A 44,711-nucleotide genomic window follows, 5' to 3' on the forward strand; every position below is an offset into this window, starting at 1 on the left:
CAGAAGCGTCGGATCACCTCGGTGCCGGCCTGGACGGCGCCCGGCTCGAAGTCGAAGTCGATGTCCGGCGCATCCGGGGCGGTCGAACCCGTTTCCGGGTCGTCGGCGCCCTCGTCCCGCTCGGCGTCGCGGCCGTCGTCGAACGTGTCCGGGGGCAGGTCTGAAAGGGCTCTGCGGCTCATACCGCAGATCTAAGCGTTCCGGACCGTCAGGGGGACAGGGGCGGCGACAAAAATCGCCTGCCGGTGATCCGGCCGGTCAGTCGAACAGCGAATCGATGTCGCTCTGGTCGACATGGCCGGGGTCGTGGTCGAGCTTGGGGCCGTTCAGGAGCGAGCTTTCGTCGTCCAGGGAGGTCGGCACCGGCATCACGGTGATCAGTTCCTTGAAGCTGTCGAGTTCCGACCACGTCGCGATGAGTCGGTCGAGATGCTCCTCGATGAACTTCATGACGCTGACGATCTTAGTGATCCGCTGGCCGGTCAGGTCCTGGAAGTTGCAGGCCTCGTAGGCTGTGATCACACGCTCGAGGATCACGTCGACGTGGGGCTTCATGCCGGGGGGCAGCGTCGCGGCACTGAGCATGCCGGCATGGCTCTCGATCTCCTCGACCGCCCCGAGCAGCTGGGTCGTGGCGCGCTCGGTCGAGTCGACCACGGCGTCGAGTTCGTCGGCCGCCCGGCGCATGCCCTTGCCGGTATTCTCGGTCCGGTGCAGCGTCGCCAGCTCCGACTTGGTGCGGGTGATCGCTTCCTTCATCACGTCGAGTTCGGTGCGCATCGCCAGCGCCTCGTGCAACTCGCGGCGGCACGATTCGATGGTCTCGCTCGCGCTCATCTGCGTGACGCGGCGCAGATCCTGGATCGCGTTGAAGATCTCCTCAAGGCGTTCGTTCGACGCAATAGACCCCGGTCCGGGCGGCGGAGCTCCGGGAAGCCCGAGGCTGTCTTCGATGCGATAGCGCTTCTGGGTCATCGTCCGGGCGTGAGCGTGTGGGTTCCGTCGCCGCAACTCTCTACCACATCGGTTAGCGGACTGTGACTGCCAAGCTTTTTTGAACGCCCGCCTGGTTTGCCGACGCACGCCTTAAGGCTCGATTCACCCTGACGCCGCCGGACCGGGGAGAGGCGGCTCCGTCAAATCGATTCACCACGTTCGTTCACCTGATTCGCCAAAATCGAACGGGATCCTTCGCGCGTCGGAGGTACGGGCTCCGGCTCGGGAGCATGCGACGATGCGGGGTTCAGTCCAACTGGGGATAGGGGTGGCCGCGGCCGCGCTGGTGTGGTGCGTCCCGGCGCAGGCGCAGCAGGCACGCTATGCCGAGGGTGGCTACGGCGGCGGCCTGATCGAATACCTCGTCACCGGCAGTGCCGCGGGGGGCGCGCGCGGCTGGCCGCAGCGCGCTGCCGCCCCGCAGCGGGTCGCGGCCTATTCGGGCGAGCTGGTGCCGGCCGAACCAGAAGCCGCCCAGGCCTATGGACAGAATTACGGCGCGGCCCGGACTTCCGGTTCGAGTCAGCCCTACGGCGCGCCGCCCGCGGCCGCCTATGGTGCACCCCAGGCCGATCCTGCCCGGATCGCCCGCGCGGTCGCGCCCGAATTCCAGCGCCAGGAGGTCGCGTTTGCCGGGGCGCAGAGACCCGGCACGATCGTGATCGACACGGCCGGCAAGCATCTCTACCTCGTTCAGCCCGGCCAGCGCGCCCTGCGCTACGGCATCGGCGTCGGACGTCCGGGCTTCGCCTGGAGCGGCCTGAAGACCGTCAGCCGGAAGGCGGAGTGGCCAGACTGGACGCCGCCGGCCGAGATGCTCGCCCGTCGTCCCGACCTGCCGCGCCATATGGCGGGCGGTCCGGAGAACCCGCTCGGCGCGCGCGCCCTCTATCTCGGCTCGTCACTCTACCGGATCCACGGCACGAACGAGCCCAACACGATCGGCCAGTCGGTGTCGTCGGGATGCATCCGGATGATGAACGACGACGTCGTCGATCTCTATGAGCGCGTTCCGGTGGGAACGCGGGTCGAAGTCCTCTGAGCGTTCAATGCGTCCGGTCGACCGGAGGCAGTGGCGCCAGTTACGGAAAGGCCCGGCCGCGCCTGCGCGCGACCGGGCCTTCGTCGTAATGAGGGACGATCAGGTCCAGTCGCTGTCGTCGCCGCCGCCGAGATCGCCGCCGAAATCGCCGCCCGGATCGCTGTAGTTCGCGTCCTGGAAGCCGCCCATGTCGCCGCCGCTGTTGTCGAGGGCCGCACCGAGATCCTGATTGCCGCCGTCACCGTAGTAATTGTTGACGACGGTCTCGCCCCCGCCACCGAGGCCCGCGGCCGCAGCGCTGCCCAGGCTCGAATGGCCGCCCGCGAAGGCGTTCGAGAGGGCGCTGCCAAGAAGCATGCCGCCCGCTGCGCCCGCCGCCATCGGGAGCGCCGTTGCCATGAAGCCGCCGCCGCGCGCCGGCGCCTGGGGCTGCCCACCCCACGGACCGCCCTGCTGCTGCGGGTAGCCGCCCTGTTGCGGGTAGCCCTGCTGCGGATAGCCCTGCGGCGGCGCACCGGCCTGGTTGCCCCAGGGCTGTCCCGCCGGGCGCTGCTGGCCGTAGCCGGGCTGCGGCTCCTGCCGCTGGCCGCCGCCGCCGAAGATGCTCGACAGGAAGCCGCCGCCGCCGGAGGGCTGGGCCGAAGACGCCTGGCTGCGCGCCTGCTCGAGCTGCTGGTTCAGGCTCTTGATGGCCTCTTCCTGCACGTAGATCAGCTGGGCCATCGCGTAGGGGGCGTAGGGCTGCGTCCGGAGCTTGTCGGCGATGAAGCGCTCCGCTTCCGCGTCGCGGGGCTGGGACTGTGCCTGCTCCAGTCGCTGGAAGATGCCCGAAATGACGTCGCGTTCTTCGCTGTTCATGGAGTCGTCCTCCTCGAATCTAGCCCGCGGGCTCGAACGCGCCGCATGGCAGACACGACATGGGTGCGCGGCGACGCTTTGTCAGGGGGATTGCGAAAACTTCATCCGAAGGCTGCGAAACGCGAGAAGCCCGGCCGATCGGCCGGGCTTCCCACACGCGGAGGCTGAGGTCTGCGGCGGAAGCCGCACCCGTGGCCGATCCTAGTACGAGCCGAACTTGTAGTTCAGGCCAGCGCGGACGACGGCGAACTCGTCGGAGCGGCGGCCGACGCCGCTGTAGACGACCGGGAAGTTGTTGGCGGCGTTGACGACGAGCGCACCCTGGCTGCGGGTGTTGCGGTCGAGGTTGACGTACAGGCCTTCGACCTTGAGCGTCACCGCCGAGGAGCGGAAGAAGTTCAGGAACGAGTCGGTGGGCAGGGCGTACTCGATGCCGCCGCCGGCGGCCCAGCCGGTGCGGAAGCTGTCGTTGCCGGCGAAGCCACCGAACGAGCGGTCGGCGCTGCCCGAGCCGTAGGCGAAGCCGCCGGTGCCGTACACGAGGGTGCGGTCGAAGGCGTAGCCGAGGCGGCCGCGCACCGTGCCGAAATAGTCGAGGCTGGAGAGGCCGCGCGGGTCGGTGACGTAGTAGCCGGGGGCCAGGGCGCCACTGATGAAGGCGCTGTTCCGGTTACGGCCGAAGTCGAGGTACTGGGCATCGGCCTCGACGCCGATCACCACGCCCGAGCCCGGCGTGAACTGGTAGTTGTAGCCGACCTGACCACCGCCGGAGAAGCCGTCCTGGCTGCTGTTGCGGAAGGTGGCGACGGTGCCGGGGGCGGCGTAGGGGAACGGCACGCCGAAGCTGTTGCCGGTGGAGCGGCTGCTGGCGTCGAAGGCGTAGCCGGCGTTGATACCGAAGTAGGCGCCCGTCCAGGTGAACACCGGGACCGGGGTGAACACCGGCGGCGGAGCGGCCCGGCGCGGAAGGTCGGCGGCGAAGGCCGAACCCGCGAAGGCGACGCCCGCGAGGGCCGTGGTGACGCGGAGCAGGGATTTCATGTTCTGGTCCTCACTGGTTGCCCCCGCCGCCCGTCGAGCGGGTGGCTGCGGAGCCGGATCTGGTAGCTGTCCAGCGGTTCCAGGGCTGCTTTACGCTCTGCGGTGTCGCCGACCGCTCATCGCGGCCCCTTGTGGCAACCCGCCGTTTTTCCCCGGCACCTTGACCCCACAACGCGTTCGAATGGCCAAGGTTCATTTACGGCTACGCTTTTTTCCTGGCCCTGCGTCGACAAAGTGTCGCACCCCCTGTTCGGGTCGGGACGGAGGGGTCATGGCGCGAGGGTGACGGCGGAGATCAGGCGTCCATAATCCGCCTCGCCGCGATGCGTGGCCCGGCGGTAGCTGTAGAACCGCTCGGGATCCGCGTAGGTGCAGAGATGAAGCGCGGTGGCCTCTCCGATCTGGGCTTCGGCGAGACGCGCCAGGATGAAGCCCGGGAGGTCGAACTGCGCGTGGTCGGGCCGCGTGCCGGCAGCCAGGAACCGCTCCATCCCGGGGGCATCCGCCTGAAACCGCGTGATGAAGTCCGGGCCGACCTCATAGGAGGCCTGCCCGATTGTCGGCCCCAGCACGGCGACGATCCTTTGCCGTCTCGCGCCCAGCGCCTCCATGGCCGCCACTGTCGCCGCGATGACGCCGGTGAGGGCACCCTTCCAGCCGGCATGGGCGGCGCCGACGACCCCGTGCTCGGGATCGGCGAACAGGATTGGCCCGCAATCGGCCGTCGCGATGCCCAGCGCCAGGCCGGGCACCCGCGTCACCATGGCATCGGCCTTCGGGCGCTCCCCCGCCGCGAACGGCGCCGTGACTGTGACGACGTCGGCCGAATGGACCTGGTACAGGCTCACGAGCCGGTCCGGCGGCAGGCCGAGCTGGCTGCACATCCGCGCCCGATTCTCGGCGACGCGCTCCGGCACGTCCTGGGAGCCGAGACCGCCGTTCAGCGACGCGTAGACGCCCTCCGAAACTCCCCCGCAGCGGGTGAAGAAGGCGTGACGCACGCCCGCATGCGCGGAGAGTTCCGGTGCCTCGATCATCATGCCTGCGGTCACGGTTGGCCTCTCGCGTACCCCTGTGGCGCTGCGATACCGCAAGGCCGGACCCTTGACGATGTCGTTCAGGCGTCAGATTCTTGTTGCATCGCAGTATGGAGCCGATCCGGCTTCACCTCGAGAAGGATCGCAATGTCACGCGGCATCGAAACCGACGCCCTGCCCGACACCCCCGAGGCTGAGGAGCCCCGGATCCCGACCGCGCCCGCGCATCCCGTGACGGGCGAGCCCGCCGCCTTCGACCCCAACGACCTCAATCCGCCTGCACCGCCGACACCGCGGCCCTCCAGCCAGACGGATTCCGGCTTCGGCTCCTTCGGCTGACGACGCTCGGCTCCGCATCGGTCCGAAGACGAGACCCGGTGGTTCAGGCCTCCGGGAAGCCCGGGAGCGGCCCGATCGTCGGGCCGCTCACCGCCAGGACCTTGAACAGGCTGCCCATGCTCCCGACACGGGGGTCTGTGAGACGTGCGACGGCGGCGTCGATCGCGGCGGACTGCGCCGCCGTGGCCCGGGCCTTCAGGCGGTCGGCCCGCGCGCCGAGGCCGAGGGCGGCCAGGAAATTACCCTGATCCACCGGTCCATGAATCGCGGCCCCCTCCGCCCGTGCAGCCCGAGCGAGGGCGGCGAAGTCGACATGATGCGTGAGATCCGCCGCGCCCGGGGCGGAGAGGGGATCGGTGAGGCGATGGCCTGCCAGGGCCTGGAGGGTATCGCCGAACCCGGGTCGGACATGGCCGTAATCGATCGCCAGCAGGGCGCCCCCCGTGGTGCGCAGGCGTCCTGCCAGCCTGCGCATCAGCGCCAGACCGGCTGCCGGCACGCTCATCAGCGCGCCGTCCGGGCCGTCCGCGTCGAGGCCGGGACTCGGTTCCGGTGACAGGCCGAAGGCGAGGGCGCCCTCGGGACCGAGCCCGACCTGTCGCTCATGCCAGCCCGTCGGGCGACGCTCGAACTGGCGCACCGGCAGGCAATCGAAGAACTCGTTGGCCAGGATGATCGCCGGACCGGGGGGCAGCGTCTCGATCCCGTCGTGCCACGTCGCGCCGGTCCCGGCGAGGGCGCGCGCCTGCGCGGCCCGCAGCACAGGACTGGTTTCGACGAGGTGCGGCGTCACGGGCAGGCCGGGAGCCGCCGCCCGCAGCGCCCGCAGGGCATCGGCCATCAGCGTGCCGCGACCAGGCCCGAACTCCACCAGCATTAGCGGATCGGGTCGCCCCATCGCCCCGTGGACGTAGGCCGTCCAGGCGCCAATCAGCTCGCCGAACATCTGGCTGATCTCGGGCGCCGTGATGAAGTCGCCCTGCACCCCCAGGGGGTCGCGGTTGCGGTAGTAGCCGTGGATCGGATGGCCGAGGCAGAGGGCCATGTAGCGGTCGACGCCAATCGGCCCGTTCTGGCGGATCAGCGCCGCGATCTCGGCTCCGAGGGGCGTCACGCCTCGATGGCCGCCTTGCGCGCCGCCTCGGCGGTGGGGAGCTCGACCGGGTTGCGCGGTCGCGTCCGGCCGGTCCCGGCTAGCACGATGTAGGTGAGGCCGATGATCATCATCGGCACGCAGAGCAGCATGCCCATGGTCACGCCGCCGCCCATAGGACCGAGATGGTCGCCGAACAGGAAGCCGAGCTGGCGATCCGGCTCGCGGAAGAACTCGCAGAACGTCCGGGCCAGGGCATAGCCGAGGACGAAGATGCCGCCGAGCAAGCCGGGCTTTCGGAAGCCGAACCGGCGGACGCTGATCGCCATCACGACGAAGAGGAGCAGGCCCTCGGTCGCGGCCTCGTAGAGCTGGCTCGGGTGGCGCGGCAGCGGTCCGCCGCTCGGGAACACGATGGCGTAGGGGAAGTCCGGCGCCACGCGCCCCCAGAGTTCGCCGTTCACGAAGTTGGCGATGCGGCCGAAGAACAGCCCGATCGGCACGACCACCGCGCCTATGTCGAGGAGCGTGTAGCCGTTGAGGCTCTTGGCCCGGGCGAAGAGCAGGAAGGCCAGGATCGCCCCGATGAAGCCGCCGTGGAACGACATGCCGCCGTTGCGGATCGCCAGGATCTCCATCGGATCGGCGATGTACATGGGCAGGTTGTAGAACAGCACGTAGCCGATCCGGCCGCCGAGCACGACGCCGAGGGCTACCCAGACCACGAGGTCGTCGATATCGAGGACCTGCGGGCGCTTTACCACCCCCCATAGGCTGTCGGCCATGACGAGGCGGCGCGCGTAATACCAGCCGCCGATCAGGCCGGCGATATAGGCGAGCGCGTACCATTTGATCGTGATCGGCCCGATCGCGAGGGCCACCGGATCGATGGCCGGAAAGGGCAGGGCGAGGAGCGGCATCGGTCTCACCTCCGAGGCGGCCGGATTGGACGCCGGAGGGGTTGCACGTCAAGCCTGCACGCCTCGCCGATGTGAGTGTCTCAGCCTGGCACGAACAAGAAGCCGTGTCCGTCGGGTCCCGCGCAGGAGACCGCCGCGCGGTCGCTGGAGATCCGTGGTGCCAGTCCGGCACCGCGCAGGGATCGCGGCAAGTCCTGCAGATTGGCCGCGGAAAAGACGAAGCGGGTGGAGGCCCGGTCGGCGGGGCCGAAAGACAGCGTCCTCCGGGTGGTCGGGACGCGATAGTGCAGCAGTTCCACGTGCGGCGCGGGCTCCGGAGGCGTCAGCGCGATCACATCGACCTGCGGGTCGTCCACCCCGTCGAGGCGCGCCTGCTCCGGTCCCTGATTCAGCCCGCGCTCCCCCAGCGTGAGGCCGAGCGTTCCTATCAGGAAGGCCGGGGTAGCCTCGAGATCAGTGACGGTGATCGCAGAGTGATCGATGCCCAGGAACAGCCCCGGTGTGTCGCGCCAGCGGTCGGCGGGCGGACCTTCGGGAAAAGCGATCAACTCCAATGGGTGCCCGTCCGGGTCGCGGAACTTGTAGGCGGTGACGCCCCCCGTGGAGGCCGGCAGGCGCTGCGGACCGCCGTGGCTGATGGGGGTCGGGGCGAGCGGCGCCAGTTGCGCCATCGCGGCCCCCATGTCGCGGACCGGGATCGCGAGGTGCTGGAAGAACGGGTCTGTCGCGGCGGGATCGTCAGGATAGGGCGCCCCGGGCGGATCCACCGCCAGGAAGGTCACCGCCTGGGCGCCGAGCCGCATGCGCAGCTGCGTGGCCCGTCGGTCCGTCAGGCCCATCGCCTCGCAATGGGCGGGCGGAACGGGCTCCGGCGGTGCGACCTGCGCGAAACCCAACCCGTCGCGGTAGAATGCCTCGGTCACGGCGAGGTCCGCGACGGTTCGGCCGAAGCCGATGATCGCCCGCACGGCGCTCACAGGAGCGGGGCTCCCCGCACGTTCACGTAGATGGCGTAGAGCGTGTGCGACGCGCACAGGAACAGGCGGCTGTTGTTTCGGCCGCCGAAGGTCAGGTTGGCGACCGTCGAAGGCACCAGGATCTTCCCGACGCGTTCGCCGCCCAGATCGATGCAGTGGACACCGTCGCCGGCGCTCGACCAGAGATTGCCGTGCTCGTCGCAGCGAATCCCGTCGGCATTGCCGGGCGCGATCGTGCAGAACACTGCGCCTCCGGACAGGCCGCCATCCTCGGCAACGTCGAAGACGCGGACGTGCTGGACCGGCTCGGTGTCGAATTGCAGGCCGGTCTCGACGATGTAGAGCCTGCGCTCGTCAGGCGAGAAGCAGAGCCCGTTCGGACCCTGGAAGTCGTCCGCGACCACGCGCAGGGCGCCGTCGCGCGGATCGAAGCGGTAGACGGCAGCCGGCAGCTCAGAGTCCTGCTTGCCGCCCTCGTAATCGGTCTGGATGCCGTAGGGTGGGTCGGTGAACCAGATCGTCCCGTCCGACTTGCAGACGACGTCGTTGGGCGAATTCAACCGGCGCCCCTGGTAGCGCTCGACCAGGCTGGTGATGCGCCCGTCGAGTTCCGTCCGGTGGATGCGCCGGCCCCGGTGCGCGCAGGAGAGCATCCGACCCTGCCGGTCGCGGGCATGGCCGTTCTCGAAGTCGCTCGCCTCCCGGTAGACGCTGAGACCGGCATGCTCCGCCCAGCGCATCACGCGGTTGTTGGGCAGATCCGAGAACAGCAACTCGTCGCGGTCGCCGAACCAGACCGGACCCTCGGCCCAGCGGAATCCGTCGGCGAGCGTCTCCAGCGGCGCGTTCGGCAGGACGTACGCCTTGAAGCGCGGCTGCGTCAGCTCGAAGCCCTCCATGGCGCGCGCTCTACGTGAAGCGGCCGGGCTGGTTCACGGTCGGCTCGACCTGAAGGCCCGTCACGATCATGGTGCAGGGCGCGTCGCCCACGGTCCCGGACAGGTGGCCCTTCCTGCCGTCACGGGCCTTGGTGTTCTGATCCTCGCCCATCATCAGTTCGCCCGGGCCCATCTCGACCCGGTGGCCGTCCATGGTCTCGACGAACCAGCGACCGGAGAGGATCGCGATCCATTGCGGCCGGGGATTCTCGTGCCATTCGCCGACCCAGCCCACCGGCAGGACCGTGAAGGTCACGATCGACGGCGCCGGATCCATCTTGTCGTTCCACTGCGGCGCGGTCTCAGGGTTGATGCCCTCGAACGTGAACCGCTTGATGAAGAATCGCTCCTGGCGGCTCACCCCGTCCGCGTCCGTGTAGACGTGCCAGTACGGCATCATCGGAGGGGTCGGATCGCTCATCGTCGCTCCTGCCGCGGCGGGACATTCGTGTTTCCACAACGGCCGGTCCCGGGGATGGTTCGCGCCAGACGATCGAGGCGCGCGGGACGATCGGGCTCGTCCGGCGGACGGCGGCCAAAGGATCGGCCTGCTCATGGCGACGCACGCATCGGCGCTGCCACGGCCGCCGCCTCGCCGCCCGCCCGTGAACGGGCGGCAGCACCGTCTCACATCTGCTCGGGGATCCGATCCGCCTGCGCGAGGTTCGAGAATCGGGTGATGTTGGCGTCGAACTGAAGCTCCACCGTTCCCGTCGGGCCGTGACGCTGCTTGCCGAGGATCACTTCGGCCTTGCCGTGGACGCGCTGCATCTCGGCTTCCCAGGCAAAGAACTCCTCCGTGCCTTCCCGAGGCTTCTTGTTGCCAACGTAATATTCCTCGCGGAACACGAACATGACCACGTCGGCGTCCTGCTCGATCGAACCCGATTCACGCAGGTCGGAGAGCTGCGGACGCTTGTCATCGCGGTTCTCGACCTGACGCGAGAGCTGAGACAGCCCGATGATCGGCACCGCCAGTTCCTTGGCGAGCGCCTTCATGCCGGTGGTGATCTCGGTCATCTCCTGCACGCGGTTGTCGCTACGCTTGCCCGAGCCCGAGAGCAGCTGCAGGTAATCGACGATCAGGAGGTCGAGCCCCTTCTGACGCTTGAGGCGTCGCGCCCGGGCGGCGAGCTGGGCGATCGAGATGCCGCCGCTCTGGTCGATGTAGAACGGGATCGTCTGCATGTCCCGCGCGGCGTCGGTGATCTTGTAGAAGTCCTCCGGGCGGATGTCGCCGCGGCGGATCTTGTAGGACGGGACGCCCGACTGCTCCGCGATGATACGGGTGGCGAGCTGCTCGGCCGACATTTCGAGGGAGAAGAACCCGACGATCCCGCCGTTCACGGTCTTGGTCGCGCCGTCCGGCTGCTTCTCGCCGCGATACGCCTTGGCGATGTTGAAGGCGATATTGGTCACCAGCGAGGTCTTTCCCATGGCCGGACGCCCCGCGAGGATGATCAGATCGGAGGGTTGCAACCCGCCCATCTTGGCGTCGAGGTCGCTGAGCCCGGTGGCGATGCCCGAGAGCTTGCCGTCGCGCTGGTAGGCCTTGGCCGCCATGTCGACCGCGGCGGTCAGCGCGTCCGAGAATTTCTGGAAGCCGCCGTCGTAGCGTCCGGCTTCGGCCAGCTCGTACAGGCGGCGCTCGGTCTCCTCGATCTGGTCGCGCGGCGCCTGCTCCACCGGCGCCTCATAGGCGCCGTTGACCAGATCCTCGCCGATGGTGATCAGCCGGCGGCGGATGGCGAGATCGTAGATCGTCCGGCCGTAATCGCCGGCGTTGATCACCGTGGTGGCGTCGGCGGCGAGCCGGGCGAGGTACTGCATCACCGTCTGGCCGCCGAAATCGGCATCGCCCAGATAGGTCTTCATCGTGATGGGCGTCGCGAGCTTGCCGGCCCGGATCAGGGAGGCCGCCACCGTGAAGATCTGCTGGTGGGCATCCTCCATGAAGTGCTCGGGCAGCAGGAAGTCCGACACCCGGTAATAGGCGTCGTTGTTCACGAGGATTGCGCCCAGCAGCGCCTGCTCCGCATCGATGTTGTGCGGGGCGACGCGGTACTCGGCCTGAACCGCTTCGAGCTTGGCCGTGAGCGCATTGGGCAGGGCCATCGGCGGACGACTCCGTATCAGGCGCCGCGGCGGGCGCGCCAGGATCACACCGCACGACCTTGGCCCCGGTATGGTTACCGAAGCCTAGCCGACGGCCGTTTCTCCCGGGCCGGGGCGCGGAAAAGCGGACGCCCGCCGACTCTCGCGAGGGGCGGGCGTCCATGCTGGAACAAAACTGGAACGTGTCAAGCCGGGGGACGGATCATCCCCAATGTTCACCCCTATACCGGGGTGTCGACGTGGGCGCGGACGCCCGGTCCGATACCGCTTCGCGGATCGATGCCACTCTCCGTTCGTCCGTTCCAGAAGAGCGATCGATCCAGGTCACCCCGGATCGATCGTTCCCCGCGAACCGAATCAGCCGCGGTCGTCGGCCCCCTCGCCGGCATCGGCCAGCGCCATGCCGACTTCCAGTCCGAGGTCGTCGAGGTTGAACGCCTCGCGCTCGGTCACCGACTCGCCGCGGGCCTGGCGCTCGGCCTCCTCGGGGCTGCGGGCGACGTTCACGGTGATCTCGACCTCGACCTCGGGGTGCAGCACCACCGGGACCTTGTGAAGGCCCAGCGTCTTGATCGGCTGGTTGAGGATGAACTGCCCGCGATCGACCGTGAAGCCCTCCTTCGCGACGACCTCGGCGAGATCGCGGGTCGAGACGGAGCCGTAGAGCACGCCGGTCTCACCCGACTGCCGGATCAGGATGAAGCTCTGGCCGTTCAGCTTCTCGGCCACCGCCTCGGCGTCCTTCTTGCGGTCGAGGTTGCGGGCCTCCAGCTGGGCGCGCTGCGCTTCGAAGTGCTTCTTGTTGGATTCCGTCGCGCGCAGGGCCTTGCCGCGGGCGAGCAGGAAGTTGCGGGCAAAGCCCGGGCGGACGTTCACGGTCTCGCCCATCTGGCCGAGCTTGGCCACGCGCTCGAGCAGGATCACTTCCATAGTCTTTCTCCTTCAGGTGGTCGGCCGCTGGGGCCGGGGTTTCACGGCGCCGGATTGTCCCTGGGACGCCGGCGGTCGAGGGCGGTGTCGGCGAGGCCGAACACGGTGAGTGCCACCAGGGCGATGCCCTGGGTCACGAACAGGATCAGGTACATGCCGAACAGCATCAGCCCGCGCCCCGGCCGGCCGCGCGAGCGGTCGTGGAAGGCGGCGAGCCCCTGGAGTGCGAAGGCCGCGCTGAACGCGCCGACCAGGGCGACGCCGAACACGCCGACATAGCCCGGGGCGAAGCACATCGCGACGGCTGCCGCGAGGGCCGCCAGCGTCGTGCGCGGCATGATGGTGGAGGGGATGTCGGGCCAGGGCCTGGGCAGGCGGCCGGAAATCTTCACGATCCGGGCCGAGGCCCAGAGGTAGAAGGCCAGGAGCAGCGCCAGACCGTTGGCCGCGAAGGCCGGAACGACGCGGGCGAGGGCGTCCGCCAGTTCGGCCCGGGTGACGTCGGCCTGATCGGTGTCGGTCTGCGGCGCCGGCGCGGCCGTTCCGTCCTGGCCAGTGGCATCGGACGACGGCGCGTCGGCGCGTCGACCCTCGACGGCCGGCCGCGTGGCCGGCATCCGCGTCTGGACGAGCGTCTGTGCGAGCCCGCGCAGCTGCGCGTCGAAGGCCGCGTGATTCGGCGAGGACAGGACCGCGATGGCGATGAAGGCGAGGGCGGCCGTGGCGGCGATCCAGCCGAGGAGGCGGCCGGTCGGGTACCATTCGAGGCCGGCCGACGTCTCACGCCCGAGCAGGGTCAGATAGGCGAGCCACCAAGCCGGCAGGGCGATGTAGGCCGCGAAGGCGAGCCCCATGAAGGGAGCGATCACCAGGGTCAGAACGAGGCTTCCGGCGGCTGCCGCCGCGAGCGCGGCCTTGCGGCTCCAGCCGAGGCCGACGATCAGGATCGGCAGGGGCGCCACGAGGTAGAGCAGGATCGCCAGCGGGGTCGCCTTCAGCAGCACGCCGAACAGGAGTGCCGAGACGAGGCCCGCGCCGATACCGATGCCGATATGCTGTGCCATGAGGTCCGCTGTCCCGCTGCCGCTGCGGCAGGGTTAGAGGCGGCGTTGCGCCCCAACGATCGGGCGGCGTGAGCCGCCCTCTGCGAGGGCCGGCCCGGGCAGATGCCGGGCCGGCGGGTTTCGATGGCCTACTTGATCACGTAGGGCAGCAGGCCGAGGAAGCGGGCGCGCTTGATCGCCTGGGCGAGTTCGCGCTGCTTCTTGGCCGAGACCGCGGTGATCCGCGACGGCACGATCTTGCCGCGCTCGGACACGTAGCGGGACAGGAGCTTGACGTCCTTGTAGTCGATCTTCGGCGCGTTCGCGCCGGAGAACGGGCAGGTCTTGCGACGACGGAAGAAGGGACGGCGTCCGCCGCCCGCACCAGCACCGAAAGCCATGTGTTAGCCCTCCCCGCCGAAGCTGCGCTCGGCACGATCACCGCGATCGCCGCGATCACCCCGGTCGCCGCCGAAGCCGCCGCCGCCGCCGAAGCCCTCGTCGTCACGACGACGGCCACGCTCGCGGTCCTTGCGGTCGTCGCGGTCGCGCTTCTGCATCATGGCGGACGGCTCGGAATCAAGCTCCTCGACCCGGACGGTCATGAAGCGCAGCACGTCCTCGGAGATCTGCATCTGGCGCTCCATCTCGGCGATGGCGGCCGGCGGGGCGTCGATGTTGAGGAGCGCGAAATGCGCCTTGCGGTTCTTCTTGATCCGATAGGCGAGGGACTTCACGCCCCACATCTCGATCTTCTCGAGACGGCCACCGTTCTGCTCGATCACACCCTTGTAGGTGTCGATCATCGTCTCGACCTGCTGGGACGTCACGTCCTGGCGGGCCAAGAGCACATGCTCGTAGAGAGGCATCGTCGGGCCTTTCATCGTCAAAAGGAGCCCGGCCGCCGGAAGGCAGCTGATTCGGGCCGGTTCATCTCGCGGAACGCTCGGCGCCAAGCCCTTCGAGCCGATTTTCAGGCCCGAGCGGTTGATCGAAGGCGGAGACACCGGACGACGGGGTCGGGAAGACCCCTGCACCGCAAGCGGCACCGTCCGTTCAGCCCCCGGCCGGAGCGAACGCGAGGGGCGGCGCATAGTCGGTTTTTGGAGCCCTGACAAGTCCGAGGCGCCGTTCCCGCCCCTGGGTGAGGGCCTGTGCCACGTGCATCCGGGCGCGGACTCGGCGACGTCGGGCAGGGGCTGCGGAAGCCGCTCCGCCGGCGCTTGGCTTGCCGCCCGGGCGGTTCGATGACACAAGCGCGCCGCGGCCGGGACTCCCGGCCCGGCTGGTTTTCGGTAACCCTCCAGATCCGTGATGGCAGAGGCCACAACCCCCGGCGCCTCCGAGGTCGGTCCCGTGCTGATCACCGGCGCGAGCGGCTTCCTCGGCTCCGCCCTGGTCGACGTGTTCCGTAAGGCCGGATTCCCGGTGCGCATCCTCGTGCGCGCGTCGAGCCCCCGCCGGAACCTCACCTGGACCGATGTCGAGATCGTCGAGGGCGACATGCGCGATCCGGCCGCCGTGGCAGCGGCGATGCGCGGGCAGCGTTACCTGATCCACGCGGCGGCCGATTACCGGCTCTGGGCGCCCGACATGGAGGAGATCGTCCGCACGAACCGCGACGGCACGCGGCTGATGATGCGCGCGGCCCTGGATGCCGGTGTCGAGCGGGTCGTCTACACGTCGAGCGTCGCGACGATCAAACCGCCGGCCGACGGCGTCACGCCCTCCGACGAGACCCTGCCGCTGACGCCCGAGACCGCGATCGGCGCTTACAAGCGAAGCAAGGTCGTGGCCGAGCGGGTGGTCGAGGAGATGGTCGCCCGCGACGGCCTGCAGGCGGTGATTGTCAACCCGTCGACGCCGATCGGCCCCCGCGACGTCAAGCCGACGCCCACCGGCCGGATCATTCAGGAGGCGGCCCTCGGGAAGATGCCGGCCTTCGTCGATACCGGCCTCAACCTCGCCCATGTAGACGACGTGGCCCACGGCCATCTCCTGGCGCTCCGCAAGGGCCGGATCGGCGAACGCTATATTCTGGGCGGCGAGGACGTCTTCCTGTCCCAGATGCTCGCCGACATCGCCGGCATGGTCGGCCGCAAGCCGCCGACCGTGAGCCTGCCCCGGGCCGCTGTCTATCCGGTGGCGTTCTTCGCGCAGCTCGCCGCACGGGCCACCGGCAGACAGCCCTTCGCGACCATCGACGGCATCCGCATGTCGCGCTACCGGATGTTCTTCTCGGACCGGAAGGCGCGCGCCGAGCTCGGCTACACGGCCCGGCCCTATCGCGAGGGGCTGTCCGACGCGATCACGTGGTTCCGGGAGGCGGGTTACCTCGCATGAGCACTCTCGAATCCGCCACGGCGACGCGCTCCGGCAAGGGGCACCAGGACGAGAACTTCCCCGTCGCCTCGCACCTGATCCACCCGCGCCACCGCGGCGCGATCCTGGCTTTCTACAACTTCGTCCGCGCCGGCGACGACGTGGCCGACCATGCGGATCTGTCGCCCGAGCGCAAGATCGCGCTGCTCGATCGACTCGCGGACGCGCTCACCGGCGCCGGCCCCGCCGATCCCGAGGCGGAGCCGCTCAAGCGCGAACTCGCCGCCCGCGGCCTGCCGCCGCGCCATGCTCTGGAACTGCTCGATGCGTTCCGCATGGACGCGCACAAGAACCGCTACGCCGACTGGGACGAACTCATCCACTATTGCCGCTACTCGGCCATGCCGGTGGGGCGCTTCGTCCTCGACGTGCACGGCGAGGACCCCGCTCGCGTGTACCAATCCTCCGACGCGATCTGCGCGGCCCTGCAGGTAATCAATCATCTCCAGGATTGCGGCAAGGATTTCGCCGCCCTAGACCGGGTCTACATCCCGCAGGATTGCCTCGACCGCCACGGCGCGACCGTGGCGATGCTCGGCGCCGCCAAGGCGCCGCCGCAGCTCCGGGCGGTGATCCGCGAGCTGGCGCAGCGATGTCTCGACCTCCTCGACGAGGGCGCGGTCCTGCCGGACCTGATCGATGACCTGCGCCTGTCCCTCGAGATCGCCGCGATCCACCGGCTGGCCGTGGTGTTGAGCCGGGGCCTGCTGGAGCGCGATCCGCTCTCGGAGAAGGTCCATCACGGCAAGGCCGCCTTCGCCCTGACGGCCTTGGGCGGCGTCGCCGCCACCCTGGCGCGCCGGCCCTTCCGCGGGCGGACCGTTCGGGCCGCGGCTCAAGGAATCCGCTCGTGAGCGCAACTGCCACCCCCGCTGCCACCCAGGACGGCGCTGCCCCGGCGCTCCCCGCCGCCGGCTCCTCCTTCTACACGGCGATGCGCCTGCTGCCGAAGGAGCGGCGGGAGGCCATGTACGCCGTCTACGCCTTCTGCCGCGCCGTGGACGACGTCGCCGACGATGGCGGCACCCGGGCCGTCCGGCAAGTCGAGCTCGATCGCTGGCGGGCGGACATCGACGCCCTTTATGCCGGCCGCCCGGCCCCGCGGGTGCGCGACCTGGTGGAGCCCGTGCGCCGCTTCGGACTGAAGCGCGAGGATTTCCAGGCGGTCATCGACGGCATGGCGATGGACGCCGTCGAGGACATCGTCGCCCCCGATGCCGAGACCCTGGACCTCTATTGCGACCGGGTCGCCAGCGCGGTCGGCCGGCTGTCGGTGCGGATCTTCGGCATGCCCGAGGCGGACGGCATCCGGCTCGCCTGGCATCAGGGCCGGGCGCTCCAGCTCACCAACATCCTGCGCGACATCGACGAGGATGCCGAGCGCGGCCGCCTCTACCTGCCGCGGGAGAAGCTCGCGGCCATCGGGCTCTCCGATCCGACGCCGGTCGAGGCGATCAGCCACCCGCGCATCGGCGAGGTCTGCCTCTCCCTCGCCCGGGAGGCCGAAGACCACTATCAGGCGACCTGGGAGATCATCCGGCGCAGCCCCCGCAAGGCCACCAAGGCCGCCCGGCTGATGGCGGCGGCCTATCACCTGTACCTCAAGGCGGTGCTCGAACGCGGCTGGGCCATGCCCCGCGCCCGGGTGAAGCCGGGCAAGCGCGCGCTCCTCGGCGTCGTCCTCCGCCACGGCCTGATCTGATGGACACCGTTCACGTCGTCGGCGCCGGGCTGGCCGGCCTCTCCGCCGCGGTCGCGCTGGCCGAGGCTGGCACCCGCGTGGTGCTGCACGAGGCCGCCAAGCAGGCGGGCGGGCGCTGCCGCTCCTATTACGATCCGGCGCTCGGCCTGACCATCGACAACGGCAACCACCTGCTGCTCTCGGGCAATGCCGATTCGCTGAGTTTCCTCAGGACGATCGGCGCACCGGCCGACGCCCTCGCCGGTCCGGACGCAGCGGAGTTCGACTTCGCCGACCTGAAGACCGGCGAGCGCTGGCGCCTGCGTCCCAATGCCGGGCGGCTGCCCTGGTGGGTGATGAGCCCGGCGCGCCGCGTCCCCGGCACCCGGGCGCGGGATTATTTGGCCCCGCTCGGCATCCTGCGGGCGGCGTCCAGAAAGGCGGAGGGCGCCGGCGGCACGATCGGCGCGCACATGGCCTGCGAGGGCGCGCTCTACAGACGCCTGTGGCACCCGGTGCTGCTGGCCGCCCTCAACACCGAGCCCCGGGACAGCGATGTCGGGCTCGCGGCCCGCATCCTGCGCGAGACCCTGGGCGCCGGCGGCAAGGCCTGCCGCCCCCTCGTCGCCGTCGAGGGCCTGTCCTACGCCTTCGTCGATCCGGCGCTGCGTTTCCTCACAGCCCGCGGCTGCGAGGTTCGCTTCGGGCGCCGGCTGCGCAGCCTCGACCTCGCCGGGGGGCGCGCCGCGCAGCTCGTCTTCTCGGACGGCGTCGAGAGCCTCGGGCCGGAGGACGGCGTCGTCCTGGCGCTGCCGCCCTGGGTGGCGCGGGAGGTGTTGCCCGGTCTCCTCGCTCCCATGGAATTCCGCTCCATCGTGAACGCGCATTTCGCGCTGACACCGAAGCCCGGCAGCCCCCTGGTGCTCGGTGTCGTCAACAGCCTGACAGAGTGGCTTTTCGCCTATCCGGATCGGTATTCGGTCACGATCAGCGGCGCCGACCGGCTCCTCGACGTGCCCCGCGAAGACCTCGCTCGGCAGATCTGGGCCGAGATCGCACAGCTGTGCAACCTTGCACCAGACTTGCCCAGCTGGCAGATCGTAAAGGAGAAGCGTGCGACCTTTGCGGCGACGCCGGCGGAAGCCGCGCGGCGCCCGAAGGCCGAAACCGCCTACGACAATCTCGTCCTGGCAGGCGATTGGACCGCCACCGGCCTGCCATCGACGATTGAGGGAGCGATCCGCTCGGGCCAGACGGCCGCGCGTTCCTTGCGCGCGGGATCTGTCGTGCGCGCCGGAACCCGGACGCGCGGCGCAGCTTGAGGCATGGCGTCCGCCGCGAGGCGGTCGTTTGAGGCGAGGACTATGAGAGAGGCCGTAAGCAAAGTCGAGGCGCTGCAGCGCTCGAAGACGCAGGGGATCTCGCTCGAGGACGTCGAGCGCGGCGTGGCTCAGGCAACCCGCGCCTTGACCGCCCTGGCGCATGACGACGGGCATATCTGCTTCGAACTCGAGGCGGATGCCACGATTCCGTCCGAGTACATCCTGTTCCACCATTTCCGCGGCACGCAGGTCCCCGGCGACCTCGAGGCCAAGATCGGCAGCTACCTGCGCCGCACCCAAGGCCGGCACGGCGGCTGGGCCCTCGTCCACGAGGGGCCGTTCGACATGAGCTGCACGGTCAAGGCGTACTTCGCCCTGAAGATGATCGGCGACGACATCGAGGCGCCGCACATGCGCCGGGCGCGCGAGGGTATCCTGTCCCGCGGCGGCGCCGCCAACGCCAACGTGTTCACGCGCTTCATGCTGGCGCTCTACGGCGAGGTGCCGTGGCGCGCCGTGCCGGTGATGCCCGTTGAGGTGATGTTCCTGCCGAAGTGGTTCCCGTTCCACCTCGACAAGATCAGCTACTGGGCGCGCACCACCGTGGTGCCGCTGTTCGTGCTCCAGGCGACCAAGCCCCGGGCGCGCAACCCGCGCGGCATCAGCGTCCAGGAGCTGTTCGTGACGCCCCCGGAGAGCGTGCGTTCCTGGCCCGGCTCCCCGCATGCCACGTGGCCGTGGACGCCGATCTTCGGCTTCATCGATCGGGTGCTGCAGCGGGTCGAGAACCACATGCCGCGCAAGCGCCGGCAGCGCGCCATGGAGATGGCCCGCGCCTGGGTCAGCGAGCGTCTCAACGGCGAGGACGGCCTCGGGGCCATCTTCCCGGCCATGGTCAATTCGGTGCTCATGTACGAGGTGATGGGCTACAGGCCCGATCATCCGCAGGTTCGCGTCGCCTGCGACGCCATCGAGAAGCTCGTCGTCGAGAAGGCTGACGAGGCCTACGTCCAGCCCTGCGTCTCGCCGGTCTGGGACACGGCGCTCGCGAGCCATGCGCTCTTGGAAGCCGGCGGCCCCGAGGCGGAGGCCCAGGCCCGCGCCGGGCTCGACTGGCTCAAGCCCCGGCAGGTGCTCGACATCGTGGGCGACTGGGCGGCGCGCAAGCCGAAGGTTCGGCCGGGCGGCTGGGCGTTCCAGTACGCCAACGCCCACTATCCGGACCTCGACGACACCGCCGTGGTGGTGATGGCGATGGACCGGGCCATGCACCAGCATGGGTTGGTGGCCGGCATGCCGGACTACAAGGCCTCGATCGCTCGCGCCCGCGAATGGGTCGAGGGGCTGCAGTCCGAGGATGGCGGTTGGGCGGCGTTCGACGCCGACAACAACCACATGTATCTCAACCACATCCCGTTCTCGGATCACGGCGCGCTGCTCGACCCGCCGACCGCGGACGTGACCGCCCGCGTGGTCGGGATGCTTGCCCAGCTCGGCGAAACCCGCGAGACCTCCCGCGCGCTGGACCGCGGCGTGAATTACCTCCTGAACGACCAGGAGGAGGATGGCTCTTGGTACGGCCGCTGGGGCATGAACTTCATCTACGGAACGTGGTCAGTGCTCTGCGCCCTCAACGCCGCAGGTGTCGATCCGGCCGATCCGCGCATCCAGCGGGCGGTTTCCTGGCTGATCCGCATCCAGAACCCGGATGGGGGCTGGGGCGAAGACGCCAACTCGTACAAGATCGACCCGGCCTTCGAGGCCGGCTCGTCCACCGCCTCGCAGACCGCCTGGGCGCTGCTCGCATTGATGGCGGCGGGCGCGGTCGACGATCCGGCCGTGACCCGGGGCATCAACTTTCTCACCCGCACGCAGGGCGCGGACGGGTTCTGGAAGGAGGAGCGCTATACGGCCACGGGCTTCCCGCGGGTGTTCTACCTGCGCTACCATGGCTACCCGAAGTTCTTCCCGCTCTGGGCGATGGCGCGTTTCCGCAACCTCAAGCGCGGCAACAGCCGGCACGTCCAGTTCGGGATGTGAGCCTTTGGGGCCGGCCCGGGAGGCCGGCTCCTCCCCGCCGGATCGCAGCCGCGTTGGACCCTCCCGGCGACCGACCCGCGACCCCCGGTGTTGAACACGTGGCCCCTTCAGACGACGATCCCGCGGAACCGGGCAAATCCGGCGCCGCGCCGGATCGGCCCGCGGCTGGACCGCGGCGTCCGCGCCTGCTTGCGGACCTCGCCGGACTGGTCCACCAGCGCGCGATGATCGATCCTACAGCCCCCGTCCTGGCCGTCACCGGCCTCGCCCGAGAGCGTCGCATGGCGGCGGGGGAGGGGGTCGAGGCCGTAGGTGCCGGCGGCAATCCGCACCGGCTTCGCCAACTCCTCGACGCCCGCGTCGCTCCCGGTTGCCGGGCGGTGATCAGCTTCGGCATCGCGGGCGGCCTCGATCCGTCGCTGAAGCCCGGCGATGTCGTGGTCGGCACCGGCGTGGTGAGCGAGGATGGCCGGCGCGCCGCGGATCTCGATCTGTCGGCCGCGCTCCTCAACATCCTGTCGGGCGTCGGCCCGCGAGTGATCCCCGCGGATCTGGCCGGGGTCGACACGGCCATCCTCGCAGTCGACGGCAAGACCGAATTGCGGGCTACGACGGGAGCGGCGGCCGTCGACATGGAATCGCACGTGGCGGCGGCATTCGCGGGACGGCACGGCCTGCCCTTCGCCGCGCTCCGGGTTATCTGCGACCCGGCCGGCCAAGCGCTGCCGGCCTTCGCCGCGGAGGCGCTCACGGCCGACGGCGAGCCCGACATCGCCGCGGTGTTCTTCGCCTTCGCCCGCGGCCGGGCGCGGCTTGGGGACCTGATGCGCCTCGCCAAGGATTCGAACGCAGCCTTCGCGGCGCTGGGGCGGTGCCGCACCCGGCTCGGACCTGGGCTCGGGCTTCCGGTCCCGGACGCCTGACAGGGCTCGAAGTCGCCGTCTTCGGACGCCCGGCGACGCAGGCCAGCACCGCCACCTCGCCATCCGCGTGCAGCGCCGAGCCGACTCGCTTGCAAGGACGGCGCCGGCTGGCTCGGCGGGCGTCCCTGACGGGCAGTGCACGGCACGCGAAAAGGCGCCGGCCTGCTCGGCCGGCGCCAGTCTGAGGTCACCACGAGATGGCGCGGGGCAGGGAGCCCCGTGCCGGGGGGGAACCGGCTTCAGCCGGCGTTCTTGCTCAGCGACACCGCGACGAAGCGGGTCTGGCCCTTGCCGCTCTTCACCCGCATCAGCACGGCCTTGCGCCCGCTCGATTCCGCCGCCCGGATCTGCGCCGCGACGTCCGCAGGACGGGACACACTCTGGCCGCCGACGTCGAGGATCACGTCGCCCGCCTCGATACCCTTGGCCGCCGCCGGACCGTCGGGATCCACCTGGACCACCGCCACGCCCTGGTCTGACAAGCCGACATCGCCGGCCGGCGCCAGCTGCAGGCCGAGGCGCGGCTGGCCGTTGCCCGAATCCTCGTCACGGCTGGCCATCTTGGTGCCGTCGGTCGGCATCGTGCCCAGCGTCACCGTCGCTGTGTCGGACTTGCCGCCGCGCAGGTAGCTCAGCTCGACCTTGGCGCCGGGCTTCATCCCGGCGATCCGGCGCGACAGCTCGCGGGCGCTGTCCACCGTGTCGCCGTTGACCTTCTCGATCACGTCGCCGGCCTTCAGCCCGGCCTTGGCCGCCGGCGTGCCGTTCTCGGCGTGGTCGACGAGGGCGCCCTTGGCCTTGTCGAGGCCCAGGCCCTCGGCGATGTCCTGCGTCACCGGCTGGATCTGGACGCCCAGGTAGCCGCGGGCCACCTTTCCGTCGGTGCGGAGCTGGTCGACCACCGCCTGCACGGTCTCGGCGGGGATCGCGAAGGCGAGACCGACGCTGCCGCCCGACGGGGACGCGATGGCGGTGTTCACGCCGACCACCTCGCCGTTGACATTGAAGGTCGGGCCGCCGGAATTGCCCTTGTTGATTGGGGCGTCGATCTGCAGGAAGTCGTCATAGGGACCGGCACCGATGTCGCGGCCGCGGGCCGAGACGATGCCGGCGGTTACCGTACCGCCGAGGCCGAACGGGTTGCCGATCGCCACCACCCAGTCGCCGACCTGCGGCGCGGCCTTGCCGAACTGCACGTAGGGGAAGTTCGAGCCCTCGGTGATCTTGAGGAGCGCCACGTCGGTCTTCGAGTCCTTGCCGATCACCTTCGCGTCAAGGGTGCGGCCGTCGTCGAGGGTCACCTGCACGGTCTTGGCGTGGTCGACCACGTGGTTGTTGGTCACCACATAGCCGTCGGCCGAGATGATGAAGCCGGACCCGACCGCGCCGCGCGGACCCTGGTGCTGGGGCTGCATGCCGCCGGGGCCGTTCTGACCGAACCGCTTGAAGAACTCGCGCAGCTGCGGCGGCACGTTCTGGAGGTTGCGGCCCTGGTTCGGGCCATCCTCGTCGTCGCTGCTCGCCGAATCGTCGAGCTTGACCTTCACCGAGACGACGCCGGGCTTCACCTTGTTGACGATCCCGGCGAAGGAGCCCGGCGGGTGCTCGGGGGCTTCGATCGGGGATTTCGGGAGGGCCTGGGCATAGGCCGGGGTGGCGGACGGTAGGTAGCCGCTGCCGAGGGCGCCGCCGGCGATGAGCGCGGCAGCGGCCACGGAGGCGAGGGCACGGCGCGAGGTGCGGCCGGAAGGACGGGTCTCGGTCATAGGGGTCTCAACCTCATGGAACGGATCGGGACGACGCCGGCACCCGGCGCTCGATACGATCTGTCTAGGGACCGGCCCCTGACCCGGGCGTGGCGGTCAAATTACCATTTGGACAGGTCGCGGCGCTTGGCCGGAGCCGGCCCGCGCGGTCCGTGTCCCGCCAGCCCAGTCCCGCCGAGTCGGCGTTCAGCCCTGCGCTTCGGAACGTCGTCACGGCACGTGCCGCCCGTTGCCCGCAGGTCGGGACAAACGACGTAAGGTCCCGCAAGGTCCGGCAGGCACCCGTAGACCACGGTCCTCCACGATGGAGCCGTGCCGGATCCTGGGGTGCGCGATGAAGACACTGCTGGCCGTTGCCGTACTCTTCGGATCGACGATCGGGGTTGTCGCGACCGAACTCGATTCGGATTCTCAGAGCTACATCGACGCAAAGCAAGCCGTCACCGAGCGCGTGCGACCGAAGGGCGTGCAGACGAGGCCTTACGCCGTCCGTGATGTCGACACGCGCCGTTTCGACGAAGGTCCTGCCTTACGGAAGGCCGACCCACTGAGGCCCGGTTTCCGCAACCAAGCCGGGATGTACGTGCCGCCCGACTATTCCACCCACCCGCGCGGCGCCGGGCACGACGGTTTCGGGAGTTCGGCCGAGCCTGGCTCGTACGGCAGCGCGCGTTCACCCAATCCCTTCGTCGGCACCCTCGGCACGCGCCGGTGAAGCCTGCACCCAAAGCGCGCCGCCGTCGGACGGCGCGCGGTGAGACGGGCCGAGTCGCTCAATCCCCGCCGAGCCGGGCCAGCGCCTCCTCGATCTTCGCGAGCCGCGCGGCCTCGGTCTCGCGCCGCTCGCGGTTCTCCTCGATGATCTCCTCCGGCGCGCGGGCGACGAAGTCGGCATTGCCGAGCTTGGCGTCGATCTTCTTGATCTCGCCCTGCGCCTTGCCCTGCTCCTTCCTCAGGCGCGCGACCTCGGCGGCGAGGTCGACCACGCCCTCGAGCGGCAGCGTGGCGACGCTGCCGCGCACCAGCAGCTGGACCGAGTTCTTCGGGGGGGTCTCCGCGAAGGTGATGTCCGAGAGCCGGGCGAGGCGCAGCAGCGTGTCGCGCCAAGCCTCGACCCGCGCCCGCACCTCCGGGATTGCGCCGACCATCGCCAGCGGGATCTGCGCGGCGGCCGGGACATTGGTCTCGGAGCGCGCCGACCGCACCTGGCTGACCAGATCGACCACGAAGCCGACCTCGGCCTCGGCGGATGCGTCGGCGAGGCCACCGAGGTCCGGCCATGTATCCAGGGTCAGGAGGCCGCGCTCCGGCAGGTCCGCTCCCTTGATCACCCACAGCTCCTCGGTGAGGAACGGCATGAACGGGTGCAGCAGCTTGGCGACTTGATCAATCAGGAAGGCCACGCTTGCCTGGGTCTCGGCCTTGATGGCGGGATCCACGCCCTCACCCTGCAGCACGGGCTTGGCGAGTTCGAGATACCAGTCGCAGAAGATGTTCCAGACGAAGCGGTAGGCGGCCCCGGCGGCGTCGTTGAAGCGGAAGGCCTCGAGGGCGCCCGTAACCTCCTCGACCGCGTGGGCGGCCTCGGTGAACGCCCAGCGGTTGATCGCACCGGTGGCGGAGCGCGGGTCGAAGGCCGGATCCAGGCGGCAGCCGTTCAGCTCGGCGAAGCGGGCGGCATTCCAGAGCTTGGTCGCGAAGTTGCGGTAGCCCTGGACCCGGTCTGCGGACAGCTTGATGTCGCGGCCCTGGACGGCGAGGGCGCAGAGGGTGAAGCGCAGGGCATCGGCGCCGACCTGATCGATCAGCTCCAGGGGATCGACGACGTTCCCCTTCGACTTCGACATCTTCGCACCCGACGCGTCCCGCACCAGGGTGTGCAGGTAGACCGTGTCGAAGGGCGCCCGGTCGGTGAGGTGCAGGCCCATCATCATCATCCGGGCGACCCAGAAGAACAGGATGTCCTTGCCGGTCACCAGGGTGTTGGTCGGGTAGAAGCGCGCCAGTTCCGGGGTCGAGTCCGGCCAGCCGAGCGTCGAGAACGGCCAGAGCGCCGAGGAGAACCACGTGTCGAGCACATCCTCGTCGCGGGTCAGCGCCACGGAGCGGCCGTGCTTGGCCTCGGCTGCGGCCAGAGCCTCGGCCTCGCTCTCGGCGACGAACACGCCGCCATCCTCATCGTACCAGACCGGGATCTGGTGGCCCCACCAGAGCTGGCGCGAGATGCACCACGGCTCGATGTTGGTGAGCCACTGGAAGAAGATCTTCTCGTAGTTCTCGGGCACGAACCTGGTCTGCCCGTTGCGCACCGCCTGGAGGGCGCGCTCTGCGAGCGGCTTGACGTTGACGTACCACTGGTCGGTGAGGAAGGGCTCGATGACCGCGCCCGAGCGGTCGCCGTGCGGGACCGCGTGGGTGTTCGGCTCGGTGGCGCGCAGGCGCCCGCGCGCCTCCATCAGCGCGACGACCTCCTTGCGGGCCTGCGCCCGGTCGAGGCCGTGGAGCGCCAGGGCTTCCGGCTCGGGCGAGGTCCCGTCGAGGAAGTCCGCGTTGCCGTCGAGCAGCATCCGGCCTTCGGGATCGAGGATGCTGATCACGCCGAGACCCTGGCGGCGGCCGACATCGAAATCGTTGAAGTCGTGGGCGGGCGTGATCTTGACTGCGCCCGTGCCCTTTTCCGGGTCCGAGTAGGTGTCGGCCACGATCGGGATCAGACGGCCGACCAGCGGCAGGCGCACGCGCTTGCCGACCAGCGCGGTGTAGCGCGCATCCTCCGGATGGACCGCGACGCCGGTATCGCCCAGCATCGTCTCCGGGCGCGTCGTCGCCACCGTGATCACTTCGCCGGTCTCGGTGCCGGACTCGTCGACCACCGGGTAGTCGAAGTGCCAGAGATGGCCCTTGGTCTCGATCTGCTGGACCTCGAGGTCCGAGATCGCGGTCTGAAACTTCGGGTCCCAGTTCACCAGCCGCTTGTCGCGGTAGATCAGGCCCTGCCGGTGCAGGTCGACGAAGGTCTTGAGCACGGCGCGGCTCAGGCCCTCGTCCATGGTGAAGCGTTCACGGGACCAGTCGCAGGAGGCGCCCAGCCGCTTGAGCTGGTTGACGATCGCGCCGCCGGATTCCGCCTTCCACGCCCAGACCTTCTCGACGAAGGCCGCGCGGCCGATCTCGCGGCGGCCGGGCTCCTGGCGCTCCATCATCCGCCGCTCGACCACCATCTGGGTGGCGATGCCGGCGTGGTCCGTACCGGGCTGCCAGAGCACGTCCTTGCCGCGCATGCGCTCGAAGCGGCAGAGGATGTCCTGCAGCGTGTTGTTGAGGGCGTGGCCCATGTGAAGCGAGCCCGTCACGTTCGGTGGCGGGATCACGATGCAGTAAGGCGGAACACCGGCACGCTCGGCACGGCCGGCGCGGAAGGCGTCCGCCTCGGCCCAGGCGGCTGAGATCCGCGCCTCGACGGAGGCGGGCTCGAAGGTCTTGTCCATCATCGCGGGTACGGGCGGGCGCTTGTCCAAACGGGGTTGGCCCCGCTTTCGACCGTCACGTCGCTCCCGTCAACACGCGGACGGCGGCCCGCAGCCGCCGTACCCAGGCCGCCGCCTCAGCGACCGCGTGAGACGCGCTCGATCTCGGCGCGCACGAGGCGCTCGACCACGGCCGGCAGGTTGTCGTCGAGCCAGGATTTCAGCATCGGCCGGAGCATCTCCTTCACGAGATCCTCCAGCGTCCGGGCATTCTGGGTCAGCACCGTGTGGGCCAGCAGGTTGAACGCACCGCTCACGCTGGCATCGGTGGCGGGCGACACCAGCACCTCAGGCCCGGGCTCCGGAGCCCGCACGGCCTGCAGCACAGGCTGCGGGGGCGGGGGCGGGGGCGCCACCGGTTCCGGGACGGGCTCCGGCTCCGGCGCGGCATCGACCGGGTCGTCGAAATCGATCGCATCGAAATCGAGCAGGTCCGGAGCAGGTTCGGGCTCCGGTTCGACCACGCGCGGGCGCATCACCGGTTCGGCAGCCTCCGCGAGGTCGAGTACGTCGTCGGGCTCGGGAGCAGGGGGCGCCTCGGCAGGCTTGGCCGCCTGATCGTCGGCAATGATCCGCCGGATCGACGCGAGGATTTCTTCCATCGAAGGCTCGTGCGCCTTATCGGCAGCCTTGTCCTGGAATTTCGTGTCCGGGATCTTGGGGCTTGCTGCACTCATCGGCAGGCGCACTCGGGCATGGGAGACTGGAAAGCGACCCGAATGGATCGGTGTTCAATCAGTATTCCATGCCGTTTCGTGGCGGCAAGCGCGCTCGCACCACACTCCCCGGGGAAAAGACCTCAGCGCCCGTCCGGCGTGCGCAGGCCGAACCACAGATCCTTGACCTGATCGTAGTGGACCTTGGCGCTGTAGTACTCGACCGGGAGCGCCGTGAAGCGCGCGGTCAGTTGTCCGATCGCCTGAACCACGCCGTAGGAGAAGATCACGCGGTCCCGCTGGGCGACGATGAGGTTCACGCGGGAGTTCAGCAGTTCCTGCTGCGCGTTGAGCACGTCGAGGGTCGTGCGCTGGCCGACGCGGGCTTCCTCGCGCACGCCATTCAGTGCGACTTCGTTCGCCTGAACCTGCGCCTGGGCCGCGATGACCTGCGCCTTGGCGGCCTCCAGCCGGCCCCAGAAATCGACGATCTGGGCGCGGACCTGATCGCGGACCTGATCGACCTGGATCCGGGTCTGGCCGACGGTCTCCTTGGCCTGACGAATCTGAGCGTAGGTCTGGCCGCCCTCGTAGATCGGGATGTTCAGCCGGCCGCCCACGAAGCCGACGAAGAAGCTCTGGTTCGGGCCGGTCTGGTCGTAGGTTTGGCTGAGGGAGCCCTGCAGGCTGACCTGCGGTGCCAGCTGACCCTCCAGCACCTTCACCTGCGACTCCGCCGCGTCGACGGCATGGATGGCCGACACGATTTGCGGATGCTCGCGCAGACCGATGGCGATGGCGGCGTCGAGACTGGCGGGGACGAACCGGTCCAGGGGCCGACCCGGCGCGAGTTGGCGTGGCTCGACGCCGATGTTCTGCCGATAGATGCCGATGCTGGTCCGCAGAGCGGATTCCGCCGCGCTCACCTGCGAGCGGGCACCCGCGAGCCTGGCCTCGGCCTGGGCGACGTCGGTCCGCGTGACCTCGCCGACATTGAAGCGGTCGCGCGTCTGGCGGAGCTGCTCCTCCAAGACCTCGACGTTGTTCCGGTTGAGTTCCAGCGTGGCCGTGTTGCTGAGCACGTTCATGTACGACTGGACGGCGTTGTAGAGCACGGTCAGCTCCGTGTACCGCAGCGTCTCGCGCTGGCTGTACACGGTGGACTCGGCACGCCGGGTCAGGTTGTCGGTCTGGAAGCCGTTGAACAGCGTCTGCGAGACGGTCAGGCTCGCGGTGCTCGGCAGGTACGTGGTTCTGACGGTCCGCCTGGACGTGATGGTCTGGGCCGCGGCGACCTCCGCCGTGCTGGAGGTCGCGCCGGAGCCACCGGCCGACGACGCGCCGGCCACGCCGGAAGCGCCCGCCCCGAGGCCGGACGTGCCCGTCGTGCCGGTGCCGACTCCGGTCGTGGTGCTGCCGATGGTCGAGGCGCCCGTGCTCAGCGCGGATCCACCGGCAGCCGACGACGCGCCGGTGGCGGCCGATCCAGCCGCTGCCGCCGCGGTGCTGGAACTGCGGGTCTGGAGGTACTGGACGCCGATCTGGGCGCCGACATTGACCTGAGGACGATAACCCGACTGCGCGATCGCCACGTTCTCGTCGGTGGCGCGCACGCCGGCGCGGCTCGCGTTGAGGCTGGGGTTGCCCTGGTAGGCCTTGGCGAGTGCGCTCTCGAGGGTCTCGGCCGCGGCCGGCATGGCCGCCAGGAGCGCGAGTCCGGAGACCATGCCGGCCAGCCGGAACGTCTGAAAGCTCGCTTGTGGACGTCGTGTCACGATGAACAAGCCCTTGCGGTCTCTTTCGGTCCGGAAGTCCGAGATGAAAACGGCCAAGGTACGGCGTTTCCCTCGTTTCCGATCAAGCCCGCCCCACTGTCACGCTTAGCGCAAACCGGGCGCTTTGGCTCGCCTCGGCACGGCGAGGACGTCGGAATGTGCGCCGTTGGGGCATTAAGGTGACACATCCGATCGGCGGTACGCTTCGCGCCGCGTTATTACGCTGATCGAACTGTGGAATACGACCTCTCCGAGACTATTCCCGGCTATGAATACCCGTCGCTCTCGTAACGAGGGCAATGGAATCGGAGGGGGCGACCGGCGCTCGCGTCGGGTCACGGGCAAGCTGGGCCGGTTCGGGAATCGGATTCGCGTCAATACCGGCCGACCCCGCCGCCGCCGGTATCGGGCTCGAGGTCCGGCGCCGCATAGGGAGCAGGGTCTGGTTCGCGGGGTGCCCGCGCTGCCGGGCGTTGCCTCGGCGCCGTTCCCGCGAGGGGAGGCGGCGGCTTCGGCTTCGGCGTTGCGCCCGGCGGTCCCATCTTCCCAGGCGGACCTTGCAGCCCGCGGGGGCCGGGCGGTCCGGGAAGGCCGGCCGGCCCGGTGGCTCCGGTCGGTCCGGGCGAGCCCGGTGGGCCACGTTCGCCTGGCGGTCCGGCCGGACCGCGTTCGCCCGGCGATCCGACGGCCCCCTGCAGGCCCGCGATACCCTGTGGACCAGCAATTCCCGGCGGGCCGGCGATTCCTGGGGGGCCGGCGATTCCTGGCGGGCCGGCGATTCCTGGCGGGCCGGGTGGACCCGCGGATCCTTGTTCGCCGGGAGGGCCGGCCTCCCCTCGTGCGCCCGCTTCGCCCCGCGGGCCGGGAGGTCCGACGAGGGCGGGCGCCTGAGGTCCCTGCTGGCCGCATTCGCCGACCACGATGCTGCGGGCCTGCTTCGGCGTCCGCAGCGTGGCGACGCAGGTTGCCGGATGGTACACGACGCGAAACTCGAAGTAGCCGCGGCTGTCGGTTCGCTGCGGGAATCGGCCGTCGAGGGTGATCTCCGCCCCGTGGTCGTCGGCATAGCCGATGATCCAGAGGTCGCCGCCCGTGATCTTGGCCGCCTCGATGCGCATGTCGGCCCGCGCCGGCAACGCGCAGGCCGCCGACAGGATCAGCATCGACCACAAGGCCGGGCGGCGCTCGCGCCGTGCGCGCATGGCAATTCCTACAGTCGGCCCGACAGTCACAATGCCATCTCGCGCGGACTAAGCAATAAATTGCGGAGGAAGTTGGATGTGGAAAGCGCGACCAGAGGAGCGGTCCTGTCCGAATTAGGTATTCGTCGGCTGCGCGGCCGCGCCGCTAGCGTGGGGTGGCGGGCGTCCCGAGGATGCCCCGCCGCGGGCTCGGCGCCCCGCGATCGCGGTGTGAGCGCTGTGCGCAGGCCGCGAGGCCATGTGCCGTCTTCGCGGGGGAGGGTTCGACCGTGGACGAGAACGATCCACCCTGGGACGCCGATCCCCTGTGGTACGACCGGACCGAGTACGGGCCTCCGCCAGGCCCTGTCCTCGAAGTCATGGCTTGGCTGTTCCTGCTGATGATCGCCGGCTGCGCCGGCCTGGTGTGGCTCTATGGGCTCCCGGATCGCCTGTGGCGCGCGGCGACGCGCCGGATCCTGCGCCGCCGGCCGGCGGATATTGAGCGCTTCTGAGCCGGCGCGGTCGGCCGGTCGATCGGCCTCGTCGACGATCACGGGTATTCCGGCACGGTGATGCCGGGGTCAGGCGGCTGCGATCCGCCCGACGCACAGGACGGTCTCCAGATCGTGTGCCGGCATCGGCCGACCGAGGTGGTAGCCCTGCAGGAACGGACAGCCCATCGCCTGAAGGATGTGGAGGTCCTCGGCCGACTCGACTCCTTCCGCCACGACCTCGAGTCCGAGCAGACGGCCGAGGCCAAGGACGGCGAGGACGAGCCCCCGCTTGTCGTCGCAGGTCCCGAGCCCGGTCACGAAGCTCCGATCGATCTTGATCCGATCCGCCCTCAGCTGCCGCAGCGAGGAGAGCGACGAGTATCCGATCCCGAAATCGTCCAGGGCGACCCTGACCCCGGCGCGGGACAGCGCCTGCAGCTTGTCCTGCACTGCCCCGATATCGAGGGCGGTCTCCTCGGTGATCTCGATCTCCAGCATGGTGGGCGGCAGCCCGAGGCGGTTCAGGCGCTCGATGACGATCTCGTCCACCGGCACCTGCGCCATTTCCCGGGGCGAGACGTTCAAGGCCACGCGCACGGTCCCGAGGCCGCGGCCGCGCAGGACCTCCAGCATCCGGCAGACCTGCTCGAGGATGTAGCGCAGCAGCGATTCGGTGAGGCCCGCCATCGCGGCGGCGGCGATCAGGTCCGGCGGCGCGATCCAGCCGAGTCGCGGATGCTCCCAGCGCACCAGCGCCTCCAGACCCACCAGCGTCAGCCCGTCGGCGGCGTAGATGGGCTGGAACCAGACCTGGGGGGCGTTGTCGACCAGGGCCTGCGACAGGTCGCGTTCCAGGTCGCGCCGCATCTGCAGCCGCTCGCGCAGGCCCGAGTCGAATACCCGGAACCGGTTCCGGCCGGCCGCCTTCGACGCGTAGAGCGCCTCGTCGGCACAGCTCAGCATCTCGGTGAGGCTGGGTTCCGAACCGGCATGGACGCCGATGCTGACCCCGAGACGGCCCGCGTCGAAGCCGTCGAACGGCTTTGCCACCGCGGCGATCAGGTCCGCCGCCATGACGCTGTATGGCACGCCGGACGCCGCGGGATCGTACAGCACGGCGAATTCATCCCCGCCGAGCCGGGCGGCGAGGCCCTGCTCCGGCAGCGCCTCGGTCAGCCGGCGCGCGACCTCGACGAGCACCCGGTCGCCGGCCTTGTGACCGTAGACGTCGTTGACGAACTTGAAACCGTCGAGATCCAGCAGCAGCAGGCTCAGCGTCCCGGACAGGAGCCGATCCTCAGCCGCCTGGAGGAAGCCCGCCCGGTTCAGGAGGCCGGACAGGTCGTCGTGGGTGGCACGCCACCGCATCTCCTCGACGAGGGCATTGGCGCTCGCATGGGCCTCCGAGCGCGAGCGGGCGAGGGCGTTGGCCTCGTTCTTGAGCCGGCTCGCCTCGCGGAACACCGCCTCGCTCCGGAACGCCGTGTGCGTCAGGGCCAGGAGATAGAGCAGCACGCAGGCCGCAAGGCAGTTCCGGTCGAAGTCGCCGGTCACGGCGAGACACATGGTGACCGACAGCAGCGGCAGGACGATGAAGCTCAGCGGGATGCGCGCATAGGCGGTCCCGTGCGTCACGGCCCCTGCGGTGATGCCGCAGGTGATGGCGAGGTAGAACAGGGTCTGCGCGGAGGTATAGCCCTCGCACAGGAGCGGCTGGCAGGCCCAGACGGCGCCGGACAGGAAGGCCGCGCCCGTGCAGGCGCGCAGATGCCGGTCGATGGAGTGCACCGCCGCTGCGGCCATGGCCGGCGGCATGTCGGCGGTGAGCGCCAGGCCGACGCAGTGGGCTCGGCACAGCACGATCCGCAGGAGATTGACGCTGGTCGAGGCCGCGAACCAGACGGCCCCCACGGTGCCGTGGCCACTCCGATACGCGACGAGCAGGCTCGCCAGCCCGAGCAGCATGTTGACCGGGATGGCCGAGAGGACGCCCCCACGCAGGGCCTCCAGCTGGTCTCGCCGGATCAGCGAATCCCACCGGGGATCCGCTGGGTCGAGCGAGTCGCCGAAGCCGGGGGACTTCAGAGCGGATGTCTCCGGGGCCTGAACGATCATCACACGTCCACTCAGATCTGAGGGACTCATGACAGCGAATCGTAAGATATCGTTCAACGATCCTCGTTCATCGCGCCGGCGCCCGGGCGTTTCGGGGCCGGTCCCCGTCGGGACGACAGGTCGCAAGCCATTCCGGCCGCGGCACCGAACACCATATCGGCTCTCGGCCCGCTCACGGGCTCGGGATCGACCATGCCCCTGACGCGCGACCTGCTCGAAATCCGGACGATCTATCACGAACCGGCGGTGAGCGATTTTCCGGCCGGTCGGGCTATCCTGGCGCGCTTCCCCGAAGCCGCGCTGATCCCCGTACCGTCCCATTGGAACATCCCGGACCTGCACGGGAATGCCGGGTCCGTTGAGGATTGGGTGCGGATCAAGCGCTCGACGCTGGTCCTCGGTGTCAAGAAAGGCCTCGCGATGCGTCCAAACGGGCGCAGCGCCCACTTCATCGCGCCCTCGACCTCGAACGGCTGCGCCATGGCCTGCGCCTATTGCTACGTGCCGCGCCGAAAGGGGTTCGCGAACCCGATCTCGCTGTTCGTGAACGTCGAGCAGGTCTGTGCCGCGATCGGCCGGCATGCCGGGAGACAGGGCCGCCTGACGGAGCCGGATCCGATCGATCCGGATTTCTGGGTCTACGACATCGGTGAGAACGGCGACCTTTCGGTGGATGCGGCGGTGACCGACGGCGTGCGTACCCTGATCGCGCTGTTCCGGACCCTGCCCAACGCCAAGGCGTCCTTCGCCACCAAGGCCGTGAACCGTGACCTTCTCGCCTACGATCCGCAGGGGAAGACGCGTATCCGCTTCTCGCTCATGCCGGAGCGGATCGCCAGGATCGTGGATGTGCGGACCGCCCCGATCCCGGAGCGGATCGCGGCCATCGACGATTTCGTGGCCGCGGGCTACGAGGTTCACGCCAACTTCTCGCCGGTGATCCTTTACGAAGGGTGGGAGGACGACTGGCGGGCGCTGTTCGCCGAGATCGACGACACCCTGTCGGATGCCGCCAAGGCGCAACTGAAGTGCGAGATCATCATGCTGACCCACAATGCGGATCTGCATGCGGTGAACCTCGGCTGGCACCCCAAGGCCGAAGACCTGCTCTGGCGCCCGGACATCCAGGAAACCAAGGTTTCGGAAGGCGGTGGCAGAAACCTGCGCTACCGCGCGGGCTGGAAGGCGACTTGGCTCGCCCGGTTCAAGGCCCTGCTCGCCGAGACCCTGCCGTATTGTACGGTGCGCTACGCGTTCTGAACCTCCGGCCGTGCCCGACGTTGGCGCGCCATCGGAGGGGAGTTCGGCCATGTCCACGCATGAGATGCACATCCGCGAGGCGGTCGCCCTTGCCGAGGCCAACGTCGAGGCCGGCGGCGCACCCTACGGTGCGGTGATCGTCCGCGACGGTGCCGTGCTCGTCCGCGCGGCCAACAGCGTCCATGCGACCAACGATCCGAGCGCCCACGCCGAGATGGTGGCGTTGCGCGAGGCGAGCCGCCTGCTCGGCCGCCGCGACCTCGGCGACTGCGTGATGTATGCGAGCGGGCGCCCATGCCCCATGTGCCACGCCGCGATGCGCCTGGCCGGCTTCAAGGAGGGCTATTTCGCGTTCTCGGCGGAGGAGGCCGAGTCGTTCGGTGCCGGAAGCGCGACCGTCTACGCCGAACTCTGCAAGCCGCTCGATGCGCAACCGATGCGCATCAGCCAGCTCCGCCCCCCGGGGGATTCGCCCTACGGCGCATGGAAGGCCCGACGCAACCGTTGAGACGGTCGCGACCGCCTCAATGCGTCCAGGGCGCCGTGCGGTTGAACTTGAAATTGTCCGAGTAGGACAGTCCCTTGCGCAGGGCGTGCTTGGCCGGCTGCTCGACCCGGTAGGCGATGCCCTCGCGCTTGGCGTAGGCGACGGCCTCTTCCTCGGTGTCGAATTCCAGGCGCACCTGCTGCAACATGTCGGAGGATCCGTTCCAGCCCATCAGCGGATCGATCTCCCGCGGACTGGTCCGGTCGAATTCCAGGATCCACAGCTTGGTGCGGGCGAGGCCCGATTGCGTGGCATCTCGAGACGGACGGAAGATGCGGGCGCTCGGCATCTGACTCGACAAGCTCCTGATCGAATGGTCGGGGCGATAGGATTCGAACCTACGACCCCCTGGTCCCAAACCAGGTGCGCTACCAGACTGCGCCACACCCCGACTGCCACACGGCCCCAATGCCGTAGCGGTTCCGCCGCTCCCCCGCAAGGCACGGCCGGTCGCGGAGTGCCGCTGCCGGATCGAGCCGACCGGCATCGGAGCCGTCTCCCCAAGCCCTCTCCTCACTTGTCAGACAAATCGAGACCCGTTAGTCCAATGCTGGGACGAGGGCCGAGATGTCCTGCCGACGAGCCGGCGCCTGCCATCACTGGGGGGTGGAGGATGGTGCGTCTCGGAGCGCCCGCGGGATGCTTCCGGCCCTCGTCACCCTCGGGCGCGGCACCTCGACGAGGTGGCTCCGCGTTCACGCCGCCGGCGTCTGACGAGCGGTGCGGGCATGCGCATCCGGTACCTTGCCTGCGGGAGCCAGTACCGTGACGATCGCCTTGACCGGAAAGGATTTTCCCCGTGTGGACACCGAGCCCGCGCTACCCCGACCCGGCGGTCGAGATCCTCGACGCCAGCTTTGCCCGCTACCGCGTGTTCAACGCGGCGGTGGAGCGGCTCGCCACCGGATTCCGCTGGTGCGAAGGTCCGGTCTGGTTCGGGGATGGTCGCTACCTCCTGTGGAGCGACATCCCGAACGATCGCATCCTGCGCTGGGACGAAGAGAGCGGAGCCGTCGGGGTCTTCCGCAGGCCGTCGGGCTTCGCCAACGGCAACACCCGCGACCGCAACGGCCGGCTGGTCACCTGCGAGCACGGCAACCGCCGCGTCACCCGCACCGAGCAGGACGGTGCGGTGACCGTTCTGGCCGACGCCTTCGAGGGCAAGCGGTTGAACTCGCCCAACGACGTCGTGACCGCGGCCGACGGTGCGGTCTGGTTCACCGATCCGCCCTTCGGAATCGGCGGTTTCTACGAGGGCACGCGCGCCGAACCGGAATTGCCGCAGAACGTCTATCGCCTCGATCCGGTCACCGGCATCCTCGCGGCGGTCGCCACGGACATCGCCGGTCCCAACGGCCTGTGCTTCTCGCCGGACGGCAGCGTCCTGTATCTCGTGGAATCCCGCGGACGGCCGACCCGGCGGATCGTCGCCTACGAGGTCGTCGGCGGCCGCGTCCTCCGCGACCGGCGGGTGCTGATCGATGCCGGACCGGGTACGCCCGACGGGATCCGGTGCGACGTCGACGGCAATCTCTGGTGCGGCTGGGGCATGGGCGACGACGCCCTGGACGGCGTGATGGTGTTCAATCCGGACGGGCGGCCGATCGGACGCATCCGCCTTCCGGAGCGCTGCGCCAACCTCTGCTTCGGTGGCCGGCATCGCAACCGTCTGTTCATGGCCGCGAGCCAGTCGCTCTACGCCCTCTACGTGGAGGTGCAGGGCTGTCCGGGGGGATGAGGCCGATGCCGCGCCATCACGGTGGGCGTCGTGCTTGACCGGAGCGCTGCGCCGACCCACTTCCCGTCCGCCGGGGGCTAAGCGAGACACCAGCCGATGATAGACCTTCACTACTGGCCGACGCCGAACGGCCACAAGATCACGATGTTTCTTGAGGAGACAGGGGTTCCATACCGAATTTACCGTGTCAATATTGGCAAAGGTGAGCAATTCAATCCGGAATTCCTCAAGATTGCCCCCAACAACCGCATGCCGGCGATCGTCGACGATGAGCCGTCGGGTGGCGGCCCGCCGGTCTCGCTGTTCGAATCGGGCGCGATCCTGCTCTACCTCGCCGAGAAGACCGGACGTTTCATCCCCTCCGATGTGCGCGGGCGGGCCGAGGTCCTGCAATGGCTGTTCTGGCAGATGGGCGGCCTCGGGCCGATGCTCGGCCAGAACCATCACTTCTCCCAATACGCGCCAGAGAAGATCGAATACGCGATCAAGCGCTACGTCAACGAGACCAACCGTCTCTACGGCGTGCTCGACCGTCGGTTGGCCGACCGCACCTTCGTCGCCGGACCCGACTATTCCATCGCCGACATGGCCTGCTATCCCTGGATCGTCCCGTGGGAGAAGCAGGGCCAGAACCTCGATGAGCATCCTCACCTGAAGCGCTGGTTCACGGCGATCGCCGAGCGGCCTGCCACGAAGGCCGCGTATGCGCGGGCTCCGGAGGTCAACCCCGATTACGGAAAGACCATGAGCGAGGACGCCAAGAAGGTGATGTTCGGCCAGACCGCCTCGAACACGAAGCGCTGACCGGCCCATGACCGAGGCCCGGCCTGCCCTGCCGCTGGAGGTGCTCCACCGCGGCTGGAACACCTTCGGCATCGCCACGCTGACCCTCGCGGACGGCAGTACCGTGAGGCGGGTGCTGGAGGACCATGGCGAGGCGGCATGCGTGCTGCCCTACGATCCCGTTCGGCGCGTGGCGCTGCTCGTGCGGCAGGCGCGGGTCGGCCCGGCCTTCTGGGGCGAACCGCCCGATCTCGACGAAGCGCCCGCCGGGGGGCTCGACGGTGCCGCCCCGGAGGCGACCGCGATCCGGGAGGCGATGGAGGAAGCCGGCGTGCGCCTGCTGCATCTGGAGCCGGTGGCGCACGCCTACAGCATGCCGAGCATCTCCTCCGAGCGCCTGTGGCTCTACCTCGCCCCCTACGAAGCGGCCGACCGGGTCGGACCTGGTGGCGGTCTGCACACCGAGGGCGAGCAGGTCGTTGCCTTCGAGGTACCCCTGGCCACGCTGGCTGATCTGGCCCGCGCCGGCCGCCTAGCCGATCTGAAGACGCTGGTCCTCATCCAGGCCCTGATGCTCCGCAGCCCGGAGCTGTTCGCCGCATGACCCTCCCGCCCGACCTGCCTGAACCGGACGTCCTCGCGCGGATGCTCGCTTTCGCCGAGGAGGCCGCCCCGCTGGCATTGTCCATGCGGGCGGGCGGCCTGGACATGACCAACAAGGGTCCGGATCTCGGTCAGGCCCTGACCGAAGCCGACCTCGCGGTCAGCCGGTTGCTGCACGCGCAGTTCGGCCCCGACCTGATCGAGGAAGAGACGGCCGAGGATCTCGGACACGCGGCGGCCCGGGCCATGCTGGCCCGCGACGCCTGGACCTTCGTGGGCGACCCGATCGACGGCACCCGGCCCTTTGCGGGCGGCCTGTCGGGCTGGGGTGTGATGGTGGCGGCCTGCCGCGCCGGCTGGCCCCGGGCCTGCGTCATGAGTTTGCCGGCCTGGAACGAGGACCGCTCCCGGCCGTCGGGTCCCTCGGCGGCGGAGGCGACGGAGGGCATTCTTCTGGCGGCGAGCGGCGGCCGCGCCTTCTGGGCACCGACGCGCGGTGGCCGCATGACGGCGACCCTACAACCGCTGGATCGTTCGGAGCGCCGGACCGGCCATGTCGGATGGCTCTCGGTCACGGCGCAGCGCTACACCCTGGATTACGGCCGCGGGTGGTTTCCCTGGAGTGAGGGCGGGGCGATCTCGGACGCCGCCCTTCTGGCCACCGGGCGGCTCGACGCGACACTCAGCAACAACAGGCTGTGGGATCTGGCCCCGATCCTGCCGTTGTTCGAGGCGCTCGGCTTTCGTCTGTTCCACTGGCCCGACCTGGGCGATCCGCCGGCCGCCTTCGTCGACCTGTTCGACGCGGAGCTGTCGGCTCACGACGATCTCTGGATGGTGTGTCGGCATCGGGACCAAGCGGCGGACCTCGCAACTGCGATCGGGAGGGTCGAGCCGTCATCGCCGCGGGTCTGAGGACCGGTCGGCAGCGCGGACGCCGCCGCCCGGCATTGTCTCCCCGGCCTCAACTGCGGTGGCGCCCCGGCGCTCGCACGCTCCGGAGCACCATCCTGGACCGAGACATCCTGAGCGACTGGTCGTCCCGCACCTGAGCGGAAGGGCGGCACACCTCCCATGGCGCGCCGCCCCTGCCTGTTCCCGCGATACGATCAGTTCAGCGCCACGTGGGCCGGCCGGCGCTCGGCGCCGACCGTGACGTCGCCGATCATCAGGCCCATCGGGCCGGCGGTGACCGGCACGGTCTCGCCGTCATGGATCTTGCCCGAAAGCACCAGCTCGGCCAGGGGATCCTGGACGTTCTTCTGGATCACCCGCTTCAGCGGCCTCGCCCCGTAGGCCGGATCGTAGCCCTTGTCGGCGAGCCAGGTCTTGGCCTCCTCGTCGACGGCGAGGGTGATCTTGCGCTCGTCGAGCAGCTTCTGCAGGCGCCCGAGCTGGATCTCGACGATCGCCCCCATCTCCGACCGCGCGAGGCGGTGGAACAGGATGATCTCGTCGACCCGGTTCAGGAATTCCGGCCGGAAATGGCCCCGCACCACGCCCATCACCTCGTCGCGGACCGCATCGGTGTCCTCGCCCGCGGGCTGGTTCACCAGATACTCGGCCCCGAGATTCGAGGTCATGATCAGCAGCGTGTTGCGGAAGTCGACCGTCCGCCCCTGGCCGTCGGTGAGCCGCCCGTCATCGAGGACCTGCAGCAGGACGTTGAAGACGTCGGGATGCGCCTTCTCGACCTCGTCGAACAGGACGACCTGGTAGGGCCGCCGCCGCACGGCTTCCGTGAGGGCGCCGCCCTCCTCGTAGCCGACATAACCCGGAGGGGCGCCGATCAGCCGGGCGACCGCGTGCTTCTCCATGTACTCGGACATGTCGATGCGCACGAGCGCCGTGTCGTCGTCGAACAGGAAGCCGGCGAGCGCCTTGGTCAGCTCGGTCTTGCCGACGCCCGTTGGCCCGAGGAACATGAACGAGCCGATCGGCCGGTTCGGATCCTGCAGGCCGGCGCGGGCGCGCCGGACCGCGGTCGAGACCGCCTCAACTGCCTCGCGCTGGCCGACGACGCGCTTGGCGAGCGCGTCCTCCATGGCCAGCAGCTTCTCGCGCTCACCCTCCAGCATCTTGTCCACCGGCACGCCGGTCCAGCGGGAGACGACCCCGGCGATGTGGGCGGGGGTGACCGCCTCCTCCATCATCGCGTCGCGGCCGTTCTCCGACTTGGCGTCGGCCTTGGCCTCGATCTCGGCGAGCTGCTTCTCCAGGCCCGGGATGACCCCGTAGGCCAGTTCGCCCGCACGCTGATACTGGCCCTGGCGCTGTGCCGCGGCGAGTTCGTTGCGCGCCTCGTCCAGCTTCTTCTTCAGGCCGGCGGCCGTGCCGAGCTTGTCCTTCTCGGCCTTCCAGCGGGCGGTGATCGCCGCCGAGCGCTCCTCCAGGTCGCCGAGTTCCTTCTCCAGCCGGACCAGACGGTCGCGGGAGGCGGAATCGGTCTCCTTCTTGAGCGCCTCGCCCTCGATCTTCAGCCGGACTATCTCGCGGTCGACGTTGTCGAGTTCCTCCGGCTTCGAGTCGACCTGCATGCGCAGGCGCGAGCCGGCCTCGTCCATCAGGTCGATCGCCTTGTCGGGCAGGAAGCGGTCGGTGATGTAGCGGTTCGAGAGCGTCGCCGCCGCGACCAGGGCGGAATCCTGGATGCGAACGCCGTGGTGCTGCTCGTACTTCTCCTTCAGGCCGCGCAGGATCGACACCGTGTCCTCCACGGTCGGCTCCGACACGAAGACCGGTTGGAAGCGCCGGGCCAAAGCCGCGTCCTTCTCGACGTGCTTGCGGTACTCGTCGAGGGTGGTCGCGCCGACGCAATGCAGCTCGCCCCGGGCGAGGGCCGGCTTCAGGAGGTTGGAGGCGTCCATCGCCCCGTCGGCCTTCCCGGCGCCGACCAGCGTGTGCATCTCGTCGATGAACAGGATGATGCCGCCCTCGGCCGCCGTGACCTCGGAGAGCACGCCCTTCAGCCGCTCCTCGAACTCGCCGCGATACTTCGCCCCGGCGATCAGCGCGCCCATGTCGAGGGCCAGCAGGCTTTTGTCTCGCAGAGACTCGGGCACGTCGCCGTCGACGATGCGCAGGGCCAGCCCCTCGACGATGGCGGTCTTGCCGACGCCCGGCTCGCCGATGAGAACCGGGTTGTTCTTGGTGCGCCGGGACAGGACCTGGATGGTCCGCCGGATCTCCTCGTCGCGGCCGATCACCGGGTCGAGCTTGCCGTCGCGGGCGGCCTCGGTGAGGTCGCGGGCATACTTCTTGAGCGCGTCGTAGGCGTTCTCGGCCGAGGCGTTGTCGGCGGTACGGCCCTTGCGCAGCGCGTTGATCGCGGCGTTCAGCGATGCGGGGGTAACGCCCGCCGCCTGAAGCGCGCGGCCGGCCTCGGATTCCTTCTCGACCGCCAGGGCGAGAAGCAGGCGCTCCACCGTGACGTAGGAATCGCCGGCCTTCTCGGCCGCCTTCTCGGCGGTGTCGAACAGGCGCATCAGCTCGCGCGTCGCCTGCGGGGCGGACGCGTTGCCGGACACCTTCGGCTGCTTGGCGAGCCACTGCTCGGTCTGGGCCAGAGCCACGCGCGACTGGCCGCCGGCGCGGTCGATCAGGCCCGCGCACAGGCCTTCCGGATCGTCGAGCAGCACCTTGAGCAGGTGCCCCGGCTGAAGCTGGGGATGTCCCTCGCGCATGGCGAGGTTCTGAGCCGCCTGCACGAAGCCGCGGGCGCGCTCGGTATATTTTTCGAAGTTCATGAACAACCCTCCCGTACCGGCATCCGCCGCCCGATGAGAGGCGCGGCGCCACCGAAACGTCGCCCTCCGGCTCTCCGCCGCACGAGGACCCCGGCGCCATTGGCGGCCGCCGGTAGCCGGGATGTGGTGTTGCAATTGCGCACCACAAGGGCCGGCGAAGCTCTTGCGCGACACCGCCATTCAGGGTCACGTTCGGCGCATGACCGCATTGATTCATGTCAGCGCCCTGTATCGCTATCCGGTGAAGGGCCTGAGCCCCGAAGCCGTCGAGCGTGCGGATCTCCAGACGAGTGGGTTCTTCCCCGGCGACCGGCTCTACGCCATCGAGAACGGTCCCTCGGGCTTCAACGCGGTGGCGCCCCGGCACCAGCCCAAGACCAAATACCTGATGCTCATGCGGGACGAGGCGCTCGCCCGCCTGCGAACCCGTTACGACGACGCCACCGCGACCCTCACCGTGGAGGGGCACGGCGAACCGCAGGCCTTCCGCCTCGATACGGAAGCCGGGCGTGACGGGCTCGCGGCCTTGATGAAGCGGTTCGTTCCCGAGAGCCTGCGGGGTGAGCCCAAAGTGCTGACCGCGCCGGCCCAGTACCGGTTCACGGATTCGGCCACCGGCTACGTCTCACTGATCAACCGGGCGAGCGTGGCGGCGGTCGAGGATTATCTCGGCGCGCCGGTCGATCCGCTGCGCTTCCGCGGCAATCTGCTGGTCGACGGGTTCGAACCCTTCGCGGAATTGGAGATGGTCGGGCAGGTGATCGAGGCGCCGAGCGGGCTGAGGCTCAAGATCACTAAGCGGACCGTTCGGTGTGCGGCCACGAACGTCGACCCGGTCAGCGGCGTGCGCGATTGCGACATCCCCTGGACCCTCGACGCCCGCCTCGGCCACCGCGACCTCGGCGTCTATGCGGAGGTCATTGCCGGCGGGGCGCTCGCCAAGGGCGATGCGCTGCGCGTGGTGGGTTGAGCGAGGAGGGCGGTTGTGACGACCCGACCCCTCGGCCCGAGGCGCCGGGTCATCGCGACCGTGCCTTCGGAGGCGGTCGCAGATCCTCGAAACAGCTCCGTCGCGCCTGCTGCACATCCAGGGCCGCGTGACGCGGACGGGCTCTTCCCGATCCTTCCTCAGAGACGCGAGACGTAAGTCGCCAGGTCCTTGATGTCGGCCTCGCTCAGCCCCTGCGCGACCTCGTTCATCGCGGGATCGTAGCCGGGCCGGGCATTCGATTTGTAGCCCGTCAGCGCCTTGGCCAAGTAATCCTCCCGCTGGGCTCGGATCCGCGGGATCGCGTCCCGACCGGCGAGGTCGGGCCCATGACAGGAATTGCACTGGTGCTTGGCGACGAGGGCCTGCGCCCGCTCCGTCAGGGCCGAATCTGCGGGCGCTCCGGAATGGGCGGGCGCCGGCAGCGTCGCCACCGCGTCGGCATAGGCGCGCAGGTCGTCGTCGGAGAAGCCGGCGGCGACGTCGTTCATGGGCGGCGCTTCACGCTGCTTTTCCCGGAACTGGAACAGCTGCGTGACGACGTAGTCGGGGAGCTGGCCACCGAGCGAGGGCACCCCCTCGGTCTGCGACGTGCCCGCCCCGTGGCAGCCGATGCAGGGCGCGAGACGCTCCTGCATCGCGGCATCGGGGGCGGCGACCGACACGCCCGCCCAGAGCCCTCCCAGGGCTGCAACCAGCCCCCGGATGGCGCGGGTCCGTGACGGTCGGCGCATCACTGGCCGTAACTCACGCGATAGATCGCACCGTTGTAGTCGTCCGACACGAGCAGGGAACCGTCCTTGGCGACGAGCACATCGACAGGACGGCCCACGTATTTGTTGTCCTGAAGGAAGCCGGTCAGGAACGGCTGCACCCCGGCAACCTTGCCGTCAGCCCCGGGCTTGGCCACCACCACGTCGCCGCCGAGCTTGGTGGTGCGATTCCAGGACCCATGACGGGCGACGAAGATCGCGTCGCGGTAGGCATCCGGGAACTGCGTGCCCGTGTAGAAGCGCAGGCCGAGCGAGGCCGTGTGGGGACCGAGAAGGGCCGCCGGCGCAGTGAATTCCGAGCAGGAATGGCCCCAGCCGTATTCCGGATCGGTGAACGTGCCCTGGTGGCAATACGGATAGCCGAAATGCTGCTTGCCTGGCTCGGTGAGCACGTTGAGTTCGTCGTTCGGGATGTCTTCCGAGACCCAGTCGCGGCCGTTGTCGGTGAACCAGAGCTGCTTGGTCTTCGGGTTCCAGTCGAACCCGACGGTGTTGCGCACGCCATGGGCGATCACTTCGGCATTCTTGCCGTCGAGGTCCATGCGCCGGATCTGCGCATGGGTGTCGGGGGGCATCACGATGTTGCCTGGCGCGCCCACCGGCACGTACAGTTTGTTGTCCGGGCCGATGGCGATGAACTTCCAGCCATGGGCCTCGTCCTTCGGCAGGTCGTCGTAGACCAGGGTCGGCTTCGCCATGCCGTCGAGGTGGTTGGCGATGTCGTCGTAGCGCCAGATCTTCGAGAGTTCGGCGACGTAGAGGGCGCCGTCGTGGTACGCGACGCCGTTCGGCCGGTGCAGCCCCGTGGCGATGGTCTTGACCTCGCGCTTCCCGTCCTGACCCGCCTGCGGCAGGACCGCGTAGACCTTGCCGACCGTGCGGGTGCCGACGAACAGCGTCCCGTCGGGCGCCTGCGTCATCTCCCGGGCGTTGGCGAGGCCGCTGGCATAGACCTCGATCTTGAAGCCGTCCGGCACCTTCAGCTTGTCCAGCGGCAGCTTGGCGGCGGCGGTCGCCAGCGGCGGCCCCGCGACCGGCGCGAGCTTGGCCGCGGCGCCGCCCTCGGGGCGGCCATAGAG

Annotated in this window: 41 protein-coding genes and 1 tRNA gene (1 of these 42 cut by a window edge); 17 read left to right on the plus strand and 25 right to left on the minus strand. The window is 69.5% G+C overall.

The window, feature by feature from the left end; genetic code table 11:
- On the minus strand, positions 1-182 hold the 5' portion of the coding sequence (gene uvrC / locus ACXJKQ_RS05795) for an excinuclease ABC subunit UvrC (RefSeq protein ID WP_457104811.1). Its footprint begins 1,885 nt before the window's first position; only the first 182 of its 2,067 coding nucleotides appear in the window; it begins with the start codon at positions 180-182; its stop codon lies beyond the left edge, outside the window.
- Positions 183-258: 76 nt separating this feature from the next.
- Positions 259-975, minus strand: coding sequence for a protein phosphatase CheZ (locus ACXJKQ_RS05800; protein WP_457104812.1), 717 nt, complete (start codon positions 973-975; stop codon positions 259-261).
- 259 nt (positions 976-1,234) lie between these two features.
- Between ACXJKQ_RS05800 and ACXJKQ_RS05805 the strand changes: the two genes are divergently transcribed.
- Positions 1,235-2,038 carry a L,D-transpeptidase gene (locus ACXJKQ_RS05805; RefSeq protein ID WP_457104813.1) on the plus strand — a complete coding sequence of 268 codons (804 nt, stop codon included), beginning with the start codon at positions 1,235-1,237 and terminating at the stop codon, positions 2,036-2,038.
- A 99-nt stretch (positions 2,039-2,137) separates the two neighbouring features.
- On the opposite strand, the gene ACXJKQ_RS05810 is transcribed toward ACXJKQ_RS05805, so the two are convergent.
- The 3 genes from ACXJKQ_RS05810 to pgeF form a co-directional block, all read right to left on the minus strand.
- Entirely contained in the window at positions 2,138-2,896 is a 759-nt protein-coding gene (locus ACXJKQ_RS05810) for a DUF2076 domain-containing protein (protein ID WP_457104814.1), read from the minus strand.
- Positions 2,897-3,097: 201 nt separating this feature from the next.
- Positions 3,098-3,937, minus strand: a complete 840-nt coding sequence (locus ACXJKQ_RS05815) for an outer membrane protein (protein ID WP_457104815.1) — start codon at positions 3,935-3,937, stop codon at positions 3,098-3,100.
- A gap of 269 nt (positions 3,938-4,206) precedes the next feature.
- On the minus strand, positions 4,207-4,977 hold the full coding sequence (pgeF, locus tag ACXJKQ_RS05820; protein ID WP_457104852.1) for a peptidoglycan editing factor PgeF: 771 nt from the start codon (positions 4,975-4,977) through the stop codon (positions 4,207-4,209).
- A gap of 144 nt (positions 4,978-5,121) precedes the next feature.
- Here pgeF and ACXJKQ_RS05825 point away from each other — a divergent pair, with 144 nt between their 5' ends.
- On the plus strand, positions 5,122-5,313 hold the full coding sequence (locus ACXJKQ_RS05825; protein ID WP_457104816.1) for a fibronectin-attachment protein (FAP): 192 nt from the start codon (positions 5,122-5,124) through the stop codon (positions 5,311-5,313).
- Positions 5,314-5,356: 43 nt separating this feature from the next.
- Here ACXJKQ_RS05825 and ACXJKQ_RS05830 read toward each other — a convergent pair whose 3' ends face one another.
- From ACXJKQ_RS05830 to rpsF, 10 genes are all read right to left on the minus strand, one after another.
- Positions 5,357-6,427 (minus strand): class I SAM-dependent methyltransferase, encoded by a 1,071-nt coding sequence (locus tag ACXJKQ_RS05830; protein ID WP_457104817.1) that lies wholly within the window; start codon positions 6,425-6,427, stop codon positions 5,357-5,359.
- Complete coding sequence (gene lgt / locus ACXJKQ_RS05835) at positions 6,424-7,326, minus strand: prolipoprotein diacylglyceryl transferase (RefSeq protein ID WP_457104818.1); 903 nt, start codon at positions 7,324-7,326, stop codon at positions 6,424-6,426. The genes ACXJKQ_RS05830 and lgt overlap by 4 nt, the downstream gene beginning before the upstream one ends.
- A gap of 80 nt (positions 7,327-7,406) precedes the next feature.
- The gene (locus ACXJKQ_RS05840; protein ID WP_457104819.1) at positions 7,407-8,303 is read right to left on the minus strand and encodes a VOC family protein; all 897 of its coding nucleotides are present in this window, start codon (positions 8,301-8,303) and stop codon (positions 7,407-7,409) included.
- The gene (locus ACXJKQ_RS05845) at positions 8,300-9,202 is read right to left on the minus strand and encodes an SMP-30/gluconolactonase/LRE family protein (RefSeq protein ID WP_457104820.1); all 903 of its coding nucleotides are present in this window, start codon (positions 9,200-9,202) and stop codon (positions 8,300-8,302) included. Before ACXJKQ_RS05845 ends, ACXJKQ_RS05840 begins: the two co-directional genes overlap by 4 nt.
- A gap of 10 nt (positions 9,203-9,212) precedes the next feature.
- Positions 9,213-9,662, minus strand: coding sequence for a cupin domain-containing protein (locus tag ACXJKQ_RS05850; protein ID WP_457104821.1), 450 nt, complete (start codon positions 9,660-9,662; stop codon positions 9,213-9,215).
- Positions 9,663-9,868: 206 nt separating this feature from the next.
- The gene (locus tag ACXJKQ_RS05855; protein ID WP_457104822.1) at positions 9,869-11,356 is read right to left on the minus strand and encodes a replicative DNA helicase; all 1,488 of its coding nucleotides are present in this window, start codon (positions 11,354-11,356) and stop codon (positions 9,869-9,871) included.
- A 357-nt stretch (positions 11,357-11,713) separates the two neighbouring features.
- Positions 11,714-12,286 carry a 50S ribosomal protein L9 gene (gene rplI, locus ACXJKQ_RS05860; RefSeq protein WP_457104823.1) on the minus strand — a complete coding sequence of 191 codons (573 nt, stop codon included), beginning with the start codon at positions 12,284-12,286 and terminating at the stop codon, positions 11,714-11,716.
- 41 nt (positions 12,287-12,327) lie between these two features.
- Positions 12,328-13,350 carry a hypothetical protein gene (locus tag ACXJKQ_RS05865; RefSeq protein ID WP_457104824.1) on the minus strand — a complete coding sequence of 341 codons (1,023 nt, stop codon included), beginning with the start codon at positions 13,348-13,350 and terminating at the stop codon, positions 12,328-12,330.
- A gap of 128 nt (positions 13,351-13,478) precedes the next feature.
- On the minus strand, positions 13,479-13,730 hold the full coding sequence (gene rpsR, locus ACXJKQ_RS05870) for a 30S ribosomal protein S18 (RefSeq protein WP_007561044.1): 252 nt from the start codon (positions 13,728-13,730) through the stop codon (positions 13,479-13,481).
- Between the two features lie 3 nt (positions 13,731-13,733).
- On the minus strand, positions 13,734-14,198 hold the full coding sequence (rpsF, locus tag ACXJKQ_RS05875; protein ID WP_457104825.1) for a 30S ribosomal protein S6: 465 nt from the start codon (positions 14,196-14,198) through the stop codon (positions 13,734-13,736).
- A 445-nt stretch (positions 14,199-14,643) separates the two neighbouring features.
- On the opposite strand from rpsF, the gene hpnA reads away from it, so the two are divergent.
- The 6 genes from hpnA (at position 14,644) to ACXJKQ_RS05905 (ending at position 21,677) form a co-directional block, all read left to right on the plus strand.
- Complete coding sequence (gene hpnA / locus ACXJKQ_RS05880) at positions 14,644-15,672, plus strand: hopanoid-associated sugar epimerase (protein WP_457104826.1); 1,029 nt, start codon at positions 14,644-14,646, stop codon at positions 15,670-15,672.
- A complete protein-coding gene (hpnC, locus tag ACXJKQ_RS05885; RefSeq protein WP_457104827.1) occupies positions 15,669-16,565 on the plus strand; it encodes a squalene synthase HpnC in 897 nt (298 codons plus the stop codon). Before hpnA ends, hpnC begins: the two co-directional genes overlap by 4 nt.
- On the plus strand, positions 16,562-17,413 hold the full coding sequence (hpnD, locus tag ACXJKQ_RS05890; RefSeq protein ID WP_457104828.1) for a presqualene diphosphate synthase HpnD: 852 nt from the start codon (positions 16,562-16,564) through the stop codon (positions 17,411-17,413). Before hpnC ends, hpnD begins: the two co-directional genes overlap by 4 nt.
- Entirely contained in the window at positions 17,413-18,714 is a 1,302-nt protein-coding gene (hpnE, locus tag ACXJKQ_RS05895) for a hydroxysqualene dehydroxylase HpnE (protein ID WP_457104829.1), read from the plus strand. The genes hpnD and hpnE overlap by 1 nt, the downstream gene beginning before the upstream one ends.
- 42 nt (positions 18,715-18,756) lie before the next feature.
- A complete protein-coding gene (gene shc, locus ACXJKQ_RS05900) occupies positions 18,757-20,754 on the plus strand; it encodes a squalene--hopene cyclase (RefSeq protein WP_457104830.1) in 1,998 nt (665 codons plus the stop codon).
- A gap of 224 nt (positions 20,755-20,978) precedes the next feature.
- On the plus strand, positions 20,979-21,677 hold the full coding sequence (locus ACXJKQ_RS05905; protein ID WP_457104831.1) for a phosphorylase: 699 nt from the start codon (positions 20,979-20,981) through the stop codon (positions 21,675-21,677).
- A gap of 239 nt (positions 21,678-21,916) precedes the next feature.
- Here ACXJKQ_RS05905 and ACXJKQ_RS05910 read toward each other — a convergent pair whose 3' ends face one another.
- A complete protein-coding gene (locus ACXJKQ_RS05910) occupies positions 21,917-23,443 on the minus strand; it encodes a Do family serine endopeptidase (RefSeq protein WP_457104832.1) in 1,527 nt (508 codons plus the stop codon).
- Between the two features lie 334 nt (positions 23,444-23,777).
- Between ACXJKQ_RS05910 and ACXJKQ_RS05915 the strand changes: the two genes are divergently transcribed.
- On the plus strand, positions 23,778-24,158 hold the full coding sequence (locus ACXJKQ_RS05915) for a hypothetical protein (protein ID WP_457104833.1): 381 nt from the start codon (positions 23,778-23,780) through the stop codon (positions 24,156-24,158).
- 58 nt (positions 24,159-24,216) lie between these two features.
- Here ACXJKQ_RS05915 and ACXJKQ_RS05920 read toward each other — a convergent pair whose 3' ends face one another.
- From ACXJKQ_RS05920 to ACXJKQ_RS05930, 3 genes are all read right to left on the minus strand, one after another.
- The gene (locus ACXJKQ_RS05920) at positions 24,217-26,934 is read right to left on the minus strand and encodes a valine--tRNA ligase (protein ID WP_457104834.1); all 2,718 of its coding nucleotides are present in this window, start codon (positions 26,932-26,934) and stop codon (positions 24,217-24,219) included.
- A gap of 113 nt (positions 26,935-27,047) precedes the next feature.
- Positions 27,048-27,572, minus strand: a complete 525-nt coding sequence (locus ACXJKQ_RS05925; protein ID WP_457104835.1) for a PopZ family protein — start codon at positions 27,570-27,572, stop codon at positions 27,048-27,050.
- Positions 27,573-27,769: 197 nt separating this feature from the next.
- Complete coding sequence (locus ACXJKQ_RS05930; RefSeq protein ID WP_457104853.1) at positions 27,770-29,353, minus strand: TolC family outer membrane protein; 1,584 nt, start codon at positions 29,351-29,353, stop codon at positions 27,770-27,772.
- Positions 29,354-30,872: 1,519 nt separating this feature from the next.
- On the opposite strand from ACXJKQ_RS05930, the gene ACXJKQ_RS05935 reads away from it, so the two are divergent.
- Complete coding sequence (locus tag ACXJKQ_RS05935; RefSeq protein WP_457104836.1) at positions 30,873-31,097, plus strand: hypothetical protein; 225 nt, start codon at positions 30,873-30,875, stop codon at positions 31,095-31,097.
- A gap of 69 nt (positions 31,098-31,166) precedes the next feature.
- Here ACXJKQ_RS05935 and ACXJKQ_RS05940 read toward each other — a convergent pair whose 3' ends face one another.
- Positions 31,167-33,194, minus strand: coding sequence for a putative bifunctional diguanylate cyclase/phosphodiesterase (locus ACXJKQ_RS05940; RefSeq protein WP_457104837.1), 2,028 nt, complete (start codon positions 33,192-33,194; stop codon positions 31,167-31,169).
- Positions 33,195-33,386: 192 nt separating this feature from the next.
- Between ACXJKQ_RS05940 and ACXJKQ_RS05945 the strand changes: the two genes are divergently transcribed.
- Positions 33,387-34,454 (plus strand): spore photoproduct lyase family protein, encoded by a 1,068-nt coding sequence (locus tag ACXJKQ_RS05945; RefSeq protein WP_457104838.1) that lies wholly within the window; start codon positions 33,387-33,389, stop codon positions 34,452-34,454.
- A 49-nt stretch (positions 34,455-34,503) separates the two neighbouring features.
- Positions 34,504-34,962, plus strand: coding sequence for a nucleoside deaminase (locus tag ACXJKQ_RS05950; RefSeq protein ID WP_457104839.1), 459 nt, complete (start codon positions 34,504-34,506; stop codon positions 34,960-34,962).
- A gap of 16 nt (positions 34,963-34,978) precedes the next feature.
- On the opposite strand, the gene ACXJKQ_RS05955 is transcribed toward ACXJKQ_RS05950, so the two are convergent.
- Positions 34,979-35,290, minus strand: coding sequence for an ETC complex I subunit (locus ACXJKQ_RS05955; RefSeq protein ID WP_457104840.1), 312 nt, complete (start codon positions 35,288-35,290; stop codon positions 34,979-34,981).
- A gap of 25 nt (positions 35,291-35,315) precedes the next feature.
- A tRNA-Pro gene (locus ACXJKQ_RS05960) sits at positions 35,316-35,392 on the minus strand.
- 408 nt (positions 35,393-35,800) lie between these two features.
- On the opposite strand from ACXJKQ_RS05960, the gene ACXJKQ_RS05965 reads away from it, so the two are divergent.
- From ACXJKQ_RS05965 to ACXJKQ_RS05980, 4 genes are all read left to right on the plus strand, one after another.
- Complete coding sequence (locus tag ACXJKQ_RS05965) at positions 35,801-36,739, plus strand: SMP-30/gluconolactonase/LRE family protein (RefSeq protein WP_457104841.1); 939 nt, start codon at positions 35,801-35,803, stop codon at positions 36,737-36,739.
- 96 nt (positions 36,740-36,835) lie between these two features.
- Positions 36,836-37,543 (plus strand): glutathione binding-like protein, encoded by a 708-nt coding sequence (locus ACXJKQ_RS05970; RefSeq protein WP_457104842.1) that lies wholly within the window; start codon positions 36,836-36,838, stop codon positions 37,541-37,543.
- Positions 37,544-37,550: 7 nt separating this feature from the next.
- Positions 37,551-38,126 carry an NUDIX domain-containing protein gene (locus ACXJKQ_RS05975; protein WP_457104843.1) on the plus strand — a complete coding sequence of 192 codons (576 nt, stop codon included), beginning with the start codon at positions 37,551-37,553 and terminating at the stop codon, positions 38,124-38,126.
- Positions 38,123-39,040, plus strand: a complete 918-nt coding sequence (locus tag ACXJKQ_RS05980; RefSeq protein WP_457104844.1) for an inositol monophosphatase family protein — start codon at positions 38,123-38,125, stop codon at positions 39,038-39,040. Before ACXJKQ_RS05975 ends, ACXJKQ_RS05980 begins: the two co-directional genes overlap by 4 nt.
- Before the next feature lie 194 nt (positions 39,041-39,234).
- Here ACXJKQ_RS05980 and clpB read toward each other — a convergent pair whose 3' ends face one another.
- The gene (gene clpB / locus ACXJKQ_RS05985; RefSeq protein WP_457104845.1) at positions 39,235-41,871 is read right to left on the minus strand and encodes an ATP-dependent chaperone ClpB; all 2,637 of its coding nucleotides are present in this window, start codon (positions 41,869-41,871) and stop codon (positions 39,235-39,237) included.
- A gap of 199 nt (positions 41,872-42,070) precedes the next feature.
- Here clpB and ACXJKQ_RS05990 point away from each other — a divergent pair, with 199 nt between their 5' ends.
- Positions 42,071-42,841, plus strand: a complete 771-nt coding sequence (locus tag ACXJKQ_RS05990) for an MOSC domain-containing protein (RefSeq protein ID WP_457104846.1) — start codon at positions 42,071-42,073, stop codon at positions 42,839-42,841.
- A 158-nt stretch (positions 42,842-42,999) separates the two neighbouring features.
- Here the strand turns inward: ACXJKQ_RS05990 and ACXJKQ_RS05995 are convergent, their stop codons facing one another.
- Both ACXJKQ_RS05995 and ACXJKQ_RS06000 read right to left on the minus strand, forming a co-directional pair.
- Positions 43,000-43,593: a c-type cytochrome gene (locus ACXJKQ_RS05995; protein WP_457104847.1), complete on the minus strand. Its 594-nt coding sequence runs from the start codon at positions 43,591-43,593 to the stop codon at positions 43,000-43,002.
- Positions 43,593-44,711 (minus strand): PQQ-dependent sugar dehydrogenase (locus ACXJKQ_RS06000; protein WP_457104848.1); only part of this gene is annotated, 1,119 nt, incomplete at its 5' end. The genes ACXJKQ_RS06000 and ACXJKQ_RS05995, both read right to left, overlap by 1 nt.

The organism is Methylobacterium sp. P5_C11, from assembly GCF_054049775.1.

Excerpts from the sequence above, each read along its gene's own strand:
- ACXJKQ_RS05980 (WP_457104844.1), top strand. The coding sequence starts at position 38,123 with ATGACCCTCCCGCCCGACCTGCCTGAACCGGACGTCCTCGCGCGGATG.
- ACXJKQ_RS05810 (WP_457104814.1), bottom strand. The coding sequence starts at position 2,896 with ATGAACAGCGAAGAACGCGACGTCATTTCGGGCATCTTCCAGCGACTG.
- ACXJKQ_RS05940 (WP_457104837.1), bottom strand. The coding sequence starts at position 33,194 with ATGATCGTTCAGGCCCCGGAGACATCCGCTCTGAAGTCCCCCGGCTTC.
- ACXJKQ_RS05910 (WP_457104832.1), bottom strand. The coding sequence starts at position 23,443 with ATGACCGAGACCCGTCCTTCCGGCCGCACCTCGCGCCGTGCCCTCGCC.
- hpnA (WP_457104826.1), top strand. The coding sequence starts at position 14,644 with ATGGCAGAGGCCACAACCCCCGGCGCCTCCGAGGTCGGTCCCGTGCTG.
- ACXJKQ_RS05800 (WP_457104812.1), bottom strand. The coding sequence starts at position 975 with ATGACCCAGAAGCGCTATCGCATCGAAGACAGCCTCGGGCTTCCCGGA.
- rpsF (WP_457104825.1), bottom strand. The coding sequence starts at position 14,198 with ATGCCTCTCTACGAGCATGTGCTCTTGGCCCGCCAGGACGTGACGTCC.
- ACXJKQ_RS05845 (WP_457104820.1), bottom strand. The coding sequence starts at position 9,202 with ATGGAGGGCTTCGAGCTGACGCAGCCGCGCTTCAAGGCGTACGTCCTG.
- ACXJKQ_RS05925 (WP_457104835.1), bottom strand. The coding sequence starts at position 27,572 with ATGGAAGAAATCCTCGCGTCGATCCGGCGGATCATTGCCGACGATCAG.
- ACXJKQ_RS05975 (WP_457104843.1), top strand. The coding sequence starts at position 37,551 with ATGACCGAGGCCCGGCCTGCCCTGCCGCTGGAGGTGCTCCACCGCGGC.
- ACXJKQ_RS05865 (WP_457104824.1), bottom strand. The coding sequence starts at position 13,350 with ATGGCACAGCATATCGGCATCGGTATCGGCGCGGGCCTCGTCTCGGCA.
- ACXJKQ_RS05815 (WP_457104815.1), bottom strand. The coding sequence starts at position 3,937 with ATGAAATCCCTGCTCCGCGTCACCACGGCCCTCGCGGGCGTCGCCTTC.
- ACXJKQ_RS05950 (WP_457104839.1), top strand. The coding sequence starts at position 34,504 with ATGTCCACGCATGAGATGCACATCCGCGAGGCGGTCGCCCTTGCCGAG.
- ACXJKQ_RS05920 (WP_457104834.1), bottom strand. The coding sequence starts at position 26,934 with ATGATGGACAAGACCTTCGAGCCCGCCTCCGTCGAGGCGCGGATCTCA.
- lgt (WP_457104818.1), bottom strand. The coding sequence starts at position 7,326 with ATGCCGCTCCTCGCCCTGCCCTTTCCGGCCATCGATCCGGTGGCCCTC.
- hpnC (WP_457104827.1), top strand. The coding sequence starts at position 15,669 with ATGAGCACTCTCGAATCCGCCACGGCGACGCGCTCCGGCAAGGGGCAC.
- ACXJKQ_RS05905 (WP_457104831.1), top strand. The coding sequence starts at position 20,979 with ATGATCGATCCTACAGCCCCCGTCCTGGCCGTCACCGGCCTCGCCCGA.
- clpB (WP_457104845.1), bottom strand. The coding sequence starts at position 41,871 with ATGAACTTCGAAAAATATACCGAGCGCGCCCGCGGCTTCGTGCAGGCG.
- ACXJKQ_RS05945 (WP_457104838.1), top strand. The coding sequence starts at position 33,387 with ATGCCCCTGACGCGCGACCTGCTCGAAATCCGGACGATCTATCACGAA.
- ACXJKQ_RS05915 (WP_457104833.1), top strand. The coding sequence starts at position 23,778 with ATGAAGACACTGCTGGCCGTTGCCGTACTCTTCGGATCGACGATCGGG.
- ACXJKQ_RS05805 (WP_457104813.1), top strand. The coding sequence starts at position 1,235 with ATGCGGGGTTCAGTCCAACTGGGGATAGGGGTGGCCGCGGCCGCGCTG.
- shc (WP_457104830.1), top strand. The coding sequence starts at position 18,757 with ATGAGAGAGGCCGTAAGCAAAGTCGAGGCGCTGCAGCGCTCGAAGACG.
- ACXJKQ_RS05855 (WP_457104822.1), bottom strand. The coding sequence starts at position 11,356 with ATGGCCCTGCCCAATGCGCTCACGGCCAAGCTCGAAGCGGTTCAGGCC.
- rplI (WP_457104823.1), bottom strand. The coding sequence starts at position 12,286 with ATGGAAGTGATCCTGCTCGAGCGCGTGGCCAAGCTCGGCCAGATGGGC.
- ACXJKQ_RS05825 (WP_457104816.1), top strand. The coding sequence starts at position 5,122 with ATGTCACGCGGCATCGAAACCGACGCCCTGCCCGACACCCCCGAGGCT.
- hpnE (WP_457104829.1), top strand. The coding sequence starts at position 17,413 with ATGGACACCGTTCACGTCGTCGGCGCCGGGCTGGCCGGCCTCTCCGCC.
- ACXJKQ_RS05995 (WP_457104847.1), bottom strand. The coding sequence starts at position 43,593 with ATGCGCCGACCGTCACGGACCCGCGCCATCCGGGGGCTGGTTGCAGCC.
- ACXJKQ_RS05930 (WP_457104853.1), bottom strand. The coding sequence starts at position 29,353 with ATGGTCTCCGGACTCGCGCTCCTGGCGGCCATGCCGGCCGCGGCCGAG.
- rpsR (WP_007561044.1), bottom strand. The coding sequence starts at position 13,730 with ATGGCTTTCGGTGCTGGTGCGGGCGGCGGACGCCGTCCCTTCTTCCGT.
- pgeF (WP_457104852.1), bottom strand. The coding sequence starts at position 4,977 with ATGATGATCGAGGCACCGGAACTCTCCGCGCATGCGGGCGTGCGTCAC.
- ACXJKQ_RS05990 (WP_457104846.1), top strand. The coding sequence starts at position 42,071 with ATGACCGCATTGATTCATGTCAGCGCCCTGTATCGCTATCCGGTGAAG.
- ACXJKQ_RS05955 (WP_457104840.1), bottom strand. The coding sequence starts at position 35,290 with ATGCCGAGCGCCCGCATCTTCCGTCCGTCTCGAGATGCCACGCAATCG.
- ACXJKQ_RS05850 (WP_457104821.1), bottom strand. The coding sequence starts at position 9,662 with ATGAGCGATCCGACCCCTCCGATGATGCCGTACTGGCACGTCTACACG.
- ACXJKQ_RS05970 (WP_457104842.1), top strand. The coding sequence starts at position 36,836 with ATGATAGACCTTCACTACTGGCCGACGCCGAACGGCCACAAGATCACG.